The sequence below is a fragment of the Rhodococcus sp. 06-235-1A genome, from assembly GCF_002258785.1.
Lineage (GTDB): Bacteria > Actinomycetota > Actinomycetes > Mycobacteriales > Mycobacteriaceae > Rhodococcoides.
Genome location: NZ_NOYI01000027.1, coordinates 338,441 through 393,646, shown reverse-complemented (window position 1 = coordinate 393,646; position 55,206 = coordinate 338,441). Strand labels below are relative to the sequence as shown.

62 protein-coding genes, 4 tRNA genes and 1 pseudogene (1 of these 67 running past the window's edge) are annotated in these 55,206 nt (G+C 65.1%); 26 read left to right on the top strand and 41 right to left on the bottom strand.

Annotated features, from left to right (window positions below):
- Positions 1-12: 12 nt before the first annotated feature.
- Complete coding sequence (locus CH275_RS25615; RefSeq protein WP_094680930.1) at positions 13-1,959, top strand: CocE/NonD family hydrolase; 1,947 nt, start codon at positions 13-15, stop codon at positions 1,957-1,959.
- A 9-nt stretch (positions 1,960-1,968) separates the two neighbouring features.
- Positions 1,969-2,880, top strand: a complete 912-nt coding sequence (locus CH275_RS25610) for an alpha/beta fold hydrolase (RefSeq protein ID WP_094680929.1) — start codon at positions 1,969-1,971, stop codon at positions 2,878-2,880.
- 67 nt (positions 2,881-2,947) lie between these two features.
- Here CH275_RS25610 and rplA read toward each other — a convergent pair whose 3' ends face one another.
- The 11 genes from rplA to CH275_RS25555 all read right to left on the bottom strand — a co-directional run bounded on the left by rplA (position 2,948) and on the right by CH275_RS25555 (position 7,654).
- Entirely contained in the window at positions 2,948-3,667 is a 720-nt protein-coding gene (gene rplA / locus CH275_RS25605) for a 50S ribosomal protein L1 (RefSeq protein ID WP_027498276.1), read from the bottom strand.
- Positions 3,668-3,756: 89 nt separating this feature from the next.
- On the bottom strand, positions 3,757-4,191 hold the full coding sequence (rplK, locus tag CH275_RS25600; RefSeq protein WP_008713829.1) for a 50S ribosomal protein L11: 435 nt from the start codon (positions 4,189-4,191) through the stop codon (positions 3,757-3,759).
- A gap of 64 nt (positions 4,192-4,255) precedes the next feature.
- The gene (gene nusG, locus CH275_RS25595) at positions 4,256-5,080 is read right to left on the bottom strand and encodes a transcription termination/antitermination protein NusG (RefSeq protein ID WP_094680928.1); all 825 of its coding nucleotides are present in this window, start codon (positions 5,078-5,080) and stop codon (positions 4,256-4,258) included.
- Between the two features lie 65 nt (positions 5,081-5,145).
- Positions 5,146-5,613 carry a preprotein translocase subunit SecE gene (secE, locus tag CH275_RS25590; protein WP_094680927.1) on the bottom strand — a complete coding sequence of 156 codons (468 nt, stop codon included), beginning with the start codon at positions 5,611-5,613 and terminating at the stop codon, positions 5,146-5,148.
- A gap of 30 nt (positions 5,614-5,643) precedes the next feature.
- A tRNA-Trp gene (locus tag CH275_RS25585) sits at positions 5,644-5,716 on the bottom strand.
- A gap of 187 nt (positions 5,717-5,903) precedes the next feature.
- On the bottom strand, positions 5,904-6,329 hold the full coding sequence (gene hadB / locus CH275_RS25580) for a (3R)-hydroxyacyl-ACP dehydratase subunit HadB (RefSeq protein ID WP_094680926.1): 426 nt from the start codon (positions 6,327-6,329) through the stop codon (positions 5,904-5,906).
- On the bottom strand, positions 6,316-6,828 hold the full coding sequence (hadA, locus tag CH275_RS25575; RefSeq protein ID WP_094680925.1) for a (3R)-hydroxyacyl-ACP dehydratase subunit HadA: 513 nt from the start codon (positions 6,826-6,828) through the stop codon (positions 6,316-6,318). The genes hadB and hadA overlap by 14 nt, the downstream gene beginning before the upstream one ends.
- A gap of 139 nt (positions 6,829-6,967) precedes the next feature.
- Entirely contained in the window at positions 6,968-7,135 is a 168-nt protein-coding gene (gene rpmG, locus CH275_RS25570; RefSeq protein ID WP_027498281.1) for a 50S ribosomal protein L33, read from the bottom strand.
- Positions 7,136-7,216: 81 nt separating this feature from the next.
- Positions 7,217-7,289 (bottom strand) — tRNA-Met (locus CH275_RS25565).
- A gap of 62 nt (positions 7,290-7,351) precedes the next feature.
- A tRNA-Thr gene (locus CH275_RS25560) sits at positions 7,352-7,424 on the bottom strand.
- A 147-nt stretch (positions 7,425-7,571) separates the two neighbouring features.
- A tRNA-Tyr gene (locus CH275_RS25555) sits at positions 7,572-7,654 on the bottom strand.
- 175 nt (positions 7,655-7,829) lie between these two features.
- On the opposite strand from CH275_RS25555, the gene CH275_RS25550 reads away from it, so the two are divergent.
- Entirely contained in the window at positions 7,830-8,330 is a 501-nt protein-coding gene (locus tag CH275_RS25550) for a YajQ family cyclic di-GMP-binding protein (protein WP_094680924.1), read from the top strand.
- Between the two features lie 72 nt (positions 8,331-8,402).
- Here the strand turns inward: CH275_RS25550 and htpX are convergent, their stop codons facing one another.
- From htpX to CH275_RS25510, 8 genes are all read right to left on the bottom strand, one after another.
- A complete protein-coding gene (htpX, locus tag CH275_RS25545; RefSeq protein ID WP_094680923.1) occupies positions 8,403-9,272 on the bottom strand; it encodes a zinc metalloprotease HtpX in 870 nt (289 codons plus the stop codon).
- 73 nt (positions 9,273-9,345) lie between these two features.
- A complete protein-coding gene (locus CH275_RS25540) occupies positions 9,346-10,365 on the bottom strand; it encodes a polyprenyl synthetase family protein (RefSeq protein WP_094680922.1) in 1,020 nt (339 codons plus the stop codon).
- A gap of 122 nt (positions 10,366-10,487) precedes the next feature.
- Complete coding sequence (locus CH275_RS25535; protein ID WP_179276344.1) at positions 10,488-11,339, bottom strand: MurR/RpiR family transcriptional regulator; 852 nt, start codon at positions 11,337-11,339, stop codon at positions 10,488-10,490.
- Positions 11,340-11,341: 2 nt separating this feature from the next.
- Positions 11,342-12,217, bottom strand: coding sequence for a phosphonate ABC transporter, permease protein PhnE (gene phnE / locus CH275_RS25530; RefSeq protein ID WP_094680920.1), 876 nt, complete (start codon positions 12,215-12,217; stop codon positions 11,342-11,344).
- A complete protein-coding gene (gene phnE / locus CH275_RS25525; RefSeq protein ID WP_256991229.1) occupies positions 12,214-12,981 on the bottom strand; it encodes a phosphonate ABC transporter, permease protein PhnE in 768 nt (255 codons plus the stop codon). Before phnE (CH275_RS25525) ends, phnE (CH275_RS25530) begins: the two co-directional genes overlap by 4 nt.
- A gap of 23 nt (positions 12,982-13,004) precedes the next feature.
- Positions 13,005-13,793 carry a phosphonate ABC transporter ATP-binding protein gene (gene phnC / locus CH275_RS25520; RefSeq protein WP_094680918.1) on the bottom strand — a complete coding sequence of 263 codons (789 nt, stop codon included), beginning with the start codon at positions 13,791-13,793 and terminating at the stop codon, positions 13,005-13,007.
- Between the two features lie 6 nt (positions 13,794-13,799).
- Complete coding sequence (gene phnD / locus CH275_RS25515; protein WP_094680917.1) at positions 13,800-14,813, bottom strand: phosphate/phosphite/phosphonate ABC transporter substrate-binding protein; 1,014 nt, start codon at positions 14,811-14,813, stop codon at positions 13,800-13,802.
- Positions 14,810-15,496, bottom strand: a complete 687-nt coding sequence (locus CH275_RS25510; protein ID WP_094680916.1) for an HAD family hydrolase — start codon at positions 15,494-15,496, stop codon at positions 14,810-14,812. The genes phnD and CH275_RS25510 overlap by 4 nt, the downstream gene beginning before the upstream one ends.
- Positions 15,497-15,624: 128 nt before the next feature.
- Between CH275_RS25510 and CH275_RS25505 the strand changes: the two genes are divergently transcribed.
- Both CH275_RS25505 and CH275_RS25500 read left to right on the top strand, forming a co-directional pair.
- Entirely contained in the window at positions 15,625-16,872 is a 1,248-nt protein-coding gene (locus tag CH275_RS25505; protein ID WP_094681140.1) for a geranylgeranyl reductase family protein, read from the top strand.
- A 7-nt stretch (positions 16,873-16,879) separates the two neighbouring features.
- Positions 16,880-17,338, top strand: a complete 459-nt coding sequence (locus tag CH275_RS25500; RefSeq protein WP_094680915.1) for a hypothetical protein — start codon at positions 16,880-16,882, stop codon at positions 17,336-17,338.
- 13 nt (positions 17,339-17,351) lie between these two features.
- Here the strand turns inward: CH275_RS25500 and CH275_RS25495 are convergent, their stop codons facing one another.
- The 4 genes from CH275_RS25495 to CH275_RS25480 all read right to left on the bottom strand — a co-directional run bounded on the left by CH275_RS25495 (position 17,352) and on the right by CH275_RS25480 (position 20,123).
- On the bottom strand, positions 17,352-18,047 hold the full coding sequence (locus tag CH275_RS25495) for a demethylmenaquinone methyltransferase (RefSeq protein WP_094680914.1): 696 nt from the start codon (positions 18,045-18,047) through the stop codon (positions 17,352-17,354).
- A 14-nt stretch (positions 18,048-18,061) separates the two neighbouring features.
- On the bottom strand, positions 18,062-19,201 hold the full coding sequence (locus CH275_RS25490) for a glycosyltransferase family 4 protein (protein ID WP_179276343.1): 1,140 nt from the start codon (positions 19,199-19,201) through the stop codon (positions 18,062-18,064).
- Between the two features lie 63 nt (positions 19,202-19,264).
- Complete coding sequence (locus tag CH275_RS25485; protein WP_094680912.1) at positions 19,265-19,690, bottom strand: glutaredoxin domain-containing protein; 426 nt, start codon at positions 19,688-19,690, stop codon at positions 19,265-19,267.
- Entirely contained in the window at positions 19,683-20,123 is a 441-nt protein-coding gene (locus CH275_RS25480) for a DUF3592 domain-containing protein (protein ID WP_094680911.1), read from the bottom strand. The genes CH275_RS25485 and CH275_RS25480 overlap by 8 nt, the downstream gene beginning before the upstream one ends.
- A 54-nt stretch (positions 20,124-20,177) precedes the next feature.
- Between CH275_RS25480 and CH275_RS25475 the strand changes: the two genes are divergently transcribed.
- The gene (locus tag CH275_RS25475; RefSeq protein WP_094680910.1) at positions 20,178-20,681 is read left to right on the top strand and encodes a DUF2505 domain-containing protein; all 504 of its coding nucleotides are present in this window, start codon (positions 20,178-20,180) and stop codon (positions 20,679-20,681) included.
- 44 nt (positions 20,682-20,725) lie between these two features.
- Here the strand turns inward: CH275_RS25475 and CH275_RS25470 are convergent, their stop codons facing one another.
- Positions 20,726-21,208, bottom strand: a complete 483-nt coding sequence (locus tag CH275_RS25470; protein WP_094680909.1) for a DinB family protein — start codon at positions 21,206-21,208, stop codon at positions 20,726-20,728.
- Positions 21,209-21,258: 50 nt separating this feature from the next.
- Positions 21,259-22,869, bottom strand: coding sequence for a 2-succinyl-5-enolpyruvyl-6-hydroxy-3-cyclohexene-1-carboxylic-acid synthase (menD, locus tag CH275_RS25465; protein WP_094680908.1), 1,611 nt, complete (start codon positions 22,867-22,869; stop codon positions 21,259-21,261).
- A 62-nt stretch (positions 22,870-22,931) separates the two neighbouring features.
- Here menD and CH275_RS25460 point away from each other — a divergent pair, with 62 nt between their 5' ends.
- Positions 22,932-23,519 (top strand): flavin reductase family protein, encoded by a 588-nt coding sequence (locus CH275_RS25460; RefSeq protein WP_094680907.1) that lies wholly within the window; start codon positions 22,932-22,934, stop codon positions 23,517-23,519.
- Positions 23,516-24,580 (top strand): AbrB family transcriptional regulator, encoded by a 1,065-nt coding sequence (locus CH275_RS25455; protein ID WP_094680906.1) that lies wholly within the window; start codon positions 23,516-23,518, stop codon positions 24,578-24,580. The genes CH275_RS25460 and CH275_RS25455 overlap by 4 nt, the downstream gene beginning before the upstream one ends.
- Before the next feature lie 177 nt (positions 24,581-24,757).
- Here the strand turns inward: CH275_RS25455 and CH275_RS25450 are convergent, their stop codons facing one another.
- Both CH275_RS25450 and CH275_RS25445 read right to left on the bottom strand, forming a co-directional pair.
- The gene (locus CH275_RS25450) at positions 24,758-25,051 is read right to left on the bottom strand and encodes a hypothetical protein (protein ID WP_094680905.1); all 294 of its coding nucleotides are present in this window, start codon (positions 25,049-25,051) and stop codon (positions 24,758-24,760) included.
- A gap of 530 nt (positions 25,052-25,581) precedes the next feature.
- Positions 25,582-26,295 carry a hypothetical protein gene (locus tag CH275_RS25445; protein WP_143546873.1) on the bottom strand — a complete coding sequence of 238 codons (714 nt, stop codon included), beginning with the start codon at positions 26,293-26,295 and terminating at the stop codon, positions 25,582-25,584.
- Between the two features lie 135 nt (positions 26,296-26,430).
- On the opposite strand from CH275_RS25445, the gene CH275_RS25440 reads away from it, so the two are divergent.
- A complete protein-coding gene (locus CH275_RS25440) occupies positions 26,431-27,297 on the top strand; it encodes a siderophore-interacting protein (protein WP_094680903.1) in 867 nt (288 codons plus the stop codon).
- A 22-nt stretch (positions 27,298-27,319) separates the two neighbouring features.
- Positions 27,320-28,717, top strand: a complete 1,398-nt coding sequence (locus CH275_RS25435) for a DUF2252 domain-containing protein (RefSeq protein WP_094680902.1) — start codon at positions 27,320-27,322, stop codon at positions 28,715-28,717.
- 51 nt (positions 28,718-28,768) lie between these two features.
- Here the strand turns inward: CH275_RS25435 and CH275_RS25430 are convergent, their stop codons facing one another.
- Genes CH275_RS25430 through CH275_RS30205 form a run of 3 tightly spaced genes read right to left on the bottom strand, consistent with a single transcriptional unit; the run spans position 28,769 to position 30,877 of the window.
- Positions 28,769-29,212 (bottom strand): DUF6918 family protein, encoded by a 444-nt coding sequence (locus tag CH275_RS25430; protein WP_094680901.1) that lies wholly within the window; start codon positions 29,210-29,212, stop codon positions 28,769-28,771.
- Positions 29,213-29,264: 52 nt separating this feature from the next.
- Positions 29,265-30,188 (bottom strand): o-succinylbenzoate synthase, encoded by a 924-nt coding sequence (locus CH275_RS30210; RefSeq protein ID WP_373453747.1) that lies wholly within the window; start codon positions 30,186-30,188, stop codon positions 29,265-29,267.
- A gap of 44 nt (positions 30,189-30,232) precedes the next feature.
- The gene (locus tag CH275_RS30205; RefSeq protein WP_094680899.1) at positions 30,233-30,877 is read right to left on the bottom strand and encodes a PaaI family thioesterase; all 645 of its coding nucleotides are present in this window, start codon (positions 30,875-30,877) and stop codon (positions 30,233-30,235) included.
- A gap of 68 nt (positions 30,878-30,945) precedes the next feature.
- Here CH275_RS30205 and CH275_RS25415 point away from each other — a divergent pair, with 68 nt between their 5' ends.
- The 3 genes from CH275_RS25415 to CH275_RS25405 are packed head-to-tail and all read left to right on the top strand — an operon-like array spanning position 30,946 to position 33,396.
- Positions 30,946-31,839 carry a 1,4-dihydroxy-2-naphthoyl-CoA synthase gene (locus tag CH275_RS25415; protein WP_094680898.1) on the top strand — a complete coding sequence of 298 codons (894 nt, stop codon included), beginning with the start codon at positions 30,946-30,948 and terminating at the stop codon, positions 31,837-31,839.
- A 5-nt stretch (positions 31,840-31,844) separates the two neighbouring features.
- Positions 31,845-32,975 (top strand): GGDEF domain-containing protein, encoded by a 1,131-nt coding sequence (locus CH275_RS25410; protein WP_256991213.1) that lies wholly within the window; start codon positions 31,845-31,847, stop codon positions 32,973-32,975.
- Positions 32,976-33,015: 40 nt separating this feature from the next.
- Entirely contained in the window at positions 33,016-33,396 is a 381-nt protein-coding gene (locus CH275_RS25405) for a VOC family protein (RefSeq protein WP_094680897.1), read from the top strand.
- Here CH275_RS25405 and CH275_RS25400 read toward each other — a convergent pair.
- A complete protein-coding gene (locus tag CH275_RS25400; protein WP_256991212.1) occupies positions 33,393-34,676 on the bottom strand; it encodes a sensor domain-containing phosphodiesterase in 1,284 nt (427 codons plus the stop codon). The genes CH275_RS25405 and CH275_RS25400 overlap by 4 nt on opposite strands.
- Before the next feature lie 105 nt (positions 34,677-34,781).
- On the bottom strand, positions 34,782-36,191 hold the full coding sequence (locus CH275_RS25395; RefSeq protein ID WP_256991211.1) for a hypothetical protein: 1,410 nt from the start codon (positions 36,189-36,191) through the stop codon (positions 34,782-34,784).
- 127 nt (positions 36,192-36,318) lie between these two features.
- On the opposite strand from CH275_RS25395, the gene CH275_RS25390 reads away from it, so the two are divergent.
- The 5 genes from CH275_RS25390 to menE are packed head-to-tail and all read left to right on the top strand — an operon-like array spanning position 36,319 to position 39,597.
- A complete protein-coding gene (locus tag CH275_RS25390) occupies positions 36,319-37,491 on the top strand; it encodes an inorganic phosphate transporter (RefSeq protein WP_094680895.1) in 1,173 nt (390 codons plus the stop codon).
- A gap of 6 nt (positions 37,492-37,497) precedes the next feature.
- A complete protein-coding gene (locus CH275_RS25385) occupies positions 37,498-37,785 on the top strand; it encodes a hypothetical protein (RefSeq protein WP_094680894.1) in 288 nt (95 codons plus the stop codon).
- A gap of 17 nt (positions 37,786-37,802) precedes the next feature.
- On the top strand, positions 37,803-38,132 hold the full coding sequence (locus CH275_RS29680; protein ID WP_179276341.1) for a DUF3349 domain-containing protein: 330 nt from the start codon (positions 37,803-37,805) through the stop codon (positions 38,130-38,132).
- Positions 38,133-38,135: 3 nt separating this feature from the next.
- Positions 38,136-38,450 (top strand): DUF3349 domain-containing protein, encoded by a 315-nt coding sequence (locus tag CH275_RS29675; protein WP_179276340.1) that lies wholly within the window; start codon positions 38,136-38,138, stop codon positions 38,448-38,450.
- Positions 38,451-38,460: 10 nt separating this feature from the next.
- The gene (gene menE, locus CH275_RS25375; RefSeq protein WP_094680893.1) at positions 38,461-39,597 is read left to right on the top strand and encodes an o-succinylbenzoate--CoA ligase; all 1,137 of its coding nucleotides are present in this window, start codon (positions 38,461-38,463) and stop codon (positions 39,595-39,597) included.
- Positions 39,598-39,631: 34 nt separating this feature from the next.
- Here the strand turns inward: menE and CH275_RS25370 are convergent, their stop codons facing one another.
- Entirely contained in the window at positions 39,632-39,964 is a 333-nt protein-coding gene (locus CH275_RS25370; protein ID WP_256991210.1) for a DUF4440 domain-containing protein, read from the bottom strand.
- Between the two features lie 189 nt (positions 39,965-40,153).
- Positions 40,154-41,806 (bottom strand): alpha/beta hydrolase, encoded by a 1,653-nt coding sequence (locus CH275_RS25365; protein WP_373453746.1) that lies wholly within the window; start codon positions 41,804-41,806, stop codon positions 40,154-40,156.
- Between the two features lie 86 nt (positions 41,807-41,892).
- Here CH275_RS25365 and CH275_RS25360 point away from each other — a divergent pair, with 86 nt between their 5' ends.
- The 3 genes and pseudogenes from CH275_RS25360 (at position 41,893) to CH275_RS25350 (ending at position 44,523) form a co-directional block, all read left to right on the top strand.
- On the top strand, positions 41,893-42,672 hold the full coding sequence (locus tag CH275_RS25360; protein WP_094680891.1) for a PIG-L family deacetylase: 780 nt from the start codon (positions 41,893-41,895) through the stop codon (positions 42,670-42,672).
- A gap of 124 nt (positions 42,673-42,796) precedes the next feature.
- Positions 42,797-43,693, top strand: a pseudogene (locus CH275_RS25355) (ATP-binding cassette domain-containing protein); the annotation flags it as partial.
- A complete protein-coding gene (locus tag CH275_RS25350; protein ID WP_094680889.1) occupies positions 43,690-44,523 on the top strand; it encodes an ABC transporter permease in 834 nt (277 codons plus the stop codon). The pseudogene CH275_RS25355 and the gene CH275_RS25350, both read left to right, overlap by 4 nt.
- Here the strand turns inward: CH275_RS25350 and CH275_RS25345 are convergent.
- Complete coding sequence (locus tag CH275_RS25345; RefSeq protein ID WP_094680888.1) at positions 44,520-47,786, bottom strand: BTAD domain-containing putative transcriptional regulator; 3,267 nt, start codon at positions 47,784-47,786, stop codon at positions 44,520-44,522. The two genes, CH275_RS25350 and CH275_RS25345, sit on opposite strands and share 4 nt — an antisense overlap.
- Before the next feature lie 161 nt (positions 47,787-47,947).
- Between CH275_RS25345 and CH275_RS25340 the strand changes: the two genes are divergently transcribed.
- Together CH275_RS25340 and CH275_RS25335 are read left to right on the top strand one after the other, a co-directional pair.
- Entirely contained in the window at positions 47,948-49,204 is a 1,257-nt protein-coding gene (locus CH275_RS25340; RefSeq protein WP_094680887.1) for an Hsp70 family protein, read from the top strand.
- Between the two features lie 47 nt (positions 49,205-49,251).
- A complete protein-coding gene (locus tag CH275_RS25335) occupies positions 49,252-50,121 on the top strand; it encodes a 1,4-dihydroxy-2-naphthoate polyprenyltransferase (RefSeq protein ID WP_094680886.1) in 870 nt (289 codons plus the stop codon).
- Here CH275_RS25335 and CH275_RS25330 read toward each other — a convergent pair.
- The 4 genes from CH275_RS25330 to CH275_RS25315 are packed head-to-tail and all read right to left on the bottom strand — an operon-like array spanning position 50,118 to position 51,927.
- Complete coding sequence (locus CH275_RS25330) at positions 50,118-50,498, bottom strand: phage holin family protein (protein ID WP_032380413.1); 381 nt, start codon at positions 50,496-50,498, stop codon at positions 50,118-50,120. The two genes, CH275_RS25335 and CH275_RS25330, sit on opposite strands and share 4 nt — an antisense overlap.
- A gap of 33 nt (positions 50,499-50,531) precedes the next feature.
- Positions 50,532-51,044, bottom strand: a complete 513-nt coding sequence (locus CH275_RS25325) for a Clp protease N-terminal domain-containing protein (protein ID WP_094680885.1) — start codon at positions 51,042-51,044, stop codon at positions 50,532-50,534.
- Between the two features lie 6 nt (positions 51,045-51,050).
- Positions 51,051-51,266 (bottom strand): helix-turn-helix domain-containing protein, encoded by a 216-nt coding sequence (locus CH275_RS25320; protein WP_094680884.1) that lies wholly within the window; start codon positions 51,264-51,266, stop codon positions 51,051-51,053.
- 4 nt (positions 51,267-51,270) lie between these two features.
- Entirely contained in the window at positions 51,271-51,927 is a 657-nt protein-coding gene (locus CH275_RS25315; protein WP_256991208.1) for a phosphatase PAP2 family protein, read from the bottom strand.
- A gap of 109 nt (positions 51,928-52,036) precedes the next feature.
- On the opposite strand from CH275_RS25315, the gene CH275_RS25310 reads away from it, so the two are divergent.
- Together CH275_RS25310 and CH275_RS25305 are read left to right on the top strand one after the other, a co-directional pair.
- Complete coding sequence (locus tag CH275_RS25310) at positions 52,037-53,392, top strand: sensor histidine kinase (protein ID WP_094680883.1); 1,356 nt, start codon at positions 52,037-52,039, stop codon at positions 53,390-53,392.
- The gene (locus CH275_RS25305) at positions 53,389-54,057 is read left to right on the top strand and encodes a response regulator (RefSeq protein WP_256991207.1); all 669 of its coding nucleotides are present in this window, start codon (positions 53,389-53,391) and stop codon (positions 54,055-54,057) included. The genes CH275_RS25310 and CH275_RS25305 overlap by 4 nt, the downstream gene beginning before the upstream one ends.
- Positions 54,058-54,074: 17 nt before the next feature.
- Here the strand turns inward: CH275_RS25305 and CH275_RS25300 are convergent, their stop codons facing one another.
- On the bottom strand, positions 54,075-54,416 hold the full coding sequence (locus CH275_RS25300; RefSeq protein WP_094681134.1) for a nitroreductase/quinone reductase family protein: 342 nt from the start codon (positions 54,414-54,416) through the stop codon (positions 54,075-54,077).
- A gap of 68 nt (positions 54,417-54,484) precedes the next feature.
- Positions 54,485-54,985: a MarR family winged helix-turn-helix transcriptional regulator gene (locus tag CH275_RS25295; RefSeq protein WP_094681133.1), complete on the bottom strand. Its 501-nt coding sequence runs from the start codon at positions 54,983-54,985 to the stop codon at positions 54,485-54,487.
- A 77-nt stretch (positions 54,986-55,062) separates the two neighbouring features.
- On the opposite strand from CH275_RS25295, the gene CH275_RS25290 reads away from it, so the two are divergent.
- Positions 55,063-55,206 carry the 5' end (the start) of an NAD(P)/FAD-dependent oxidoreductase gene (locus tag CH275_RS25290; protein WP_094680882.1) on the top strand. It continues 765 nt past the right edge of the window, so only the first 144 of its 909 coding nucleotides appear in the window; the start codon lies at positions 55,063-55,065; its stop codon lies off the right edge, out of view.

The window sequence follows — 55,206 nt, the reverse complement described above, 5'->3', positions numbered from 1 at the left end:
TAATCGATCTTCATGACGGCAGTACACCCCCACCCCCTCCTGCAACCCGTGCGCGATCCCAGCGGCGGCGATGCAGCGGCGGCATGGGCAGCGCTCGTGCGCGAGCAACCGCGCTACCCGAGGGTGTCCGTCTCCGCGAACGTCCGAATTCCGATGAGCGACGGAACTGTGCTGCGCGCATATGTCTTCCGCCCCGCGGACGCGTCGGGACAGGCCGTGGAGGGGACGTTTCCCACAGTCCTCAACCTCACTCCCTACAACAAGCTGCTGATCAAGGGCATCGACACCGTTCTGGAGACACCTGTTCTCGGCCGTGCGATCAGAGCCTTCTCGGCCGCGTTCGACCTGACCGGAACCAGATTCGACGGCATCACCGAAATCACCCGTGTCGTGGCGGGCGGGGCGGCGGATCTGCTCTCGGTCAACCGCCACATGGTCCGCAGCGGGTACGTCCAGATGATCGTCGACGTCCGCGGCACCGGCAGCTCCAACGGTACGTGGGACGTGTTGGGGCCGCGCGAACAGCTCGACTCGATCGAAGTGATCGACTGGGCTCGACGCCAGTACTGGTGCAACGGCAGGGTGGGGATGGCCGGGATCTCCTACTCCGCGATCAACGCCCTGCAGGCTGCAGCCAAGCAACCCGCCGGACTCGACGCGATCTTCGCCGTCGAAGGCTCGGTGGACATCGTTCGGGAAATCTTCGCCACCGGTGGAGCCACCTCGGCGTTCATACCGCTGTGGCTCGCCGCCGTCAACGGACTCAAATGGGCACCTGCCATCGGCGGAATCGATGCGGTGGACTGGCTGCGCGATCGCGCGCGATCACCGGCCACGAACCTGTTCGATCTGGCCAAAGGCTTTGTCACAGGACGAGACCCGCGAATCTACGACGACCCGTACTATGACACCATCGATGCCGTCGTCGAGGACATCGCCGCACCGACATTTTTGTACGGTTGCTGGCACGACATCTTCGGCGGCTCTGCCCCCGACATCTACAACCGGCTGCCCCTCGACCGCGGATTCAAGCAACTGCTCGTCGGCGACGGCTACCACGGCAACCCCGGAATCGGATTCGGGGAACCCGGCTTTCCACCGCGACTCGACGTACTCGAACGAGCGTGGTTCGACAAATGGCTACGCGATGTGGACAACGGAATCGAGAACTACGGCCCCGTCACACTGCGTCGACAAGGCGGCAATTGGACTGCGCACGGGCGCTTTCCGGCTCCCCAGGCGCAGCCTCGAAGGCTGTACCTGTCGGCCGCGACATCGGGCACCGCCGGCCATGCCGTCGCCGACGGTGTTCTCACCTCCGAGCCTGCCGACTCCACCGCAGAGCTGACGGTGCGCCCCTCGCTGAGAGCCGTCGTATCTCGCGACACCACACAGGTTCTCGCCGGCGTGACGGCGGTGTTGGGCGGCGGATTCACCTACGACAACAGATTCGCCGAGGGTGCCGCGGTCACCTTCACCACCGGGCCCGCCGAGTCGGACACCGTTCTGTCCGGTCCCATGAATCTGCATCTGCGGGTCGTGTGCCACGCGCCGGAAGCACTGTGGGCCATCATGATCTGCGACGTCGACCCGGATGGAACCTCGACCGTGCTCAGCAACGGCGCCCTGCTCGCCTCGCGCCGCGCGGTGGACGACGAGCGCTCGCTGTTCGCCCCGAACGGCGACTACACCCAGCCGTACCATCCGCTCACCCGAGCCGCACTGCTCCCCGTGCCCGTCGGTGAGCCCATCGAGCTCGACATCGACATCCTCACCACCGAGGCCGTGATCGTGGCCGGACACCGACTTCGTGTCGACGTATTCGCCACCGACACACCACGATTCATCCCGATTCTGCCGGATCTGGTGCGCACGCGACTACGCAGACAGGACATCGTCCTCGACCCGCAGAGTCCGAGTTACCTGGTGGCTCCGATACTCGGCGAGCCGGGCTGGTAGAACGACATCATGAGAATGGAACAAGGCATCGCGCCGTCGAATTCCGTCGAGATCGCGTACGAGGACATGGGTTCGGTCGACGATCCGGCGGTCCTGCTCATCATGGGCCTGTCCGCGCAATTGACGTTGTGGCCCATGGACTTCTGCACCCGCCTCGTCGACGCGGGATACCGGGTGATCCGAATCGACAACCGTGACATCGGGCTGTCCACGAAGATGTCCGGGCAGAAGGTACGCGGATCCCAGATCCTGCGCCTGATCCGGCACGAGCTCGGCATGGCCTCGGACGTGCCGTACACGATCACAGACATGGCCGCCGATGCTGTCGGAGTACTCGACCACCTCGACATCGACGCGGCCCACGTCGTAGGGGCCTCGATGGGCGGCATGATCACCCAGGTCTTCGCCGGCAGCTATCCCGAACGGACCAAGTCGGTGGGCATACTCTTCTCCAGCACCAACGAGCCGTTCCTTCCCCCACCGGACCCGCGGGCACTACTGCCGCTGCTCGGTGGCGTCGGGAAGGACGCCACCAAGGACGAGATCATCGCGCACTCGGCGAAGACGCTGGCCACCATCGGCTCCCCCGGCTACCGCACTCCGCTCGAGGAGCAGCTCGAAATCGCTCAGGTGATGTACGAGCGAAACTACAACCCGTCCGGCGTCGTCCGACAGATGGCCGCGATCACCGGCACCGGCAGTCTGCGGCCCTACGCGAAGAAGATCACTGCACCGACCACCGTCATCCACGGCACCGCCGACAGACTGGTGCGGCCATCCGGCGGCAAGGCCATCGCCCGCGCAGTCCCCGGCGCCGAACTGACGCTGATCGACGGCATGGCCCACGACCTACCCGCCGCATTGCTCGACCGCATCAGCGGCATCATCCTGGCCAACTTCGCCCGCGCGAAGGCTGCCTAGGTCCTCGGTCGAACACGACGAAGGCCGGCCTCCCCAGGGAGACCGGCCTTCGTTCGTGGATACGAAATTACGCGTTCGCGTCGTCCTCGAGGAGGTTGCGCGTGCGGTTCGGATCGACCTGGACGCCGGGTCCGGTGGTGGTCGAGACGGTGACCTTCTTGACGTAACGACCCTTGGCCGACGACGGCTTCGCACGCAGGATCTCGTCCAGCGCTGCGCCGTAGTTCTCCACCAGCTTGGTCTCGTCGAACGAGGCCTTGCCGATGACGAAGTGCAGGTTGGCCTGCTTGTCGACGCGGAAGTTGATCTTGCCGCCCTTGATGTCGTTGACAGCCTTGGTCACGTCGTTGGTGACCGTGCCCGTCTTCGGGTTCGGCATCAGGCCACGCGGTCCGAGGACACGGGCGATGCGGCCGACCTTGGCCATCTGATCGGGGGTGGCGATCGCGGCGTCGAAGTCCAGGAATCCGCCCTGGATGCGCTCGATCAGATCTTCTGCGCCGACGACGTCGGCTCCTGCTGCCTCGGCCTCTGCAGCCTTCTCACCAGCGGCGAAAACAATAACCCGAGCGGTCTTGCCGGTGCCGTGGGGAAGGTTGACGGTGCCACGCACCATCTGGTCGGCCTTGCGGGGGTCGACGCCGAGTCGCACTGCGACCTCGACAGTGGGGTCGAACTTGCTCGACGCGGTCTCCTTGGCCAGCTTTGCGGCTTCGAGAGGCGAGTAGAGGTTGTCCTGGTCGATCTTGGCGGCCTGCTCGAGGTAGGCCTTGCTGCGCTTTGCCATGTCTTGCTGTCCTTCGTTCGAGTTCAGTGTGGTTGACGAGCCTGGCCGGCTCTCCCACGTGTATTGCTGTGTAGCTGAGGGCTGAAAAATCAGCCTTCGACCGTGATGCCCATCGAGCGAGCAGTACCGGCGATGATCTTCGCGGCCTGATCGATGTCGTTGGCGTTGAGGTCTTCCTGCTTGGTCTTGGCGATCTCGCGCACCTGATCCATGGTCACCTTGGCGACCTTGGTCTTGTGCGGCTCGCCGGAGCCCTTTGCCACGCCTGCAGCCTTGAGCAGCAGCTTGGCAGCGGGAGGAGTCTTGAGCTTGAAGTCGAACGTGCGGTCTTCGTAGACCGAGATCTCGACCGGCACGACGTTGCCGCGCTGCGACTCGGTCGCGGCGTTGTACGCCTTGCAGAACTCCATGATGTTGACGCCGTGCTGGCCCAATGCGGGGCCGACGGGCGGTGCCGGGTTTGCGGCACCGGCCTGGATCTGAAGCTTGATGATCCCGGCTAGCTTCTTCTTCTTCGGGGGCATTTCTTTTTCCTTGTATTCGCTCGGGTTTCTTGCGGTTGCTACTGCAAGTCTGTGCGCGCGGCTTCTAGATCTTGGAGACCTGCGTGAAGCCGAGCTCGACCGGGGTTTCGCGGCCGAAGATCGATACCAGCACCTTGAGCTTCTGCTGCTCGGCGTTGACCTCGCTGATGCTGGCGGGGAGGGTCGCGAACGGGCCGTCCATGACGGTGACCGACTCGCCGACCTCGAAGTCGACCTCGATGGTCGGCTTCGACGTGGTGTCGCCACCTTGGTCGGCTGCGCCTGCGGCTGCCTTGGCGTCCTTCTTGGTGCCTTCCTGCGGCATCAGGAACTTGACGACCTCGTTGATGGTCAACGGTGACGGACGCGAGGTCGCGCCGACGAATCCGGTGACGCCGGGAGTGTTGCGCACCGCACCCCAGGACTCATCGTTGAGTTCCATGCGAACCAGGATGTAGCCGGGCAGAACCTTGCGGTTGACCTGCTTGCGCTGACCGTTCTTGATCTCGGTGACCTCTTCGGTGGGAACTTCCACCTGGAAGATGTAGTCACCGACGTCGAGGTTCTGCACACGGGTCTCGAGGTTGGCCTTGACCTTGTTCTCGTAACCGGCGTACGAGTGGATGACATACCAGTCGCCGGGAGCACGGCGCAGGGCCGCCTTCATCTCGGCAACGGGGTCCTCGGGCTCGGCAGTGACGTCGGCATCGGCCGCGTCGGCACCGTCGACGGCAACTTCCTCGCCGGTCGCTGCTGCGACGTCGGCCTTGATGGCTTCGTCGGTCTCGCGGTCCTGAGCGGCCTGCTCCGCTTCGAGGCCCTGCTTGGTCGCCTCGACATCGGCGTCGAATGCGGCCACTTCGGTGGCGTCGTTGTGCGGCGTGCTCACGTCAGCACCCTTTCTCTAGTTTCCTGCTCGGTTCGATCGTCGAAAAGTCACGGCAGCCGTATCGGTCAGCCGAACAGCCAGCCGACGCCCCTGAGGAACAGCACGTCGAGGCCGCTGATGTACGCAACCATGAACGCCAGGAAGACGAGCACGACGGTGGTGTAGGTGACCATCTGTTTCTTGTTCGGCCAGATGACCTTGCGGAGCTCGGCGACGACCTCGCGGAAGAACTGCAGCAGACGCAGAAAGACATTCGGTCGCTTGTCGGCCTTGACCTTGCCCGAACGTGTCTTGCTTGGCTTGGTCTTGGCCGATGCTGCTGGAGCCTTCGACACGGACACCCCTGCAGCGCCGCTGCGGGACCTGCCGGACGATCGCTTGCCGGTGGGGACGACTGCGCCCTCCGAAGAATCACCGGCGGACGTATCAGCATCGGAGAGACGGCCCTCGGAGCCAGGTGCGACGTCGTCTGAAGCCGAAGAGTTCTCGAACTCCTCCGATCGACCGTCGCGCTTACCGCGCTCCTCGCTCACGTCGTTCCTCTCAGTTGCTGACACCTTGGGCAGGGGCGACAGGACTTGAACCTGCAACCTACGGTTTTGGAGACCGTTGCTCTACCAATTGAGCTACGCCCCTTCGGCCGAAACTTCTCGGCCGCTCTGGTGTCCATCCGACTCACACACGGCCCACGGACCCTCCGGAAGAGGACGCGGGCAGCGCAGAGCGCCGGATTACCCCAGAAATCTCAGTGTACTGCACACCCTTCGGAACAGATAAATCCCGTCGTCCCGGCGGTGAACGATCTCCACCGGGTCGACCATGCTCAGGCCAAGCGGACCGTGGCGGTCGCTCGCCCGAAAATCTTCTTGCCTGCGGACTTCGCGACGATGGCGACCGTCGCGGTTCGCTCATCGGCGTCCACCGACTTGATCTTGCCGGTGAACTCCACCGACGCCGGGGAGTCGGCCGGGACGTACACCGCACTGGTGAAGCGCACGTTGTACTCGGTGACCGCACCCGGGTCGCCGAGCCACGACGTGACGAAGCCTGCACCGAGGCCCATCGTGAGCATTCCGTGCGCGATGACGTCGTCCAATCCGGCCAGCTCGACGACTTCGTCGCTCCAGTGGATCGGATTGGGATCGCCGGACACGCCCGCATAGTTCACCAGGTCGCCGCGGGTCAGGGACACCACTCGCGCAGGCAGCTCCTCGCCGACCGATACGTCGTCGAAGTTACGAAGCGCCATGCCTGATCACTTCCTTCACCGCATGGGCGATGTTCTCGTCGATCTCCCCGCCGGTACGCGCCACGATGGTCGTCCAGGTGGTCTGAACGAGATCGCCGTTCTGATCGGTGATGATGTTCTTGGTGGTCATGATGTCGCTGCCGCTCATCTGCCGGAACGACTCGAGATACACGTCGCAGAAAATTCGATCGCCCACCTGGATCGGGCGATGGAATTCCAGCTTCTGATCGGTCTGCAGAATCTGACTCGGGTCGTATCCCGTGATGAACTCTTGCAACATCCGGGTCTGCGACATGATGCCGAGCAGGGAAATGAAGGTCAAGGGCGCGAGGAGACCGTCGTAACCGAGGCCCTTCGCTGCGTCCTCGTCGTGATGCGCGGGATGAAAATCTTGGACGGCACGCGCATATTCACGAACCTTCTCACGGCCGACCTCGTAGAAGTCGTCGACGCGAAAATGAGAACCGACCATGGATGCCGCGTGTGCGGATGCATCCATGGCCGGGACGTCGTGTGGAGCTTGTGACACGGTGGAGACCTTTTCTACCCTGGACGCAAGAGCCGTTAGGGGAAGAAAATGTGACCTAACGCCGGGCGCCGATTAGAGATCGGAACTGCGAACCAGCGAGCCGTGCGGATCAGCGAGACTCGCGGTGAGCCCGGTGCGTGCCGCAGTTGGAGCAGAACTTCTTCAGCTCGATGCGGTCGGGATCGTTCCGACGGTTCTTCTTGGTGATGTAGTTGCGGTGCTTGCAAACCTCGCAGGCCAAGGTGATCTTGGGCCGCACATCGGTGGAGGAGGCCACTGGACGCCTACTTTCGGGTAAATCTGATCTGGGTCAATCAGGACTGTTCGTGGGTGCTGCATGTCGTGCTTGCCTACTGTGTAGCGGTGACCGGACTTGAACCGGCGACGCAACGATTATGAGTCGTTTGCTCTACCAACTGAGCTACACCGCCTCAGGTGCTCATCGTCCACCATCCCACGTGGGGAACGAGACGTCGAGCCATCCAATCCAGCGAGCCCCCTAACGGAATCGAACCGTTGACCTTTTCCTTACCATGGAAACGCTCTACCGACTGAGCTAAGGGGGCGAGCAACTACGCATGTTGCCGTGCGCTGAAGCCTTCAAGAGGTTACACATTCGGAGCGCCGACTACCAAATTGCGTGGTCAGCGACCCATCCATGTCCTCTTCACATGGAAACCCCAGCGAGAGAACACTCGCCGGGGTTCCAGGTGTGGCAGATGTAGGATTCGAACCTACGTAGGCATAAGCCGACGGATTTACAGTCCGCTCCCATTGGCCGCTCGGGCAATCTGCCGTGCTGCGATCGAAGCTCGTACTGCTCTTCGGCGCGGTGAGAAGAATACAACGAACGTCCCCCCGGAACGCAAACCGGGTGGATACGGTCGGTAGCGGGCCGATAAAGTCCCTGCAGGATGTGGACCGACACCATCGCCACATCAAATTTTCGATTCGACTGGAGAGTGTGAGAAGTGGCTGATTCGTCCTTCGACGTAGTGAGCAAAGTCGACCGGCAGGAAGTGGACAACGCTCTGGGACAAGCCGCCAAGGAGTTGGCGACCCGCTTCGACTTCCGCGGCTCCGACACCAGTATCGAATGGTCCGGCAGCGGCGAGGCCGAAACCATCGTCATCACCTCCGAGTCCGAGGAAAAGGTCAAGGCTGCCCTCGACGTGTTCAAGGAGAAGCTGATTCGACGCGACGTCTCGCTCAAGGCTTTCGAGACCAACGACCCGGCCGCGTCCGGCAAGGTCTACAAAGTCACCGGCAAGCTCGTGCAAGGCATCACCACCGAGAACGCGAAGAAGATCTCCAAGAAGATCCGCGACGACGGCCCCAAGGGCGTCAAGGCTCAGATCCAGGGTGACGAGCTGCGTGTGAGCAGCAAGAAGCGCGACGACCTCCAGGCCATCCAGCAGTTGCTCAAGAACGAGGACTTCGGCATCGCACTGCAGTTCGTCAACTACCGATAGAGCGGCTGCGCCGCATGTGAACGGAACCTCGTAGCCCGCTACGAGTTTCCGCTCACATGCCGCAGGCTCCCGTCAGTACGGCCGATGGCCGGCCATCCGCTCGAGTCGCTCGATACGGTCGGCCATCGGCGGGTGGGTGGCGAAGAGCGCACCCGCCTTGTCGCCGATCCGGAACGGATTGGCGATCATCAGATGCGACTCGGCAGCCAACCGCGGCTCGGGCGGCAGCGGCGCCAACTGCACTCCCTGCTCGAGCTTGCGCAGCGCCGACGCAAGAGCCAGCGGATCGCCGGTCAGTTCGGCACCGGACTGGTCGGCTTGGTACTCACGCGAGCGAGAGACCGCGAGGCGAACCAGCGTGGCGGCAATGGGTCCCAGCATCGACACCAGCAGCAGCGCGATCGGGTTCGGTCCCCCGTTGCCGCGTCCGCCGAAGATGTTGGCGAAGAAGGCCAGGTTGGCCAGGCCGGAGATAACGGCGGCCATCGCTCCTGCCACCGACGAGATCAGAATGTCCCGGTTGTAGACGTGCGAGAGTTCGTGGCCGAGCACCGCCCGCAGTTCGCGCTCGTCGAGGATGCGCAGAATGCCCTCGGTGCAGCACACCGCAGCGTTGCGTGGGTTGCGTCCGGTTGCGAACGCATTGGGGTTGTCGGTCGGACTCACGTACAGCGCAGGCATCGGCTGATGAGCGGCCGTTGCCAACTCGCGGACGATCCGATACATCGCCGGCTGCTCGAGCTCGGTCACCGGCACCGCGTGCATCGACCGCAACGCCATCTTCGCGCTGTTGAAGTACGCGTAGCCGTTGACGCCGACGGCCAGGACGATCGAGCCGATCAGAATCGTCGCATTGCCGAACAGTGAGCCGATGAAGACGATGAGCGCCGACATCCCGACCAGCAGGCCGAAAGTTTTGACGCCATTCGCGTAGCCGTTCATGTCTGAAGGTGCCTCCTCGTACCGGGTACTACCCGATTCAACGAAAACACCCCGAGCTGCAGTTCCCCGGTCGTCAGCCCACGCGTTCGACGGTGTAATCCACCAATCGGCCGAGAGCGTCATTGGCCGGGCCCTGCGGCAGCAACGCGAGTTCTGCATGAGCCCGAGCGGCATACTCGCCGAGTGTCTTCTTCGCCGAGACCATTCCGGGCGAACGCTGCAACAGTTCGAGAGCCTCCGTCACCAGCGCGTCCTCGGTCACCGGCCCGGCCAGGATCTCGCGCAGCCGGTCGCCGTCGGCACCCTCTTCGCGCAGTGCGAAGAGCACCGGCAACGTGTGTACACCCTCGCGAAGGTCGGTCCCGGGAGTCTTGCCGGACTGCTCGGTGGCCGAGGAGATGTCGATGATGTCGTCGGAGATCTGGAAGGCAGTACCGACGGCGTCGCCGAGGCGCTCGAGGCGTCCCACGTGCTCGGCGTCGCCGCCGCTGAACGTTCCGCCGAAGCGTCCGCACGACGCGATCAGCGAGCCGGTCTTCTCCCACACGACTTTCAAGTAGTGCGCGACGGGATCCTCCGAACCCTTCGCTCCGATCGTCTCACGCATCTGGCCGGTGACCAGCTCGGCGAAGGTCTCGGCGATGATCCGCACGGCGTCGGGACCGAGCGTGGACACCAGCCGCGACGCGTGCGCGAACAGATAGTCGCCTGCGAGGATCGCCACACTGTTGCCCCAGCGTGAGTTCGCGCTCTCCGCACCTCGGCGCATCGACGCCTCGTCCATGACGTCGTCGTGGTAGAGCGTCGCCAGGTGTACCAGCTCGACGACCGTGGCGGCAGTGACGATCGCCGGGTCGGTCGGTGACGGTCCCAGCTGGCCGGTGAGCACAGTGAACAGGGGCCGGAATCGCTTTCCGCCGGCCTTGGCCAGGTGCAGCGCGGCCTCGGTCAGGAACTCTTCTCCGTCGGAGAGTTCACTGATCATCAATTCCTCGACGCGTGCGAGGCCGTCGGCGACGGATCGCGCGAGCTCCGGGTCACCCAGGTCGACTCCGGCAACGACCGTTGCTACGGCAGCGTCGTCTGTACTCACGATGTTGGTCCCTGTCCTGTCGTCGACATGCCGGCGGCAGCGGAGCGCCGCTGCTCGCCTTCTACCGTAGTGAACCTAGCGTGCACACCGGTGCGACGGTGTCACCGACCACAGGTGACGCTTCACTCACCGAGGTTGCCGGAAATGACTTCGAGCGTCGCGGCCATCGCTGCGGACGCCTCGTCGCCCAACGCGTCGGTCAGCGCGGCCATCAGCCCCTCGAGCAGGATCACGTGCGGAATCCGGCTGGTGACAGCAAGTTCGCGCTGAAAACTCAGATCTCGCATGCCCACGACCAGGGCAATGTCCGACGCGGCCGCGAGAGTCGAGCGAGCGAACGACGTCACCGACACAACGGTGGCCCCTCGCTCCCGAGCAGCCTGCGCGGCCTTGGTCGATGCACTCGTCGCGCCCGACCCGCTGATGATCAGGGCGACGTCGCGGTCGGTGAGAAGCCGGACGGCAACCTGTTGGGCGATGGAGTCGGTGGGAGCGTACGAGCGCAGACCCAGCGAGCGCATCCGGGCGTCGGTATCGGCGGCCAGCGCGGCCGAGAGTCCGTTACCGATCACCACGATGGACTCGGCACCGGCGAGGGTGGACACGGCACGCGTGACGTCCTCGGTGGTCAACAGTGCCGTCATCGCCGCGATCGAGTCACCGACGTGGGCGAACGTCTCCGTCACGATCGCGAACGGACCGTCGGCCGAGCGCTCCTGGGTGGGTAGGGCTCGCGCCGCGTCACGCGCGAGCAGCACCCTCAACTGTTGATAGCCGCCGAAGCCGAGACTCTGGCAGGTACGTACCACCGAGGCCCGCGACGCGCCTGCCGCGTCTGCGACCTGCTGCGAGGACATCTCGACGATGTCGGCGGGACGTTCGAGAAAGACCTCGGCGACGGCCCGTTCGGCCGGGAGCAACGACGGAATGATCGACCTGATGTGCGGCACGACTCCACCGGGCGCAAGATCCATGCTCATATCTTGCGCGATCCGCGCCAGCCCCGTTTGGTCGCTCCGCGGGCTCCGCTCCTGCCCCACTGCCCGTCGATGATGCGGCGACGCACCCGCCCGGAGATCTGATCGATGATCACGGTGATGACCACGACGACGATCAGCAGCATGCCCACCGCACCCCACTGTCGGTACTGCACGTTGTCGACCAACATGCTGCCGATGCCGCCTGCGCCGATCAAGCCGAGGATGGCCGACGCGCGGACGTTGATCTCGAAGCGATAGAGCCAGAAAGCGAACACTTCGGGGGCGACGTCGGTCCACAGTCCCCAGCGCACGATCTGAGCCGTCGAGCCACCTGCCGCCCTGGCTGCTTCGATCGGCCCCTTCTCCGCTCCTTCGATGGCCTCGTATCCCCACTTGCCGAGGGTGCCGACCGAGCCGACGGCGATGGCGAGCGCTCCGGTGAACGCCGTGAGTCCGGTGACCGAGAGGATGAGGATTGCGATCACCACCTCGGGCACGGCTCTGATGACGGCGAACACCACGCGCAGCGGCCACCGCAGCCAGAGCGGCCCGATGTTCGCGGCCGCGAGGAAGCTCAGAGGAAACGACACGACGATGCCGAGCACCGTTCCGAACCACGCCATCTGGACCGATTCGATGGTGGCCGAGACGGCCTTGCCGAGCGCGGAGACGTCCGGTGGCACGAACATCAGGCCGGCGTAGCGCACCAGATTCTGCGGGAGATCCAGCAACCTGTCCCAGCGAATTTCGATGCCGTACAACGAGAGTGCGAACACGGCGAAGATGCCGACCCACACCGCGGTGTGTAGGGGGTTGCGCGGTTTCCGCGGCCGAGCCGGGGTGACGCGGGTGGTGCGGTCGATGACGCTCATCCGACCAACTTTCGACGGGCCCAGGACGAGATCAGTTCCAGCGCCAGGACGATGACGAGAATCTCGAGAATGATGAGGCTGAGTTGGTGATACTTGTAGAAGGTGCGGACGTTGTCGATGAGCATGCCGAGGCCACCTGCGCCGACGAGTCCGATGACCGCCGAGGCTCGGACGTTCAGCTCCAACGTGTAGAGGCTCTGCGAGACGAAGGCCGGAAAGATCTGCGGCGCCACGGCACTGCGATCGGCCGCGATCCAGGAGCCACCGGCGGCGAGGGCGGCTTCCTGAGGACCACGATCGACCGAGTCGAGCGCCTCAGAGACGAGCTTGACGATGATGCCGACGTTGAACACGATCAGCGCGAGAATTCCCGACAGCGCACCGGTGCCGACCACCGCGACCAACACCGCCGCGTACAGCAGATCGGGCACTGCGCGAACGACGTTCATGATCCCGCGCACCACCGTCAGCAGCGGCCGGCTCGGGTTGGTGACGCGTGAGGCGGCAAAACTGAGAGGAAAGGAGATCGCGGCACCGATGGCAGTCGCGATGACGGCCATCTGCAAGGTCTCGAGGATGGCGTCGACGGTCTCGGGAAAGAACCAGTAGTCCGGCTGCACCAGTTGAATCAGCTTGCCGGTGGCGTTGCTCCAGTTGTCGATGATGTCGCCGAGGTCGGCACCGACACCGATGCCCGCCCAGACGGTGATCAGCCCGATGACGGCAAGTGTCACAACGGTTTTCCATGTCGAACGCGGTTTCACCGGCCGGGCAGAAACGGAAGCGCTCACAGCTCTGCCTTTGCTTCCAGCACGTCCTCCGCGGTCAGCGACCGGCCGTAGATGCTCTCGAACACCGCTTCGTCGGCGTCCCGGCCATGGCCGTCGAACACGACCTTCCCGTCGCGCAGTCCGATCAGCCGATCGCCGTAGCGCCGGGCGAGATCGAGGAAGTGCAGGTTGACCACCACGGTGATGCCGAGTTCTGCGTTGATGCGCTGCAGGTCTCGCATGACGACGTGCGAGGTCGGCGGATCGAGAGAGGCAACCGGTTCGTCCGCGAGGATCACCCGCGGCTGCTGTGCCAGTGCTCGCGCGATCGCGACCCGTTGCTGCTGACCACCGGAGAGGGACGACGCCTTCTCGTACGCCTTACCGACGATCTCGACGCGCTCGAGAGCCTGCATTCCCAATTCGATGTCGTCCGCCGACCACGCACCGAGCAGGGTTCGCCACGTCGGCGAGCTGTGCAGCCTGCCCATCATCACGTTGTTCAGCACGCTGGTGCGCTTGGCCAGGTTGAAGCCCTGGAAGATCATGCCGATGTCGCCGCGCAGATCCCGTAACCCCTTGCTGCTCACATCGTTCACGGCGCGATCACCGACGGTCACGGTGCCGGAGGTGACGGGGACGAGGCCGTTGATGGTACGAATCAGCGTGGACTTTCCTGCGCCGGACAACCCGACGACGGCAACCATCTGACCTGCCGGAATATCCAGCGTCACTGCGTCGAGCGCGGTGTGGCCGCCCGCATACGTTACCGAGACGTTGTCGAATGCGATGCCGTCGCCGCTCATCTTCGGTCAGTTCCCCAGGCCGATGGAGTCCGCCTCGGTTTGCGCCTGCTGCAGCGCGGCGGGGTCGGCCTTGTCGAGCCCGGTGATCTGGTAGATCGCCGTCAGGGCCTCGACACCCTCGGGGGTGGATGCGTAATCCTCCATCGCGTCCGAGATGCGCTGCTGCAGGTCAGGGCTGAGTGAGCTACTGATCGAGACACCGTCGTTGGGAATCTCGTTGGTCAACGCGAACACGACCAGGTTCTTCGCGACGTCGGGTGTGTCCTTGACGACGGTCTCGCGGGCGTCCCAGAAGGACACGCCCACTTCGTCGTCGCCGTTGTTCACCGACAGCACCGCTGCCGGGTGCGAGGTGACCTGCGTCAGATCCAAGTCGGTGGTCGAGTCGATGCCCGCCGCCTTCAGAGCAGCGGAGGGAAAGACGAATCCGGCCGAGGACGCGGACTGGAGCATGACGGTCTTGGCACCGTTCATCTTGCTCAACGAGTCGAGTCCCGCTGGGCCCGTGCCGCTCTCGGTGCCGTTGCAGTACAGCAGGCCGTTGGCCCCGGTGACGGGCGCGTCGTCGCAGTACTTGTCGGGGTTGTTGGTGTAGAACTGCGCGGCGTACGTGGTCTTGCCCTTGCGCACGGTCTGCAGTGCCGGCTCGGCTCCGTACTTGTTGCAGGCCTGCACCATCTGCAGCGGCGGCAGCATGCCGATCTGCGCCTGGTTTGCACCGATGGCCTCCACCGCCGCCTGGTAATCCTGGGTGATGACGCCACGGACCGGAATGCCGAGGCGCTCGGTCAGTGCGTCCTGCAGCGGCTTGACGGTTTCGACGAGCTTGTTGGCGTCACCCGAGGGGACAAGTGCCAGCGTCAGCTCCGACGGGTCGGCTGCATCTGCAGAGTTGGACCCGGTGCAGGGCGAGGCTGCCGAGGATTCGGTGGTGGATTCGTCGCGGGCTCCACAGCCGGCGAGCGAGGCGGTGAGCAGACCGGTGGCGACCACCGCGAGCAGAGGCGTGCGAATTCTCATGACTGTCCTTCGTGAGTGAGTGCGAATGCTGCTGGATCGGTGGACCATTCGACAATTTCGTCGTACATGGCCTCGAAAGTCGTGGCGGAGAAGGTCGCCTCGGGCCGGAGGTGACCGTGACGGTCGATGTAGGCGGTGACGGCGCCCCGTCGATGCGGGGCATCGAGGTCGTTGCGCCAGATGTCGCCGACGCTGGCCAACAGGTGGGGTGGCCGCATGTCCACAAGCGAGTCCACCAGCTCGGGCATTTTCTCGGGCTTACCCGCATCGGTGAACACCCGATCCATGCGCGCAGTCAGACCGAGACGCTCGAGGGTTTCCACCACGCCGCGCTGCGGGGCGTTGGTGGCCAGGACCACGTCGGCCGAGACTCGATCGAGAAAATCCGCGAGCCCGGCCGGTGCCCACACCTCGAGCTCACCTGCGGCGAGGCGCTCGCGGGACTGCGCGTAGGCGGCGGCGAGAACGGCAGCGTCGACGCCCACCGACAGCTGCTGGACGGCGGAGTACCCGTCGAGGTAGTCCCCCGCGCCGCGGTCCAGAAAAGCCGTCAACCCGGCACGCAGGTGTGCGGCGGCGTCGTCGCCGAGGGAGATGGCCACCGCATCGGCGTACGCCCACACGGGATCGTCGCCGAGGCACACGGTGCCGTCGAAATCGAGAAGGAGGGTCGGTCGTTGCACGTGAGAGACGCTAGACCCGCCATGAACGATCCGTCCATAGATTCTGGATCTATGAAACAAGCGTTCACACGGCGTTAACCGGAGGCCCTCGGCGCACCACGTTCGTGGAAATCCGGATACTGGAACGCGTGAGCACTCCCCTCCCCACCCCACCCACCTCGACCGACGTACTGGTCGTGGGCGCGGGCCCCGCAGGATCGTCGGCAGCGGCATGGGCAGCGCGATCCGGCCGCGACGTCGTCCTGGTCGACGCCGCAGTCTTTCCCCGCGACAAGACGTGCGGCGATGGCCTGACGCCTCGCGCAGTCGCCGAACTCGATCAGCTCGGCCTGGGTGAATGGGTGCGCGGCAAGGCGCGCAATCGCGGTCTGCGTTTGAGCGGATTCGGCCAGGAACTGGAGCTCGAGTGGCCGAGCACATCCCTGCCGACCGTCGGAAGTGCAGTTCCCCGAACCGAATTGGACGACCGAATTCGCGCGGTTGCCGTCGAATCCGGGGCCGTCATGGCCGAGGGAGCCAAGGCCGTTGCCGTCACTCGTGACGGGAACACGGTCCGCTCGGTGACCCTGCAGACCGCCTCCGGATCGCACGAGATCTCCTGCCGCACACTGATCGTCGCCGACGGCGTCCGCTCCACCCTGGGCAAGCAACTCGGGCGGCAGTGGCATCGGGACACCGCATTCGGCGTCGCAGCTCGTGCATACATCACCTCGGGACGCAGCGACGACGAGTGGATCAGCTCGCACCTCGAATTGCGTGATGCCGCAGGCACTCTGCAGCCCGGGTACGGCTGGGTCTTCCCGCTGAACGACGGGAACATCAACATCGGCGTCGGAACCCTGGCCACGGCCAAAAAACCCGCACCCGGGGCCTTGCGCCCGCTGCTCGACCTCTACACCCAGCAGCGGCGTCCGGAATGGGCGCTCACAGGCGAACTGCGCTCGGTGGCATCGGCGTTGCTGCCGATGGGTGGTGCGGTCTCGGGAGTGGCGGGCACCAACTGGGCCATCATCGGCGACGCCGCAGCGTGTGTGAACCCGCTCAATGGCGAAGGCATCGACTACGGCCTCGAGGGCGGCCGCCTGGTTGTCGACCTGCTCGATTACCCCGACCTCACCGACGCCTGGCCAACCCTGCTGCGCGAGCACTACGGACAGGCCTTCTCCATCGCGCGACGCCTCGCCGGCCTGTTGACCGTGCCGAGATTCCTGCCCGCGGCGGGACCGGTGGGCATGCGCTCGCGGGCACTGATGAAAGTCGCCGTCCGCTGCATGGGCAACCTGATCACCGAGGCCGACAGTGACCTCGTCGCCCGTACCTGGCGGGCATCGGGAACCGGGTCACTGAAAATCGATTCGCGACCGCCGTTTTCGTGACGTCGCTGTGAACACCGATGCCGCATTGGCCGTGGTCGATCTTGCTCTCCGATACGGGTTCGTCGATCGGATGGACGAAGCCACTGCCGAGTTGCAACGCCTCGGCTGGAGGCCGGAGCCGATAGACGGTGACGGAAGCTGTCTCGACACCAAGTGGCAGTTCCCGCCGTCCGACTACATGTGGCGGGTGTATTCCGGGCGTGCCGACGCGGAGTTCTCCGTCGGCCTGATGGTCAACACAGATCTGGACTCGAAGGCGATCGCGTTGGCCGATTCGATCCGGTCCGTCGTCGAGCACTGGCTCTCGTCCATGGAGGTTCGCCACACCCGCGGGGGCGCATGGGAACTGTGGACCGACGACGTCCGCATGATCGAACTTCACGTGCACCGGGCCACTCCTGCCGGACCGGGAAAGGCCATACCTCCCGCAGTGCAGTTGGTCGTGTCGAACACAGAGAAACCGTAACCGAGCAGCAGCGTTACGGCCGAGTTGCCTTGTGCAGCGCGACGATTCCGCCGGTGAGGTTTCGCCACTGCACGTCGGTCCAGCCGGCGTCGGCGATGCGCTGTGCCAACTGTTCCTGCGTGGGCCAGGCACGGATGGACTCGGCGAGGTAAACGTACGCATCGGGGTTACTGCTCACGGCGCGAGCGACTTTCGGTAGCGCCTTCATCAAGTACTCCATGTACACGGTGCGGAACGGGCCGAACACCGGGGTGGAGAACTCCGAAACCACAAGACGGCCACCAGGTTTGGTGACTCGGGCGATCTCGCGCAGTCCGGCATCGAAGTCCGAGACGTTCCGGAGACCGAACGAGATGGTGGCGGCATCGAAGCTGGCATCGGCATAGGGCAGGGCCATCGCGTCACCTGCGACCATCGGAACTCCGCGCTGCAGTCCTGCCTGCAACATGCCCTTGGAGAAGTCGGTGGCCACACACCACGCCCCGCTTCGACCGAGTTCGACGGTGGAGACACCGGTGCCTGCGGCGAGGTCGAGTACCCGCTCGCCGGCTTCGAGAGCCAACGCTCGACGAGTGAGCTTGCGCCAACTGCGGTCCTGCCCGAACGACAGAACCGTGTTGGTGATGTCGTAGCGGCGGGCGACGCCGTCGAACATCGACGCCACCTCGTGGGGCTCTTTTGCCAGGGTTGCGCGTGATGTCTGGGCCACGAGGTCCAGACTACTCAAGCAATCTTCTGCACCCGCGGCGCTGTGATGCCTTGCACGTCGTAGTAATGCGTAATCAGCTCGTCGCAGATGGCCGGCCAGGTGCGGTGCAGTACCGACTTGCGGGCGGCGTCGCCGAAGCGCGCCTGGGTGGTGGGTTCGGCGAGGGCTCCGACGGCGCTGGGCAGCAATTCGGTGAACTTGTCCACCGGCAGCAGGTAGCCGTTGCGGCAGTGCGAGACCAGATCGCGCGGGCCGCCGGCATCGGGCCCGATGACGGGCACGCCGCTGGCGAGTGCCTCCTGAACTGCCTGGCAGAAGGTTTCGTGTTCACCCGGGTGCACGAAGATGTCGAAGCTGGCGTAGGCCTGCGCGAGCTCGGCTCCGCCGAGTTGGCCGGTGAAGATGGCGTTCGGCATCAGCGCCTGCAGTGCTGCCGTGTCGGGTCCGCCGCCGACGATCACCAGCTGGATCGACGGGTCCGTGGCCAGGACGGAAAGCCGCTCGACGTGCTTCTCGGGGGCGAGCCTTCCGACGAAGCCGACTATCAGTTTGTCGCCGGCTCCCCACTGGCTTCGGAGCGTCTGCGACTTGGCAGAGGGCGCGAACCGAACGGCGTCCACTCCCCTGGCCCACCGGTGCACGCGCGGAATTCCGTGCAGCTCCAACGCGTCGACGGCCGAGGTCGACGGTGCCAGGGTTCGGGCCGCGCCGCGGTGCAGTCTCCTGGTCCAGCGCCAAGCAGCCTTGGACGTCAGGCCCAGACCGTAACTGGCGGCGAAACCCGCGACATCGGTCTGATAGACGGCAACAGCAGGCACGTCCAATCGGTTGGCGGCGGCCAGGCCGCCTGCCCCGAGCAGGAACGGCGACGCCAGATGGACGACGTCGGGGGCGAACGCGCGCAGCGCCGACACCATCCCGAGCCCCGGCACACCGACGGGCAACGAGCTCACCTTCGGAACCATGACGGACGGCACCCGGTGCACAGGAACGTCGTCGTGCCACGTTGCGGCCTTCGGGCCGGACGGATTGTCTGGCGCGACCACGATGGCCTCGTGCCCGGTCTTGTCGAGGTGTTCGAGGACACGGATCACCGAGTGGGTGACGCCGTTCATGTTGGGTAAGAACGATTCCGCAACGATGGCTACTCGCACGATCCTCAGTGTGGGTGGCCTCGCCGTCGACCAGATGTGGACAGCGTTACGTGTGGGCCAACGTCACACGAATTGCGCGAGCACCCATGACGGATTCGGGTTGGTGCGGTGTTCGGAGCCCGCGAACACCGTCGGAACCGTTTCGTTGCCGTCGTTGACCGACCGCACTCTTGCCGCCGCAGCCGGATCCTGGCGGATGCTCGTCCACACTGCCTTCCTCCCACGCAGTAACAGCGCCACTCGGAGACGAAGACAGAAGATGCATCCCGGACGCCAGTAGACCAACGGCACCGAATTCTCGGTCGCCTGGTTGCGCGAGGCGTCGTCGGACAGGGACCGGGGATACAGCACCGGCGTCGTCAGAACGAGTAGGAACACCACGGCAAGCACCATCACGACGATCGACGACGCGATGTTGCCGAAATTCACCAATGCGAATCCGGCCACCGAACCGAGAGCGGCAAGGCCGAAGTGCTTGGCGTTACGCATTCTTCGTATCCTTTCGACGAAGCCAGAACAACACAGGCCCGGCAATCAACCATGTGACGACGATGACCGACCCGGCCGGAACGATCGCGACAGTAGCGTCGCGGCCGGCGACACGCACCAGTTCGACGTCCGGGTCTGCCTTGTAGTACTCGACCTCGATGCGTTGGCCGGCGATGAGGTTGGTGGGGTACAGCACGCCGAGCGCCGGGTTGTGCGTCACACCGTCCGGGGTGATGAAGCTGACGGCCGAGCGCAATTTTCCGGCGGAAAGCACCTCGGCAGTGGCGGTGCCCTTGTCGGAGTCGATCGTGACGTCGTTTCGCCAGGCTCCGACCACCAGCAGTACGGCCAGAACGGAGATGGACACGGCGACCACGAGCACTACCAGCCGGGTTCTGCGCAGCGTTCTGCTGCCTCGGGCTGTGTCGGTCACCTCGACAGGTTACTTCGCAGCCGATTCGCCTCGGCTCGGGTAGCGTCTGCACTCATGTCTCGCAGCTTCGAATTCACCGTCGAATCCTCCTATCCTCCCGCTGACGTGCACGCAGCACTGACCAGCGAGGCCCAGTGGGCGGCCCGCTTCGCCAAGGCGAAGAAGACGGACGGGTACGAGATGACCAAGCACGACGACGGCGGGCTGACGGTCGACATCACCGAAGAGGTCGGCACCTCCGAGCTCCCCGGCTTCGTCACGAAGGTCATCAAGGGCAAGCTGATCGTCTCCCGCACCGACCACTGGGGTGCGCTGGAGGGCGACCATGCAGAGGGAACGCTGATCGGCGGAACAACCGGCCTGCCCGCGAAGGTGAACGGCACACTGTCGCTTCGACCCGACGGCACCGGCGCGAAACTGATCGTCACGGGCGAATCGACGGTGAAGATTCCACTCGTCGGCGGCAAGATCGAAGACCTGATCAACAAGATGATCAAGGACATGATCGATCAGGAAACGGGCGAAACCCTGGAATGGGTTGCCGCGCAGAAGAACTGAGAGACGCTCGGTCCGCTGCCGTGTGTGCGTGGAGGAATTTCGGGTCAGGCTGCGAGTAACTGCTCACGCAGGATGTCGGCATGGCCGCAGTGGTGGGCCAATTCCCTCAGCACCTGAAGATACACCCAGTGCACCGTACGAGGCCCGCTGCGATGACCCGTTACGACGGCATCGAGTGGCACGTCGACTACCACCGCTCGAGCAGTTGCGCAGGCCTGTCTGTGGGCCGCGACGACACCGACGATGGTGTCGTCGTCATCGACCACGAAGGACTCCGCAGGACTGCGAACCAGGCCGAGCTCAACCCTCGACCCGCCCCCGATGCATTCCTCGAACCACACTCGCTGCATCCACGTCACATGCTTGAGCAGCCCGAGAAGCGTTGTGGCCGAAGGGACCAAGCGTTCCCGCGCCTGCTCCTCGGTGACACCATCGAGGGTTGCCTCGATCGCGATCCGGTAGTCCTCGATGAACGCCTCGAGCTGAGTACGGTCATCGTCCACCAGTACCTCGAATGCACCCGTCACAGGCTTCCCTTCACAGCGAATATTCGGTCGGGCACGTACACACGCCTTCTCTACAGTCGGGCGCGGATTGCCGCGTGAAGGTCCCGCAATCCCGATCGCTCGGTGGTCACTTCCAGCACTCTGATTCCCGTGGCGTGGCCGGTGAGTTCGGTTGCCAGATCGGTTGGATTCACCAGCCGATGCTCGACGCGATAGGCCCCGCACAGCGCGCCGAGGTCCATCCCGTGCGGAGTCCCGAACACACGCTCGAACACACCGGCATACTGCGGGTCACCCTGTTCGAGGAGCTCGAAAATCCCGCCACCGTCATCGTTGGCAACCACGATCGTCAGGTCGTCCGGACGCGGCTCGCCGGTGCCGATCAGCAGTCCCGCCGCATCGTGCAGGAACGTCAGATCTCCCAGAAGTGCCACGGTGCGGCGCTTTCCGGCCATTGCCGCACCGATGGCCGTCGACACGGTGCCGTCGATGCCCGCCACGCCGCGGTTCGAGAGAACTTTCACGCCCGGGACCGGAGTCGAGACCAGGGCCGCGTCGCGCACGGGGTTGGATGCCCCGAGCACCAGCTGATCTCCGGACCGTAGAGACGACATGACCGTGGCGGCCACGTGCAGCCCCGTCGGCTTGGGGTGTTCTCGAAGTTGCTCGTGCACAGCCTTTTCGGCTCGCTCCGACAGAGCCGCGCAGCGAGCGATCCAGGCTTCGTCGGGCGAACCGGTGGTCACGGCGCGAGTGCCGGTGGCCAGGACGTTGCCGGAGACGTCGGGCCACCGAGGTCCGGTGGTGAGTGCAATGACATCGACCGCAGGGTCGGCCAACAACGTCGAGACCTGTCGATGCAGAGTCGGCCGACCGGTGATGACGGCCTGGCGCGGCTTCAACTGCGCCAGAGCCAACGGATGCAACGGGATTCCGTGCAGGGGCGCGGTCGGCTCGGCGACGGTGGGTAGCCCGGCCAGCTCCGGACGCACAGCGCCACCGTGACCGGAGACGACCACGGTGTCGATCGTCAGATCCAGTTCCACGGGAACGTCGAGAGTCGCCTGCGTGGTCGAGGTCCACGGCCGCCCGCCGGGCCGGCCTTCGGGACGCGACCCTGGATCGCCGAGGGTGGGAACCAGGGGTTCCCTCAGCGGAATGTCGAAATGCACGGGCCCGGCGTTCCCCGAGCGCGCACCGCGCGCCGCCGCGATGACGCGCGAGACGGCGCTGCGCCACTGACTGTTCTGCTTGGGACCTTCCTCGGCGAGCCCGAGGCTGATGGTCGCGCGTACCTGAGATCCGAACAGACCGAGCTGCTCGATGGTCTGATTCGCACCGGTGCCGAGCATCTCGTAGGGCCGGTTGGCGCTGATGACGATCAGCGGAATGCGGGCGTAGTTCGCCTCGAGGACTGCGGGCCCCAGATTGGCCACCGCAGTACCCGAGGTCATCACCACCGGCACGGGCTGGCCACTGCCCAAGCTCAGGCCGATGGCGAGAAAGCCGGCCGTCCGCTCGTCGATGCGCATGTGCAGCCGCAGCCGTCCCGCCAGGTCGGCTTCCTGCAGAGCGAAGGCCAACGGGGCGTTGCGCGACCCGGGACAGAGCACGACGTCTTCGATCCCGCTGCGCGCCAGTTCGTCGACGACTGCAGTGGCCTGGGCGGTGGACGGATTCACAGTTTCCAGAGTGTCAGATGCTCCGGTCAGCCGCCGCAACCGGGCTTTGACAGTATTGAGACGTGCGTACAGTCTTCCGGCCCGATGAGGTCTCCCCCCGCCGCTTCTACCAGCTACTGACCGCGTCGGTGGTCCCCAGGCCGATCGCATGGATCTCGACGGTCTCCGCCGACGGTGTGGCGAACCTCGCGCCGTACAGCTTCTTCACGGTCTCGTCGGTGGAGCCGCCGGTAGTCCAGTTCACCTCGGTGAGCCGCAAGGACAGTCTTCGCAACATCGAGGCCACCGGCGAGTTCGTCGTCAATCTGGCGACAGCACCGTTGGTCGATCAGGTCAACGACAGCTCGGCGAGCTTCGATCACGACGTCAGCGAGTTCGAGGCCGTCGGAATCGAGAGCGAACCCAGCGCGATCGTGACGCCGCCCCGGGTGGCAGCCGCACCCATCGCCATCGAGGCGAGGCTGCATCGCGTCGTCGAGGTGGGCAACTGCTTCGTCGTCATGGGCACCGTCGTCGCCCTGTCGGTGCGTCCCGAATATCTGGCCGAGGACGGCCTGCCCGAGTTCGACGCCATCGCCCCGCTGAGTCGGCTGGGTCGTACCGAATGGGGACTGCCGCCCGAAGTTCGCGAGATCGAGCGACCTTCTTGATTCGCTGGCTGCTGCTGGTTCTCGTCACGGTCGCACTGACGGTCGGAGCCGATGCACTCGGTGTGCCGTCGGCTGCGTTGTTCGTCGCGCTGCTGGTGGCCATCGTGTTCGCACTTGCCGGATGGGCACCGACGACCGGCACCGAAAGAGCACCGCTGCCGCGCCGGCTCGGGATGGCGGCGCAGGCGATACTCGGCGTCGAGATCGGGACACTGGTGCAGCGCGAGACCCTGAGCTCACTGGGCGATACCTGGCTGCCGGTTCTGTTGGCGTGCATCGGCACCCTGGTGCTGTCCATTGCCGCCGGTGCGCTGCTCGGCCTACGCAAAGACGTCGATTCGCTGACCGGCGCCCTGGCCCTCGTCGCAGGCGGCGCATCGGGACTGGTGGCGATCACGCAGGAGCTCGGCGGCGACGAACGGGTCGTGGCGGTGGTGCAGTACCTCCGCGTCGTGTTGGTGACCACCACGTTGCCGCTGGTCGCGACGCTGGTGTTTCGAGCCCAGCCCGGACAATCGACGGTCACCGCCGACGTGCACGAGGCGCTCTGGATCGATCTCGCCTTCGTCCTGATCTGCGGCGTCGTCGGGGTGGTGCTCGCGCGGGCGATCCGGCTGCCTGCCCCCGCATTGCTCGGCCCGCTCATCATGGCCACGCTCGCCGATGTGCTCGGGGTGTCGTTCGGCGCGTCCGTCCCGACGCTGCTGCTGTGGGCGGCCTACATCGTGATCGGCTGGCAGGCCGGTCTGCGCTTCACTGTCTCCAGCCTGAAGTCGATCTCGCGCGTTCTGCCCGCATCGCTGATGTTGATCATCGCCGTCACGGTCGGCTGCGCGATGCTCGGATTGTGGTTGGCATCGGCGACGGGGACGAGCGGATACGAGGGCTACCTCGCGACGACCCCTGGCGGGGTGTACGCGGTACTGGCGATCGCCGCCTCGACCGGAGCGAATGTGACCTTCGTCGTGGCTGCGCAGGTGATCCGAGTATTCATGATGCTGTTCGCGGTGCCGGTGGGAGCGAAAGTCGTCCAGCGCTATCGACGAGACAGACCGGAATGAACCTCGGCCGACAGAATGGCATTGGGCAGCACGCGATGGGAAACGAATTCGAGTCTCGCTCGCACCGGACCCCAGGGAAGTACTTCGGTCGTATTCGAGGCCATTCTTCGAATAGACAATTTAGTTTTCAGTTGCAATTACTCACCCTTTCCTGATTGTCCTTGCCATTGCGCGATGTCACTCGCAGTCCGTCTTCAGACGGACGACCCAGTGCGGGTCGAGACCGACGATCCAGACCTTGGACTGACTCGTGACCACCTGCCGGAAGGTGTTGCACGCTCCCTCCCCCACGTAACGGGTCGTCACCGTGTGGCCCTCGCCGCGAAGAGTGGACTTCGCTTTCAGCAGTGGTTCGTCCACCACGTCGGAGACCGAGGGACGGTCTTCCGGAACCGGTGCCGCCGTGGCCAGCGGAGCCGTCCCCACCACGGCTGCCGCGGCGATGGCGATTGTTGCGACTTCTTTCCTCATGACCTGTTCTCCAGCTTCATTGCTGCAATCGACTCAGCACGAGTTGCGTCGCGCTGAACTGGCACGACCCGAACGCACTCACCCCCTCGACTGCACATCGTGGTGGCGGTGGCGAGAGGGAATCTTTTGCCTCGAACAAGGAATCGAGCCGGGGTCCGACACAAAGGCAGCAGTGAACGCCGGGGAAGCGGAGAACGATCGAAGAATGTTCTTCATCGAATACTCGGTTCGCGGACTCGTCCCGACCAGGATGTTCCGACCTCAGTGTGCGCCGCTGGAACACAATTGTGGCCATATTTCGACAATGGAATCGGCTCGATTTCGGTAGTGTTCGATTTCCCTACGAATGACTAAATACCGACACTCCCTCAATTGCGGGAATTCAACCATTCGAGGTCCGTTCGGACCGGGCGAACAGACCGGAATCGCCCACGATCGCCCTCGGGGCGAACCAGTGTCGGCCTCTCGACACCTGAACCACGGCAACGGTTCGACTACTGCTGCCGCACTGCGGGCTTCGGGTTCGATTCTCAGCTGGAGCCGAACTGCGGGACCACATTTCCGGGAACCGAGATGGGTACCGCAGACGCTTCGTTGCCCCACGTGGCCGTCGGGGTGAAGCAGGTCCAGTCGGTGGTGTACTCACCGTCTTCCGGAACGACGACGGTCAGATTCACCGCCACATGCGCGGGCACGATGTAGGTCTGCGTCTGTGTCACGAGGTCGGTTCCGTCGAACACTCGACTGCGGCAACGGACATCGATGTCGCCTGCGATCGCACGCCAGGTGACGTCGCGGCCGACCTGCGTCAGTCGCGCGGTTGGCACCCCGGAGGCAAAGATCTCGGCCGAGCCGGTCGAGAACTCGAAGGGTCCGAGAACACTCACCCGAGGAAGATCCTGAGCGATGGTGACCGTCGCGGATCCTGCTCCGTACGTCGCATCCCGGTAGCACTCCCACGAGACGGTGTACTCGCCGGCGAGCGCAAGCTCGAATGTCAGTGTCGCAGTGCCGTACACAGGGACCGTCTCCACAGCCGAATAGGCGCGGTCCTCCGACCCCTGCTTCGCGTTGGCCGCGCAACGCACGTCCTCCTCTCCGTTTCCGACGGAAACGGTGACGCGATTTCCCGACTGCGCAATCGCGCCGATCGGGTCTACGGCGGCAACGGCGATGGCCGGGCTCATCGCCGTCGCAGCGGAACACATCAGGGCAACGCTGAACAATCGACCTTGCGTCTTCATCGAATTCTCGACTCTCGGACTCGTCCCGACCAGGATCTGCCGTCCTCGATTGTGCGCCGCTCGGGCGTCGCAGAGGGCGGTTTGCGAGGATCGACGCACAACCATTGCGACTTAGGGTGTACTAACCTCTCGGGAATGGCGAAATATCTCAAACCCGAGCATCCGGCGTTCTACCGTCTGCGCGTTCTGGCAGCCGAGTCGATCAGTCCCGGCTTCGTTCGAGTCACCCTGGGCGGCGACTCGCTCTCGACCTTCCGATACATGGGCTACGACCACTGGTTTCGCCTGTTCCTTCCGCAACCGGGCCAGACCGAACCGCGTATACCGAGCGCAACCTCGCTGCTGTGGTACGCGCAGTACCTGACCTTCTCCAAGGACACCAAGCCGGTCGTCCGGAACTACACCATCCGCAACTTCCGGTCTGCGGGCCACGGTGTGCACGGAGACGGTCCGGAAATGGACGTCGACTTCGTGGTGCACGGGAGTGGAGCCCGCGGAACGACCCATGAAAACGGTACCGAACACGACGGTCATGCGGGTCCGGCGTCGGCGTGGGCCCAGAAGGCCGCTCCAGGCGACCGCGTCGCGATCTTCGACGAAGGGCGCATCTACAACCCGTCCACCGAAGCCTCGTGGCAGCTGGTCGTCGGCGACGAGAGTGCAGCTCCGGCTGTTCTCGGAATTCTGCGATCGTCACCGGAGGATCTACGGGCCGTCGCCTTCATCGAGGTGGCGTCCGAGGCCGATATCCAGCCCCAGGAGGTGCCGCCGGGTGTCGCGCTGCACTGGGTGGTACGCCCCCATCCGCATGCCAAGCCCGGTGACGCCGCACTCGCCGCCGTACAGAAGGCCGAGCTTCCCGAGAGGGCCCCGTTCGTCTACGTGGCGGGCGAACAAGGGTTGGCGACAGGACTGCGCAGATATTTGGTGAACGATCGCGCAGTGCCCAAGTCCAACATCAGCTTCACCGGATACTGGAAGTTCGGTAAAGCCGCCCCGTAGTGCTCGATTAGTGTGATCTCACATGTCCGGCTCCGGAAAAGGTCACACCGTCGTCACCGACTCTCCACAGGTCGACGGCGCGTCGTATGCCTCGTTGCGCGCCCGTCCCCTCCCCCGCGCCGAACGCTACGAGCTGGGTCGACGGTTGCGCGAGAAGGTACCGATCGCGTCCCTCGGCGACTGGGCAGCGCCACCGGACCGACCCGACCCGGTCAAGCAGATCGACTACTCGCACCAGGGCCGCATCGAATGGCTGATCCCCACCCGCCTCGAGCGAATGGTCGAGTCTCCCTACGGCTTTCTGCGCGGCACGGCCATCGTCATGGCTCGGGACGTGGCGATGCTGCCCTCGACCGGGATCAATCCGGTGATCAGCGGCGACGCTCACCTCGGCAACTTCGGGTTCTACGCATCGCCGGAGCGCGATCTCGTGATCGACCTCAACGACTTCGACGAGGCACACCCCGGAGCCTGGGAATGGGATCTCCGACGCCTCGCCGCGAGCATCTGGGTGGCCGGGCGGCAGAACGGACGCAGCGAGGATCAGTGCCGCGATGCCGTCGCCGCCTGTGTGTCCTCGTATCGGATCGAGGTGGCCAGGCTGGCGGACGAGCCGCTGATGTCGCGATCGTTCCAACGCCTGACGGCGGAGAAGCTGCAGCGCGACGCCACTGCGGGGTCGTTGCGCAAGGAGATCAAACGCGCCACCAAGAAGGCGCGTCGACGCACCAGTGACCGTGTGTTGCCGCGCTTCACCGAGGAGCACGAGGGCAAGCGCAGGATCGTCGAGGAGCCGCCGATCACCACGCGCATCTCGGCGAAGGACGAAGAGCTCCTCGCCGTCGGGCTGGACGAATATCTGCTCACGCTCACCCCGCATTGGCGTCGGGTGCTCGGGGGATACACGCTGATCGACGTGGCGCATCGCGTCGTCGGCGTCGGCAGTGTCGGGCTGCGGGCGTACGTGGCGCTACTCGAGGGCACCAGCGAGGACGATGTGGTGTTTCTGCAGCTCAAGCAGGCCAGACGGTCGGTGCTCGCGCCCTACGTGCACGGAGAATCGGCCTGGCACGATCACCAGGGGCAACGCGTCGTCGAATATCAGCAGGATTTGCAGACCGTCAGCGATCCGCTGCTGGGGTGGACCACCATCGCCGGCCGGCAGTACTACGTGCGGCAATTTCGCAACATGAAGGGCACGATCGATCTGTCGTCGATCGACGCGCCGGCTCTGGTCGACTACGCACGGGTGGTGGGCCGGCTACTGGCCAAGGGACATGCGCGCACGAGCGGCGCGTCGATGATCGCGGGATACACGGGCGATTCCGATGAGCTCGACGTCGCGCTGTGCCGCTTCGCGCGGCTGTACGCCGATCAGACCGAGGCCGATTGGGAGCGATTGAGCGCTACGCGCATGTGAACGGAAATTCGTAGCCTGCTACGAATTTCCACTCACATGCGGCGAAGCCGCTCAGGCGTGCTTGGCGACCAGGTCACCCACGCGCGGCAGCGCCTCGGTGACGTTCTTCTTCGCCGAGCCACGCAGGCTGCCGTAGAACTTCTTGACGACGGACTTGTCGGTCTCCTCGATGCGCGCATCGGTGACCGAGAGCAGCGCGTCGGACGCGGCGTCACCGTTGGCGACGAGGTACTGACCGAACGTGCCCTGCGGGGCTGCGTTGTACGACTGCCAGAACGGGTCGAGCTTGTCCACGAAATCGGGCCACAGAGCCGAGACCGCGCTGTCGATGTACGACGGCCCGACCTTCTTCACTGCGCCGTATCCTCCCTTGACCGCGAGGCCGCTCGCGCCCTTCTTGTCCGCGACCTCGGCGTCGATCAGTGCCAGGACATCGGCGCGCAGAGCGTCGGCCTTCGACTCGTCGAGCAGTGAATCCTTGAGTGCAGCAACCACTTCGAGTTTCCTCCCAGATGTGTCTACGGCCCAACGCGGACCGCGCGCAAGACTACCGCAGAAGGGCGTGGCAGCGCCGAACCCGTTCGATCCACCACTGCGTGCGATCGGCGTCGGCATCGAGCTCGATCAGCGCCTGCGGGTCGGGTTCGGCGGTCTCGGCCGGGTACGTTCCGTCGACCACTTCCAGTGCCGGGGCGACATCTCGGACGAACAATGCACCCGTTCCCAGTCCACAGGCGAATTCGAGATGCGGCAGCGCCGCGGCCGCGGCCAGCCCCGACGAGATGCCGACCGCCGAATCGAGCGCGCTCGACACCACCACCGGCACCCCGTACTCCCCCAGCTCGCCTGCCAGTTCGAGCAGTGCCCGCATCCCGCCGAGAGGCGCGACTTTGAGCACCGCGATGTCGGCTCCGCCTGCGCGAACGACCTTCATCGGGTCCTCGGCTCGGCGAATGCTCTCGTCGGCGGCCACTCGCACCCCCGGAGACCGACGCCGAACTTCGACCAACTCGGGCACCGACGCGCACGGCTGCTCGGCGTACTCGAGGGGACCGTCGGCGGTCAGAGCCTTCAGCGCAGCAACCGCCTCGTCGACGGTCCAGCCGCCGTTGGCATCGACGCGAACCCGCGGAACCAGTTCACGGACCGCGCGCACCCGGGCGACGTCGTCGGCGAGGGTCTGCCCCTTCTCGGCCACCTTCACTTTGGCGGTCTCGGCCCCAGGAAACCGGCTCAACACGGACGCCACGTCCGAGGCCGACACCGCGGGAACCGTCGCGTTCACCGGGATGCGTCGACGCAGCGGGCTCGGCGGTCCGTCCCACGCGGCTTCGATCGCCGACGCCAACCACGGAGCGGACTCGACGTCGTCGTATTCGGGGAACGGCGAGAACTCACCCCATCCGGCCGGTCCGTGAACGAGCATCACCTCGCGGGTGGTGATGCCGCGAAACTTGGTCCGCATCGGCATCGAGAGCACATGTGCACCGTCGAGCACATCGTCGATCGGGGGGATCACTGCTGCCCCGGGAGCAACTGCACCATCAACGCCTCGCAGTCGGCCAACAGGTTGCCGTCCAGATCCGTGAGCCGAGCGTTGATGAACGTCTTGCGTCCCTCGACCCGATCCACCGCCCCCTCGACGACCAGCTCGGTGTTCAGCGGCGTCACCTTGCGGTAGTTGATGTGCAGGTACGCCGTCCGGCTGATGGGCCTGCCGTAGGCGTGTTGGATCAGGCCGAACAGGTCGTCGAACAGCAGCGGCAGTGTGCCGCCGTGCGCGGCGGAGTTGCCACCGAGATGGAAGCGACGGAACATGCCTCTGCTGCGCACGCCCTCGGCGTCGATCTTCTCGATGATCCACGGCAGCAACAGCAGTGAGCCACGACCGGGCAGCCGAGGAACGCGCCCTGCGGTCTGGCGACCCTCGGCCACCACGTGTGGAGTCAACAGCTCGATCAGTTCCCTGGCCTTGTCCGCAGCTGCCTCGGTCACCTCGGCCGGCAACGAGGTGGACACCGCAAGGTCCTGCACCGTGCGCAGCGCCTCGAGCAGCTGCCCGTACTCGGGCCCCACCTTCGCCGGTACGAAGCGCGGGAAGCCCCCGTGGTGGTCGTATTCGGGGTCGGAATCTCGGTCGAGCTCGATCGGATCGGTCATGACTGCACGCTAGCTGCACCGACCGGTCGGCCCGGACCGAGGCCCCGGCCACCGTTAAGCTGGCGCCCGTGACCTTCACTCCCGCACTGTGGCGCCCCGTTCCCGGCTTCGAGGATCTGACCGACATCACGTATCACCGCCACGTGTCCGACGCGACCGTGCGAGTGGCGTTCGACCGACCGGAGATTCGCAACGCTTTCCGGCCGCACACCGTCGACGAGCTCTACCGCGCACTCGAACACGCTCGAGTGAGCTCCGATGTGGGAACCGTGTTGCTCACCGGCAACGGACCGAGCAGCAAGGACGGCGGCTGGGCGTTCTGTTCCGGTGGCGATCAGCGCATTCGCGGCCGCAGCGGCTACCAGTACGCGGACGGCGAAACCGCCGATACCGTCGACAGAGCTCGCGCCGGACGCCTGCACATCCTCGAGGTGCAACGCCTGATTCGGTTCATGCCCAAGGTGGTCATCTGTCTGGTCAACGGGTGGGCAGCGGGCGGCGGTCACAGCCTGCACGTGGTGTGCGATCTGACGCTGGCAAGCCGCGAGCATGCGCGATTCAAGCAGACCGACGCAGACGTCGGCAGCTTCGACGGTGGTTACGGCAGCGCATATCTGGCCAAGATGGTCGGTCAGAAGTTCGCCCGAGAGATATTCTTTCTCGGCGAGACGTACTCGGCCGAGGAGATGCACCGGATGGGCGCAGTGAACAAAGTGGTCGATCACGCCGAACTCGAGAACACGGCCATCGAGTGGGCCGCGAAGATCAACGCGAAATCGCCGCAGGCCCAACGAATGTTGAAGTACGCCTTCAATTTGCAGGACGACGGCCTGGTGGGCCAGCAACTGTTCGCCGGTGAAGCGACCCGACTGGCCTATATGACCGACGAGGCCGTGGAGGGGCGCGACGCCTTCCTGGACAAGCGCGAGCCCGATTGGTCGCCGTTCCCCCGATATTTCTGACCCGCGTGGATCCACAGCCGCAGCATCGTCGTGACGGCGGTGCTGTGGGCGCTTCGGGTGCGGTGCGCGCCTGGTTCACTCGGCCCTTCGACTACCGCTGGATGGCGGACTTCCAGAACTCGCGGCCCACGGGCAGGCTCATCCGATGGGTCCTGGCGTTCCTGACGCTCAACTTCGGCGCACTGGCAGTGATCTCACTCTTCTCTGCGGACGCCTCCCGGAGCGCCGTGGCACTGGGGTGGAAGGCTTTCCTGGTCGTCGCGGTCGTGGCTGTCGGTGCAGCGTGGGTCACCAGGCCGTTCCCCGGTCACCTCGGCGTGGTGGCCTTCGCGGTGTTCGCCGATCTGGGAACGGCATCGACATTGTTGATCAACCCGGTAGCGGACGCGATTCTCACCTGCGCACTGTTCGCGGTGATCGGCACCTTCTTCACCTTCTTCCTCAGCTCGCGCTGGCTGGTGGCTCACCTGGTCTTCGCGACGGCGTGCACGGTGGCTGCCGCTGCCGTGACCCACCACACGGGCGAGGTGGGCATCGCCTCGCTGATCTTTCGGACCGACGTGGTGCTGCTCGCGATCGCGGGTGTGCCGCTCACATCCCACCTGCTCGTGAGCGTGCTGACCGACGACGCCCGCAGTTCGTTGATAGATCCGCTGACCGGCCTGCTCAATCGCCGCGGTCTCGATGCGTCGGTGGACGACGTGCGGGTGCTGGGACGCGAAGAGAACCGGTGTTTGGCGGTCTTGGTGGTCGACATCGACCGCTTCAAAGCCGTCAACGACGAATTCGGGCACGAGGAGGGAGACGCCGTCATCGTGCGCATCGCCGAGCGGCTCGGTGCCTATGTCGGCGACTACGGAGTGCTCGCCCGCACAGGCGGTGAGGAGTACCTCGCGGTGGTGTCGACGTCGAGATTGCACGTCGACGCGCTGATCCACGGAGTGCGCAAAGCGCTGCGAGACCCGGCGGACGCGGTCTCGGTGACGGTGAGCATCGGGGCCGCAATCGTGTACTGGGATTCGGCGGTATGGGACCAGGACTTCGACATCGTCACGCGCGCCACCCGGGTGGCAGATTCGATGATGTACGAGGCCAAGGCTGCGGGCGGTGATCGGGTGGTCAAGCGCGTCCTGTGAGTGGAGCCCGGGGACCGACCATCCGTGCTATCCATGCGGGGTGGACATTCTCGCTTCTCGGACGATTCTGCGCCCGACGGATTACCGAAGGACCCTCGAGTTCTATCGAGACGGTCTCGCCCTCGCGGTGTTCCGCGAATACCCCGGCGGCACGGTGTTCTTCGCGGGCCAGGGATTGCTCGAGATCGCATCGCATCATCGAGGTGACGCGTCCGGGTCGTTCTCCGGTGCGCTGTGGCTGCAGGTTCGTGACGTGGCTTCTGCCACAGAGGAATTGACCGCCGCCGGTATCGAGATCGTGCGTGAAGCGAGAACCGAGCCATGGGGTCTGATCGAGATGTGGATCGAGGATCCGGACGGGATTCCCATCGTGCTGGTGCAGATCCCGCAGGAACATCCTCTGCGAAAGGACAACCGCTAGCTGCCTTTCGGGCCCTCGGCGATCGTGCGTAGCACCGCTGTTGCCGACTGCGGCCGCGACCACAGATACCCCTGTGCCAGTGTGCAACCGAGCTCGAGTGCCGCGTCGGCCTGCTCGCGGCTTTCGATGCCTTCGACGATCATCGTCAGATCGAGGTCCTTCGCCACGCCTGCCAAGGACCTGATCATCGCCCGCCCGGCCACGGTGTCGACGAATCGCGTCAGGTGCCCGTCGATCTTGATGCCGTCGGGCTGCAGCGTCACCAATCGTTCGAGTGAGGACCAGCCGGAGCCGAAATCGTCGAGCAACACCCGAAAGCCGAGCCGGTGCACGTCGTCGATGTGCCTGCGCAGCAGCGGCCCCGGTGTGACGGCAGTGGTTTCGGTGAGCTCGAGCGAGATCGACGACGGCGACACCCCGGAGGACGCGATGGCGCGTTGCAGCTGGCTGACGCCGTCGGGATGGGCGAGGTGGCGTCCGGAGATGTTGACCGTCAGCCGCAGGTCGGGGCGGTGGACGTGCCATTTTTTCATCTCGGCCGCAGCCTGGGTGAGCACACTGAGGTCGACGTCGATGATCAGCTCGCTGGCTTCGGCAAACGGGACGAAATCCGCGGGCACCACCATCCCGCGGGTGGGGTGGTGCCAGCGTGCCAACGCTTCGAAGCCGACGATCTCCTCCGTCCGCAGATCCACGATCGACTGGAACCAGGGGACGATGTGACCGTCGGCGATGGAGTCGGCGATGTCGTTGTCGCTGCCCAGCCGGATGACACCGGATCCGACTCGGCGATGCAGATCGAGTTGCTCCTCGAGCACCGAGGCGAACTGTTCGAGTTCCTGCATCTGCTCACCCGAGAGCGAGCGCGACGTGCGATCGAGCAGGCAGAGCGTGCCGATGACCAGACCTTCTCGCCCGCGCAACGGAACAGAAGCGTAGGACTCGATGCCGTTGTCGTCGAGAATGGCGCGCTGCCGGGTGGTGGCGTGTACGCGGCCGTGTGCGACGACCGCGGGCTCGCCGGTACGCACCACGTCGTCGCACAGTGTGTCGGCTCGCAAGACGGTCGACACCGGCGGTCCACCGATGTTGACCAGCGTGTACTGGGTGTCCTCGTCGAGGACATTGAGCTGGGCGATGGCGAATCCGACGCTGCGAGCCGCGAATTCGACCGTCGAACACAGGGCAGGTGTCGTGGCCTCGACATCGAGATATCGACGAGCGGAGTCGCTCTGACGGCGAGACTGGGAGCGCGCGGTGTCCGCGACCTCACCGTCCACCGGCATCTCCTCGCAACGAACAGCCGGGCCCGTGCTGGAACCGGATCCAAGTGAGCTTAGCCGTGTGAGATCGGCAGTTTCGACCGATAGCCCAACACGGAGTGGTCACAACGTCGGGTACCGCGTATGCAGGAGGCGATGCCGCAGGACCGCAGCGGCGAACCGCTTGCCTTCGTCGGTCGCGACGAAACCGGCCGCCCCCGGTCCGAACCCGCGATCCGGCTGCGACAACTCGAACGTTCCGAGGGCGCTCAACTCGGCCACCAGGGTCCTGGCCAGCGGCTCGGCGTGCTCGGCAGCCGGCTGCTCGCCGGCATGAGTCCATCCTTCGGCACGCAACAGTCGCGCCAGATCGTCGGCGGTCGACTCCACGTCGGCGACGTCGTGACCGACGATCATGCGCGCGAGAACGACCTCGGCCGCGATGGTGTCCGGGTGATACTCCGTGCCGACGATGCCGCCGGTGAGAACCCGCCACAGCCCGTCGGAGCTCAGCTGCCTGGTACGGGCAGTGGGAACCAACCGGCCGGCGGAACGACGCAACAGGCGCACCCGCATGAGGAGGCGTCGGAGCATGAGAACTTTCTCGACGTCCAGTTCACGACCCATCGTCACGGGCCGCTCGGCCGGGAGAAACACCGTCGTCGCGATGTGCGCGACCAGATCGTTCGGTAGGTAGCCGCCGTCGGTCAACGTCACGCCGTCGCCGATGCACGCAATGAAGCTCTCCGCTCGACGCACACAGCCGTACACCGGCTGGGCGGCGTCGTGCAGTGCCTCGCGCAAACCCAGATAGAGCTCGGCCCGCGGTGCGCTGTAGCTGCTCCACAGTTCGATGCGATGGTCGAGCAATTGCTCGAGCAGGACGGCCTCGGAGTCGTCCTTGCCGCGATCGGACGTCAACACCGCATCGGTGACGCCACGTCGGCGCGTGGCCTGGGCGTTGACACCGAGCGGTCGCCCACCGGGCCTCGACGGCTCGAACTCGCCGGCGATGGTCGCCACTTCCAGTGTCTCGCCGATCTTTTCGACGATGGACCGCTCGATGCCGGTCGGGGTGTCCTGCCAGGTGACCAGTTCGGTGTCGACGGCACCGATACCCGACTGCTCGGTGGCCGCTCGATACTGCTGCAGCCAGGCCGCGTCGTCGGGCGCGCGTACGAGTTGCTCGGTGACGGCACTTCGTGCGATCTCGGCGTAGGCCACGCGGCCGAGTCGGTCGAGCAACTCCCCCAGCGCGCGAGCGATGTCGACGCCGCGGTCGGGGCCCTCGGCGGTGTGCCTCAGGTACACCCAGAGGAATGTCTGCACGGAATGTTGCGTGGGACCCGCCGATGGTGACACCTCGACCAGACCGTCCCACCCCAGACGCGCGTCGGCCGCGAGCGCGGGATCGACCGAATCGAAGTACGACAGAGCGGCCCACACCGCGTCGTCCATGCCCGATCCCTTCACGGTGTTCCACTGTTCCACAACGACTCGATCGACGACGACGACCGCCGTGGGCCACGCCATAGTGGAATTGGACATATAGGGCAAAAAAGTGAACGGAGAATGAACACGACGCGACTTCCAGGAGCCCAAGAAGAACACTTCGCAAGAAATTTCCACGAAACACTGCTCGTGTCCCACACTTCTCACCGTGAGCGCTGAATTCCTCGTCCTTCTCGTGGTGGTCGTCACGGCACTGGCCTTCGACTTCACCAACGGTTTCCACGACACCGCCAACGCCATGGCGACGTCGATCGCAACGGGGGCACTGAAGCCCAAAGTTGCGGTCACCCTGTCTGCCGTCCTGAATCTGGTCGGCGCCTTCCTGTCCGTCGAGGTGGCAGCCACCGTTGCGAAAGGCATCGTCAACCTCGGCGACACCGGCGGCCAAGCCCTCCTGACCATCATCTTCGCCGGCCTCGTCGGCGGAATCCTCTGGAACCTCGCCACCTGGTTGCTCGGCATCCCGTCCAGCTCCTCGCACGCGCTGTTCGGCGGCTTGATCGGTGCCACGATGGCCGGTCTCGGCACCAGCGGTGTCGTGTGGGACGGCGTCTGGAGCAAGATCGTGCTGCCCGCCGTCCTCGCGCCGATAGTCGCCGGCCTCGTCGCCACCGTCGGAACCTGGGTCATCTACCGCATCACCAACGCAGTTCCCGAGAAGTCCAAGGAGCGCGGATTCCGCTGGGGCCAGATCGGTTCGGCCTCGCTCGTCTCGCTCGCGCACGGCACCAACGACGCGCAGAAGACGATGGGCGTCATCTTTCTCGCCCTCGTCGCCTACGGCACCGTCTCTCCCGACGCGGAGATGCCACTGTGGGTCAAGGTGACCTGCGCACTCGCGATCGCACTCGGCACGTACCTCGGCGGCTGGCGCGTCATCCGCACCCTGGGCAAGGGCCTGGTCGAGATCGCCTCACCACAGGGCATGGCGGCCGAATCCTCCTCGGCAGCCATCATTCTGACCTCCAGCCACCTCGGCCTTCCGCTGTCGACCACTCAGGTCGCCACCGGCTCGATCCTCGGATCGGGGCTCGGCAAGCCCGGCGCAGCAGTGCGCTGGAACGTCGCAGGCCGCATGGCCGTCGCCTGGGTCATCACCCTGCCGCTCGCCGGAGTCGTCGGCGCAGTGTGCTGGCTGCTCGCCCACACCATCGGCGGACTGCCCGGCATCCTCGTGGTGTTCGCCATCCTCGTCGCACTCGCAGCCTTCATGTACATCCGGTCGCGTCGTGAGCCCGTCGACCCCAACAACGTCAACGCGGAGTGGGACGGCGGGCTCGTCCCGGCCGCCACCGACTCCGACTCTCCCGCGAAGGTCTGAAGCCACATGGAAACCCTGAAGCACACACTCGATTCGCTCTGGCAGGTCGTTCTCGTGGGACTGCTCCTCGGCGCAGGCCTGCCCGCGATCTTCGCTGTCGGCCTCAAGGCACTGTCGGTCGGTGAACCGTCGGACGACACTGCAGGCGCAGGCACCACTCGCGTCGCTCGTCCTGCGGTGGCCACTGCCGCAGCGGTGGTCTGCTTCGCCGTCGTCGTCGTCGCCATCGTCGCCGGAATCCTCTTCATCATGAAGAACTTCCTCGACACCACCTTCGGCATCTCCGTCTTCTAGGAAAGGACTCGTCCGTTATGACCGACCCCACGAAGACCCCTTTCCCGGCATCGGTGCTCGACTGGCTCCGGGCCGGTTACCCCGAGGGCGTTCCGCCCAAGGATCGCTTTCCACTCGTCGCTCTTCTGCGCCACGCAGCGCTGACCGACACCCAGGTACAGGAGATCGTGCTCGAACTGGTCTCCCCCGCCAACGGAGCCCTCGAGGACGGTGCGATCTCGCACGACGAGATCGCGACGTACATCCGTGATCAGATCGACGCCGAGCCGACGGACGAGGACATCTCCCGCGTCTCGGCACGCCTCGCCGCCGGTGGCTGGCCGCTCGCAGACCCGGCGGCCCTGTAGTCCATGGCGGTGCCGTCGTTCCTCCACTCGATCGTCGGGTGGCTTCGCGGCGGGTATCCCGACGGGGTGCCCGAGGCGGATTACGTTCCCCTGCTTGCACTCCTGACTCGGCGTCTGTCCGACGAGGAAGTGCAGGCGGTGATGGACGCCCTCATCGCCGACGGTCAACTGCCCGCCGACAAGGCCGGTATTTCCGTCACGATCACCAAGGTCACCAACGAACTGCCCCGCGACGAGGACGTCAATCGAGTGCGAGCGAACCTCGCCGCCGGCGGGTGGCCCTTGGCCGACCCGTTCACGATCAGACGCGGGGACTAACCTCGCAATCGTGCTCGAAAGCGTTCCCGTTCCCACCGGACCAGCCGCGGCAGATCTCCTGCCGCGGCTGAGTCGCGTCCTGGCCGGCGACGGACCGGCCATGCTTCCCGTGCCCGCGAACGATGCGCGCGAGACCGAGCGCCTGCATGACGCATTGGCACCGGGAACCCCCATCGACGACGGCGTCGCCCTGGTCGTCGCGACCTCCGGTACGACGGGAATCCCCAAGGGTGCCATGCTGTCCGCGTCCGCGTTGGTGGCCTCCGCGACCGCAACCGAGGAGCGACTCGGCGGGCCGGGCTCGTGGCTGCTGGCCCTACCTGCGCATCACATCGCCGGAATGCAGGTGCTGCTGCGCAGCGTGCTCGCCGGGACATCGCCGGTCATCATGGACGTGTCGGACGGCTTCGACCCCGCAGCGTTGATCGACGCCGTCGGCCGCATGTCTGGTCCACTGCGCTACACCTCGCTGGTGCCAGGACAATTGGTGAAGGCATTCGAGAACCCCGAGGCGGTGGCGGCCCTGGCGTCACTGGACGCGGTGTTGCTCGGCGGGGCCGCGACGCCGATTCCGTTGCGGGAGAAAGCACATGCGGCGGGAATCCGCCTGGTGCGGACCTACGGCATGAGCGAAACCGCCGGTGGCTGCGTGTACGACGGAGTTCCTCTGCACGACACGGTGATTCGCATCGACGAGGGCAGGGTCGTACTCGGCGGAAGAACCCTGGCGTCGGGGTATCGCGGACTGCCCGATCATCCGGCATTCGCCGAGCCGGGATGGTTCCGCACCGACGATGCCGGAACCGTGACCGACGGAGTGCTGAGCATCTCGGGGCGACTGGACGAGGCCATCTCGACCGGCGGCTTGACCGTCGTGCCGCAGGTGGTCGAAGCCGCACTGATCACGCATCCCGCAGTACTCGAATGCGCAGTCGTGGGATTGCCGGACGAGCGACTGGGCCAGAAGATCGTGGTGGCCGTAGTCGCTTCCGGTCCAGTGACGTTGGCGGAGTTGCGCTCTCACGTTTCCGCTTCTCTGGACATCACCGCGGCACCGCGAGAGTTGTTCCTGGTCGACTCACTGCCGACACGGGGTCCGGGAAAACTGAATCGAGCGGAGTTGCGAACGATGCTGGCGAAGCGCTGAGCGGGCTGCCGACTTCTGTTCCCCGGTTGGCCGATCACCCGAGCGGCGTGCCTTGATGGTGGACCGATTCCCATCCGGTTTCCGTGCGTCGCCACAGTGAGGTTCGGCGAGCACGCATAGTCAGGGTCCGCGAAATCCAGTGCACCAGAACGAATTCGACACTGATTTCTCTCCCACTCAGTTCGATCACCTCGATGTCCACCGGGTTTTCGTTTCCGAGCATGTCGAGTATGGATGACTTGTCCCACACCGCACCCGAGGCTCCGACCTCGGTGAAGTCGTCGGCGAGCAGGCGGGCCAGCCGGGCGCGGTCACGTCGACATTCCGCAGTCTGCAGCTCTCGTTCGAGCGCGAGAACTGTCGACAAGCCAGTACCTGCACAGGGTAAATCCTCATGGTTGGGCGGCATGATGCACTGTCTCACGCACAAACGCGTGCGCATTCGTCAGGTGCGCGCGAAGTAGTCGCCGAACAGATAGCGAACCTGCGCGCGTCCGGCAAATGCGCGCGCGTTTGCGGCGGAGGTGGTCGACCGCGCACCCGAGCCGGCGACGCCTCAGCCCGCCATCTGCTCGTACAACCGCTCCACATCGGCGTCGGACCAATTGGCGGGCTCGAGGATGTCGGCCCACATACGTACGGCGTCGGCCCCGTAGCTGTGTCCGTGCCCGTCGTCGACGTCGGTGGAGAACACCTGATCGAAGGTCAACTGCCAGAAGGTCACGAACGGGAACCACTGCACTCCGGGGTCGACGTCGGTGCCGCGGGGTTCGTTCAGCCAGTCGGGTCGGCCCAGAATCAGGTCGGGTGACCACCACACGATCGGGTCGGACGCGTGCTGCCAGTACACGATTCGCGGCTCTTCCCACGGCCCGCCGATGTCGAGATCACCGGAGGACCCAGCGAAACGGACGTGTTCGCCGCCGTCGACGACCGGCAGGATCTCGCGGGAACCGGCGTCGCGTCCACCGGTGATGCGCGCCCACTGCGGGGTGAAATTCGGGTTGCCGACCCACAGGGCACCGTCGATGCGCGCAATCATGTCCTGTGCACCGCTGAATGCATCCTGCCCGCCGTAGGCACCGAGGCTCTCGCCGAACAGCACCAACTTGGGTCGTGAATTGTCCGGGAGTTCGCTCCACACCGCGTAGATCGCCTCGAACAATGCCCGGCCGGCGTCCTGAGGAGTCTGCCGGTCGGCCAGAAACGCCATCGGGCTCGGCAGGAACGAGTACTGCATCGACGCGATCGCCGAGTTGCCGTCGTACAGGTATTCCAGAGGGCGAGCGACACTTTCGTTCACCCACCCGCGTCCGGTGGTCGTCGCGACGCCGAGTACTGCGCGGGAGAACGCGCCGGTGCGTTCGAGTTCTGCGACCACCCGCTCGGCGACGCCCTCGACCGTATCCGCGGACTCCACTCCTGCGTAGGCGCGGATCGGCTGCACCGCAGGCCGTCCGGTGAAGTCGCTTATCTCGTCCGGCGTCGCCCCGGACACGACGAAGCGTCGGCCCTCCTGCCCCAGTGATTCCCACTTCTCGTTCGAGGCGTCCGACCCCGACAGTTCGGCCACGGTGGGCTTCTCCACGCCCTCGTGGTTGCCGCGATCGGCAGTCGAGGCGGACTTCTCCGCGACCGCCACAATTCCGCGAATCAGCGCGCCGTTGACGGCGAAGACCACCAGCAGGGCCACGACGATCACGCTGGCGATCCTCGCGACCGGCTTCGGCACGTACTGCTTGCCCCATCGCGTCAACGCCTGAGACAGTCGCCGCAGCAGACGGCCCAGCGCGAGCACGGCCGCGGCCACCACCAGAGCGAGCACCAGCACCGCGATGTACAACGGCCGGCCGGGGTCTTCCACGCCGACGAGCTTGCGCACGATCTGCTGCCACCACGAACCGAGGATCAGGAACAGCGGAATCACCACCGCCGCAGCAACGGCCAACGCCCACCACCCGCGCCGACGCCACTGCTCGGACCAGTCCGGAGACACCCCGCAGAGTCGAACCACCCAGGCAACGAGGCAGCCGACGCCGTAACCGATCGCAACGCTGATTCCGGTGGCCACCGCTTGCAGGTACCACACGCGGGGCAGCAAAGACGGAGTCATCGACAGCGCGTAGAACACGAGAGCGAAGAAGATGCCGACAGGATGCAATGCGCGGCAGTATCGATCCGCTCGTGAATCCCGCCAATACGAACGTATCGAGGCCGACCGCTGTGTGGTCACCCGACGATCGTATTGGCCCGCCGACTGGGCCGCACCCGCTTCGACGTGCAAGCATTCAACGCATGAGTGTTCTGGTCTGCTTCCACGCGCATCCCGACGACGAAGTGTTCGGCACCGGCGGGGTGATGCGTCTGGCTGCCGATGCCGGCCATCGCGTCGTCCTGGTCACCGCCACCGACGGTGCCCTCGGCGAGTACCCCGACGGAATTCTCACGGACGGCGAGACGCTCGCCGAGCGCCGACGCATCGAGCTGGATCGATCGGCAGCCGCCCTCGGGGTCGCCCGCATCGTCCGGTTGCACTACGCCGATTCCGGCATGGCAGGTACTCCGGAGAACGCCAATCCCGACGCGTTCTGCAATGTCGACGTCGACACCGCGGCACAGCGATTGGCCGATGTACTGCTCGAAGAGCAAGCAGACGTCGTGACGATCTACGACCCGAACGGTGGATACGGCCACCCCGACCACATTCAGGTGCACGTGGTCGGCAAGCGCGCCACCGAGATCGCGGAGACCAGGAACGTGTACGAAACCACGACCAACCGCGATCACATGCGCCGACTGATGGAGGCAAATCCCCACTGGGGTGAGGAGGCGTCACCGCCGGACATGGAAACGTTCGGGCTGCCGGAAACCGAGATCACGACGGTCGTCGACGTCTCCAGCGTGATCGCCGCCAAACGAGCCGCGATGGAAGCCCACGAAACCCAGGTCGGAGACTTCGGACCGTTTCTGCAGATGTCGATCGAGGACCTCACCACCGCGTTCGGAACCGAATGGTTCAGAAAGCTGCGCGGAACCGGCGGCGTCGGCATCACGGAGACCTCGCTCCCGCTCTGACCTGGCCGGACAGCGGACGCAAGCACGACGTACGCGTCGTGCAAGCGGTCGGGGCGATCGTTGTCCCATGACCACACCAGCTATCGAGGCCGACGGCCTCGTCAAGACATTCGGCAAGCAGCGCGCGGTCGACGGCGTCAGCCTGACCGTCCCCACCGGGGCGGTCTACGGCGTCCTCGGTCCCAACGGCGCAGGCAAGACCACAACGGTCCGCATGCTCGCCACCCTCCTTCGACCCGACGGCGGCTCGGCCCGAGTTTTCGGCCGAGACGTCGTCGCCGACGCCACCGCGGTCCGGTCGCTCGTCGGCGTCACCGGCCAGTACGCATCGGTGGACGAGGATCTCACCGCAACCGAGAATCTGGTTGTCTTCTCCCGACTCCTCGGCCTGAGTCGACGCGACAGCAAAGCCAAGGCCGTCGAACTCCTCGAAGAATTCGGATTGACGGACGCAGCGTCGCGACCGTTGAAGTTGTTCTCCGGTGGAATGCGTCGACGCCTCGATCTGGCAGCAAGCCTGATCTCGGCACCGCCGTTGCTGTTCCTCGACGAGCCGACCACCGGTCTCGATCCCCGAACCCGAGCCCAGATGTGGGACACCATCCGTCGGCTCGTCGCGGCGGGCTCGACCGTTCTACTGACCACTCAGTACCTCGACGAGGCCGACCAGCTGTGCGATCGTATCGCCGTCATCGATCACGGCCGCGTGATCGCCGAGAACACCGCCGACGGGCTCAAGTCCTCGGTAGGCACCTCGGCGCTGTCACTGACGCTCACGGACCGACACCAGATCGACGACGCCCGAGCTCTGGTCGCGAAGCAACTCGGCACAGACGTGTCGGTCAGCCCCGAGTCCGCCCGTCTGACTGCACCCATGACCGACACATCGCTGACCCCCGACATCTTGATTCGCCTGCGCGACTTCGGCATCGACGTCAGCGAAATCACCGTCACGAAACCCAGCCTGGACGAGGTCTTCCTGACCCTCACCGGCAAGAGCACAGACGAGGACGCAGCATGACCACTACTCTCACTCCGCAATCGTCGACGTACATCGGCCCCGCCGACCGTCCGGTCGTCCGACACATCGGCCTGGCCCGCACCGCCGCCCAGTCGGCCACCATGGGATATCGCGGGCTGCTCAAACTCCGACACAATCCCGAACAACTCACCGATGTGGTGCTGCTACCGGTGATCTTCACCCTGATGTTCAGCTACATCTTCGGCGGCGCGGTCGCCGGCGACGTCACGTCCTACCTGCCGATGATCGTGCCCGGAATCCTGGTGCAAACGGTGATCACCGGTTCCGTCGTCACCGGAACCCAGCTGCGAGAAGACATGGACAAGGGTGTCTTCGACCGATTCCGGTCTCTCCCGATCGCCCGAATCTCCCCGCTTGCAGGAGCATTGATGGCCGACGTCATCCGCTATCTGATCGCCGCGGTCGTCTGTTTCCTCACCGGGTTCGCGATGGGCTACCACCCGGCAGGTGGCGCACTCGGCCTCGCCGGAGCCGTCCTGCTGGTGATGTTCTGCGCCTGGGCGATCAGCTGGATCTTCGCCCTGCTGGGCACCCTGATGAGCAAAGCCTCCTCGGTCCAGGGCATCTCGATGCTGGTGCTGTTCCCGCTGACCTTCCTGTCCAACGCCTTCGTCGACACCAGCACGATGCCCAACTGGCTGCAGGCATTCGCCGATGTCAACCCCGTCTCACACCTGGTGACGGCGGTCCGAGAGCTGGCGAACAACGGACACTTCGGTATTCACGTCGTGTACTCACTCGTCGGAGCCGTGGTGATCGTCGCCATCTTCGCCCCACTGACCGTCAAGTCGTACATGCGCAAGGCCTAGGACACGGGTAGCAAACCCAAGATCTCCTGCAGTGCAGCATGTCTGGTGATACCAGCAGCCCGCGCGATACCGGCATCGACCGTAGGGTCACCGACAATCGCGCGGGCTGCGGTCACGTGCCGATCGATGCGCATCGACGGAAAATCCTGGCGAGCCACCGCCCGGTGCGACGCGGCCAGCAACCGAACTCCACGTTCGCTGTCCCCGCACTGGACCTCGAACGAACCCACCGCGCACGCAACCGCTCCGAGCATGGGGATGTCGTAGAACCCCCTCGGCACCAACGCATTCCAGGGCGTACGCACCAGCTCTCCCACCGCTTCGCGCATATCCCTTGCACGACCGTGCAATACATGCGCTCCGACAGCCGCGCACACCAGAATCGTCATGAACGGATCGCTCGCGTCCTGCGACGGCCAGCCCCCGACCGCCAGTGCTTCTCGAAATCGTGTCAAACCTCGTTCGACGTGACCGTCTTCCACATCCGCCGCCGCCCGTGCAGCGGTCAGCGACGCGGACGTCGACTGCTGCTGTGCACGATCCCACCGAGCGCCCGAATCGTGGGCAGGCCCCCGATCAGCGACCTCACCGGAATTCCCCGGGCTCCAGTCCTGCGCCATACCTCCCGAAACCAATTCCTCCACCAGCGCCCGCCCCTCGTCCACCCGACCCGAGCCGATCAACGCCATTGCCAGGAAGGTTCGGGTTTGCATGCTCTCCTCGTAGGCATGCATCGTCCACATGACATCGGCGGAGGTTCGGTAGTACTCGGCGGCCGTGGCTTGATCACCTGCCAGACCGTAGGAGCTGGCGAGTGTTTGCGAGGTGGACCCCACAGCCCACAGATCACCCCGACTACGCGCGATGGCGAGAGCGCGCTCACCGTCTCGAATCGATTCGTGCAATCGTCCCGAATTCTGAGCAAGCATCGCGCGAACGACGTACGCGTTGCAGCGAACATCCTCGTACTCGGAGCGAGTGGCGAGAGCCAGCTTTCGGGCCAACCCCCGACCCCCGATGTGGTGAACGAGCACCTCGGCGTTGAACCGCAATCCCGGTGAGATGTCGGTTCTGTGGCGCAACAGATTTCGAAGATCGACTCGGACTCGAGCTACCCGACGCAGTTGTCGTCCGTAGGCGAAATGCGCCGCCAGAACCAGCATGCACATGACGGCGTTGTCGTCGGGTGTCTCTGCGATCCCGCGGCGGATACTGCTCTGCACCCTGTCGGCCCAGTTCAGCACCTCGGAATGCGCGCCGCGCATGGCCCAGAAGTAGCCCAGTACCGAGAAGAGAGTGCAGACGTGTTCCGAAACATCATGCGCGAAAGAATGTCTCATGATGGAGAGCAGGTTGTCGTGCTCCGCCTCGAGCAGTAGAACCATCTCTGCCGGACGCCCACCGGCATAGCCCGCGGATATCATCGTCGACACCGCACTCGACCAGGCCCGCATCCGTAGTGCGACCTGCTCTTCCTCCCCACTCGCGTCCAGCTGCTCCTCGCCGTACTCGCGCACGGTCTCGAGCATGTGGTACCGCACGCCCGTAGAAGTCTCGGCAACGGTGAGCATGGACTGGTTCACCAGACCGTCGAGCGCGAACGACACATCCTCGACCTCGGACCATTCCGCCACCGTTCGCGCCGCGTCGAGATCGAAGCCCGCAGGAAAGCGACAGAGCCGGCGAAGAGTTGCCTGCTCTGTACCGTCGAGCAGATTCCAACTCCAGTCGATGACCGCGTGCAAGGTTCGATGGCGTTCCGGACGGGTTCGGTCCGTCGATCGAAGCAGCGCGAATCGTTTGTGCAGCCGAGTACCGATGTCCTCCACACTCATCGACTTCACTCGCGCTGCAGCCAACTCGATGGCCAAGGGCAGGCCGTCCAGGGTGCGGCACAGAGCCGCAACTGCGTCGGGATCGAGTCGCACGGACGGGCGAACTGCACGAGCTCTGATGCAGAAAAGCTCTGTTGCAGGCGAATTCGGGCCGAGGATGCCGAGCGAGGGCAGCGGGAACACCGATTCGGCCGTCGACCCCATCGGCGAACGGGAGGTCGCCAATACCGTCACCAGATCCGTCGCAGCCACCAGCGCGTCCACGACTGCCGCCACCTCGTCGATCACGTGCTCGCAGTTGTCGAGGATCAACAAACCTCGGCGGGTCGAGAAGACGTCGACCAAACGCTCGTGAATCGAGTGCACCCGGGCGACCTGAAGACTGCCTACGGTGAAATCCGCCTCGGTCAATCCGAGGGTGGCTCCGATCGCCGAGGCGACGTCCTCGCCACTGCGCAGCGATGCCAACTCCACGAACGCCACCGGCATCGAATCGGCAGCTCGATGGCCGAGGGCATGTGCGATGCGTGTCTTGCCCGCGCCGCCAGGACCGAGGACGGTGGTGACGCGAGAGGTGTGCAGCAGTTCCTCGATCGCATCGATGTCGTCGCCTCGACCGATCAAGGCATTGGGCGCGGCACGAAGACCGATGGTCCGCAGCACCTTCGGAGCGTCGTGACCGAGAATTTCGGCGTTCAGTGCAGTCGTCGCGGGCGAAGGATCCGTTCCCAACCGCTGGGCGAGATCGTTGCGCAATTCCGCGAACACCGTCAGCGCGTCGTTGGGTCGGCCGACACCGTGCAGCGCGCGCATGAGGTCGGCGGCAGCGCGCTCGTCGGCTGTATCTTCGGCCGCGAGGGCCTGCGCATACGGCAGGGCGTCGCCGAATCTTCTCAGACCGAGGAGGGCCGCGACCCGAAGTGACTTCAGAGCCATCCCAACCGCGTCGGCCTCGACCCGAACGGAGTCGATGGGCTGACCTCGCCACAAACCGAGGGCTTCGACCACCAGGTCGAGTGCATCCTGGAACTGCTCCTGAGCGAGGCAGCCCTCCGCGCCGCGGAGCAGAGCACGGGCCCGACCGAGATCGATGTCCTCGGTACTCAGAACCAACCGATATCCCCCGGGTCCGCTCTCGATAGCGCCGCTGGGCAGCGCCGATCGCAGCCGAGAAATCTGTGTCTGCAGAGCATTCTTCGGTGATCGCGGAGGCTCGCCGGGCCACACCTCCTCGATGAGCGCCTGCGAGGACCGCGACCGCCCCGGATCCAGCGCCAACGCCACCAGCAGGGCCTGCGCACGTGTACCGGAAACCGGCACGGGACTGCCGTCGATCACGGTCGTCACGACGCCGAGGATCCCCACCACCGGAAGTTCGGCCGTGAGGTGAATCGTCTGCGAATCCGCGATGTCGGTAGGCACTGACATCAGATCGTAGGCGTCGGCACGAACAGTCTCGACCTGACGTTCGGATTGTTTCGAGCCTCTAACCAAACCGCGAGACGGTACAGTGTCCTCGTCGCCTGTAGTGAGGGCGCGTTGTCGGAGTACCTGAACACCGTCATCGAATTGGAGAGGCCGGAGAAGCGATGCGTTCGTCCGTGGGTGTGTCACTGGGCACGTGCGGTATCCGCACGGCTCGGACCACCGAAGACGGCGCATGGACCGACGACACCCCGTTCGACGATTGGCAGCTCTCCCCCTCGGCTCAGGACGTGGCTCGCGTCGTCCGCGGCGTCGTCGACCGGCCGGATGCACCGCAATCGCTCGGCGTCGCCTACCGCGCGCCCGAGGAACGCACCGAGATCGCCGCCGCACTGGCCGAGGAGTACGTCTCCGATGTGCACCTGATAGACGAGACCGGCGCGGCGTTGGAATACCTACGCCCCGGGTTGGCGTCCCACCACCGAACGGTCGCCCTGTTCGATGCGGGCGACACCGGCGTCAAAGTCGACATCGTGGACGTCGAATCCGGTCGCTCCTACGGGTCGACGCGGACAACCGCCATCAGCGGTGCGGCCTTCGACGCCGTGGTCCGCGAGCACATCCTCGGCCTGGGCATCGTACGGCCGCCGCAATCTCCCGACGAGGAGAGTGCGCTGACCGCCTTCTGCCGCGGAGTCAAAGAGGCGCTGTCCACGCACCGGACCACCAGTACACCCGACGGCGAGCACATCCTCCTCGAGCGGCACATCTTCGAGTTGTCCATCGCGCGCTCCACCGAGCAGGCCGCCGCGACGGTCCGCCAACTCGGCCTCGAGGCCGAGTTCTATCCCGACGCCGTCATAGCAATCGGCGGAACATCCAACGTCCCGCTGATCCGGGCCACCCTCGAACGCTTCCTGCAGCTGCCGGTCATCGTCCCGGATCGGCCCGAGCTGGTCATCGCCGGCGGTGCGGCCGTGCACGCCACCCAAGTGGACGCGAACCACGCGCCGCCCCTCGTCTCGCACCGACCGGCGCTGACGCGGCTGGGAATGATCGCGCTCCCCATCGCGGGTGTCATCGCCGCCATCGGGTTGTTCACCGCACTCGGATCGAGCGACGGAGACCAACCGTTGAGCACCCCCGCCAGTGTGGGCGAGCGCATTCCGTCCACCTCGAAACCTGCGTCCACCACCACCTCGGCCTCGACCTCGGCACCGGTTCCCGACGTCCCACCGCCACCGCCGACGACGACTTCCGCGCCGCCGCCTGCTGCTGCCGATCCGGCGCCCTACGTGCAGGACAAGCCGCGTTACTACCCACCGGTGCCTGCACCGGCACCGACGGTGCCGCTGCCGCAGATTCCCGGGGTTCAGATGCCGGTCATCCCGCTGCCGGTATTGCCGCGTCTGCCGTTCTGACCGGCCGCGTTCTCACCCGTCGAACAGATACGGAAAGATCGTCGCTCATGGCCACCACTGCGCAATGGATCGAAGGTGCGCGACCGCGCACACTCCCGAATGCGATCGCTCCCGTCCTCGTCGGCACCGGCGCGGCCGTGTCGCTGGACGCAGGCGTGTGGTGGAAGGCACTGCTGGCGTTGATCGTCTCGCTGGCACTGATCGTCGGCGTCAATTTCGCCAACGACTACTCCGACGGAATCCGCGGCACCGACGACGATCGAGTCGGACCGCTGCGGCTGGTCGGCTCGAAAGCGGCCTCCGCAGGCGCGGTCAAGAAGGCCGCCATCGCGTGCTTCTCGGTCGGCGCAGTGGCCGGACTGGCGCTGGCCGCGACGAGTGCCTGGTGGTTGGTCATCGTGGGACTCGTCTGCATCGCCGGTGCCTGGTACTACACCGGCGGCTCGAAACCCTACGGCTACAGCGGTTTCGGCGAGATCGCCGTCTTCGTGTTCTTCGGACTCGTGGCAGTTCTCGGCACTCAGTTCGTGCAGGCCGAGCAGATCGACTGGGCAGGCGTGCTGGCTGCGGTGGCCGTCGGATCGTTCTCGAGTGCCGTGCTCGTCGCCAACAACCTCCGTGACATCCCCACCGACACCGAGTCCGGAAAGCTCACGCTCGCAGTGCGATTGGGCGACACCCGCACTCGCTACCTGCATCTCGCACTACTGGTGGTGCCGTTCGCGATGACCGTCGTTCTGATCGCTCGCACCCCATGGGCGCTCGTCGGCCTGCTCGCACTTCCCTTCGCCGCCCGCGCGAACTCCCCGGTACGCAAGGGTGCGCACGGGTTCGAACTGATTCCCGCACTGCGCGATTCGGGCTTGGCGATGCTCGTCTGGGGGGCGAGCACCGGCGTGGCGCTTGCGTTCGCCTAGCGCTTGTCGGGTACGAACGCGCCCAGCAGGAAGTTCACGATCGAGATGATGATCGCGCCCCAGAACGCAGCGGCGAACCCGACGATCTCGAGGCCGTAGCCGGTCTGAGACGACAGCCACCCCGTCAACAGCAGCATCAGTGCATTGATCACGAGAGTGAACAGTCCGAGAGTCAGAATCAACAACGGCAGCGACAGAAGCTTCACCATCGGCTTGATGAACGCATTGACGATCGTCAACACAGCCGCGATACCGAGCAGCACCACGATGTCCCATCCGTCGCCACGGCCAGAACTGGTGACGGTGATTCCGTCGACGAATTCCTTGGCGACCCAGATGGCAACGGCATTGATCACGAGCCGAATCAGAAAGTTCATGGCCGTCATCGTAGGGTCCGAGACGCCCGGGGGCTACGGCGTCCGAACGAGCAGTACCGCCGCGCGCAACTCGTCCAGCGAACTCCGCCGCTGCACCAGTTCGGTGAACCATGGATCGGCACCTCGAACCAGACCGAGAAGAACATGTTCGACGCCGATCTTGCGATCGTGTCGTTCGACGGCTTCCTTCAGCGACAGCTTCAATACATCCTTGGCCGACGGCGCGAACGGTATGTGATTCAGGCCGTCCGATCGAGCCCCGTCGACGGCGTGCGGATCCAAGGCGGCCTCGACGGTCGTCGGGACGGCGTCCAGGTCGATCCCGAGTGAACGCAGCGCACGCGCATCCTGAGACTGCGCGTCCACGCGTACACCATCGACGGTGAATCCGGCCTCGGCGAGCGCGTTCTTCAGCGGCTCTTCAGCGACTGCCAGCGCACCGAGGAACAGATGAGTGGGCTCGATACGCGGCGAGTGCAGTGCCCGCGCTTGTCCCTGGGCATCGACGACTACCGCCCTTGCGGACGTGGTGAATCGCTCGAACATGGCTGTCTACCTTCCTTTTCCGCCGTGCTTCTTGTGGACGGCCTGCCTGCTGACTCCCAGCGAATCGGCTATTGCCTGCCAGGACCATCCCTGACTTCTGGCACTGCGAACCTGAACGGCCTCGAGCCGCTCCAGCAATCGACGCAGGGCCGCTACCGCACGCAGCCCCTCCCCCGGATCGGGACTGGCGGCTGCGGCGGCAAGTGCAGTGGCTTCGGTCATGATGTCAATGTAGGTTGACAGACCGATTGTTGTCAACCTTGATTGACAGAGCGCGTTGCATCCGCCGAAGGAGTGGCACCGTCGACAGCACGACGACGATGCCGAAACCGAGCCCCGCCAGCACGTCGTGCGGATAGTGGACTCCGGCCGACACCCGTGCGACGGCGATCAGCACAGCCGCCGGGCATACCACCCACGCGCTCCGAGGCACGGCCAGGACACAGGCCGTCGCCACAGCTGCTGCGAGCACGGCGTGATTGGACGGCCACGACCAATCATCGACGTCGGGGCAGGCGATGACGGTGGGCGCATCGATAGTCCGGCACGGCCGGGGTTGGGCCACAAGAACCTTCACCACCTCGCTGGCGAGGTAGGCGATCACCACCCCGCAGCCGCCCGCGACCAGCACCCCGAACGATTCCCGATCCCGCAGCCAGGTCCAGGCCGCGAGGACGATCGCCGACGCCACCGAGACGAGCAATCCGACCTCGGCCACTGCCGCGATCAGCGCGTGCGGCACGCCCGCGTCCGATACGCGGACCACCGAACGAAAAAGGGGCTCGCGGATCGGGAAGGTCAGCGCGGACAGACAGAGAAGTACAGCCGTTGCGAGGGCAAAACCGCAGTAGGAGTTCATGGTCGGCGTTCGTGTCGAAGTCATGCTCAGGACGCTATGAAGGGTCGAAGCCGGGCAGATCCGACCGAAGTCGATACCTGACTATGACCCTGGTACTAGTCGCACAACGCGCCCATCATCGAGGATGTGAGATATGAACAGGGTCGATGCGTCCACACGTCGCCGCGCGGCGGCCGCACTGATGGTCATCGCTCTCGTCGCGCTCACGTCCGTGCCGAGTCCCGGCCCATGGACCGCCGCGGCCGTCGCCGCGTGCGCAGTGACCATCGGGCTGGGCCCGAACCCCGTCCGACGCATCGCCGTGGCCTGGATTCTGGGGTCGTTCGTTCTGATCGCAGTCATGGTCGGCTGGGGCAGTGTGTGGACAGAACTTCCCCGGGACATTCTCCACGCCTCACTTCGCATGGGAGTTCCGTGGTTGGCCGGCTTCGCCTGGCAGCTCCGCACGCGGGTGCGCAACCAGGCCGTCGAGGAATTGGCTGCCACACGCCAGCGCAGAACCGCTGCTGCGGAACGGGATCGAGCCAAGGAGCGACTCGAGCTCGCAGAGTCCCTGCACGACGACCTCGGGCATTCCCTGAGTCTGGTTGCCCTCGACCTCGGCCGCCTCGAGCTCGACTCCACACTGACACCCTCGGCACAGGAATCGGTGGGTACCGCACGAAAGCAGCTGGCCCGTGCAGTGGAACGACTGGGCGACTCCGTCGAATCGCTGCGCGTCGGAGCAGCACCGGGCCTGCCTCGCCAAGACACCGTCGACGCGTTGATCCAACGTGCTCGTGAATCCGGCGTCGACGTCGAGGTGACGAGCACGATCGACGTGCCGAACTTGCCGGAAGCGGCTCACACCCCACTGTTTCGAGTGCTGCAGGAAGCCTTGACCAACGCCAGCAAGCACGCACCGGGACTCCCGATCACCGTCCAGCTCACCGAAGACGGCGCGTATTCTTCTGTGCGCGTGAGCAACCCCGTCGAGCTTACCGCTGTGTTCGGTAGAGGCACCGGACTCGAATCCACGGCAGATCTTCTGCGCCGTAGCGGAGGCGACCTACGAGTCGACCTGAGCGAAGGCGAATTCGAGCTCCGTGCTCGGATTCCGCACCGGCCGTCGCCGATGGACCCGATGGACATGCCGCCGGAGGAAGACATCGCCGGTCTCACGCGGGCCCAGCGTCGCGGACGGTTGCTGCTCGTTGGCGCTGCACTTGTTGCCGTGTCGTTGCTGGCGGCGGTGGAGAGCGTCAACTGGCTCGAGACTCGACGAGCTGTACTGTCGGAGGACGACTTTCGAAAGATCGGCGTGGGTGACAGTCGAGACGACACCGCCGGCTACTTGCCCGATCACGAACTACCCGGCGAGGCCGGGGGAACAGGTGAGTGCCACGTGTATGCCGTCACCGCCGATCGATTCGCCGACTCGTCCGGGAGCCGATATCGCGTCTGCTACGGCGGCGACGCCGTGTCCGAAGTAAGCCAGATCTCGGAGTGAACGACATCCGATCGGGACAGATCAGAATCTTGATCGCCGACGACGAACCACTCGTCCGCGCCGGCATCATCGGGATCCTCGGTACCGAACCGGATCTGAACGTCGTCTGCGAGGCTGCCACCGGACGCGAGGCGCTGGACATGACGCGTTCACGCTTGCTGGATGTCGCGGTGCTCGACATCCGAATGCCCGAACTCTCCGGTCTCGAGGTTCTCCGCGAACTGCGACGGGACAACTCGACCCTGCCGTGCCTCATCGTGACGACATTCGGTGAGGACGACTACGTGTCGGAGGCCATGAACTGTGGAGCCGACGGGTTCGTACTCAAGTCCGGTGATCCCCGTGAGCTGATCCTTGCCGTCCGAGCCGTGGCTGAGGGAGGTGCATACTTCTCACCTGCAGTGGCCCGAAGACTTCTCACCGACTCGACGGTTGTGCGACTCGATCGCAAAGTACGGGCGCAGAATGCCTTTCGTGCACTCACCACCCGCGAACAGGACGTCATACAACTGATCGGCCGGGGCATGTCCAACGCCGACATCGCCGCCGAACTACATCTGGCCGAGGGCACGGTCAAGGTCCACATCACGTCGATCCTGCGGACGACCGGGGCTCGGAACCGAGTTCAGGCGGCGCTCATCGCAGTCCATGCCGACGAGACCTGATCGACCGTTTCGCGGACTCAGCGATCCAAGGCGATGTCGACGAACACTCGTCCGCGATCGTCGCGGGTCGCCGTCGCGAGGCCGGTGTAATGAACGCCGCCGAGGTCGACGTCGACGCGACCGCCGCCGTTCATGAAGTTTCGCCACCAGTTCTTCTTGTCCGGCATCGCCACCCCGACTTTCAGGTGATCACCTTTCCGGCTGATAGCCAGCGGCAGTGAAATCTTCTTGCCGGACTTTCGGCCGGTGTAGGTCAGGATTCCCATCGACCGTCCGAGCACCCTGTCGAGCACGGGTGCCTTCATCACAACCATGAAAACCCTGTTGAACGCTGCCGCCGACTTCTGAAATGTGTTCATCGTGTGTCCCTCCGAGCTCGCTCCCGCACCTGATCGCGAGCGTAGCCCTCGAACAGGTCGGCGGGCCATCACAGCGATGCCGACCCGTCCTCCATCGACTCCGCGAGGATGGACAACGCCTCGAGGACGCGCTCACGACGAGCGCCCAAGGCGTCGAAGAGTCGCCCGTGAGCCGCGAGCTCGCGGGGAAAGACGTCGTCCACAACAGTTTTCCCCGTCTCGGTCAACGTGATCGAAGCAGACCGTCGATCCTCGGTGTTGGTCTCGCGCTCGATGAAACCGCGGCGCTCGAGCTTCCCGAGTGCCTTGCTCACTCCGGCGCGACTCATACCGAGCAACTCCGCCAGCCGCACTGCCGTCACGGGTTCGACAGCGTGGCGAAGCGGCACCATCAATTCCACCTCGGCCACAGTGACGTCGGCGGCGGTGTAGATCGGCTCGACGGCCAGGTCCAGCAGCGCGACGATGCGTTTGATCTGGGCCACCACCTGCATCGGCGACGTGTCCAGGTCCGGATTGATCTCGGTCCACCGTGCGCAGGTCAGCTCACGAAGCGAGGCATCGGTCATCGTCACCACCAATATTGTTAACCAGTTGACAGTTCTGCTACGTTCGGATTTTAGCCCATCGACTTCGAGGAGCCCTCTTGACGTACGACACCGTGGTGATCGGCGGTGGACCCGCCGGGCTCAGTGCCGCAACACTATTGGCACGCGCTCGCCGACGGGTGATCGTCGTCGACGCCGGAAAGCCCCGCAATGCCCCCGCCGACCATGTCCACAACTTTCTC

Excerpts from the sequence above, each read along its gene's own strand:
- rplA (WP_027498276.1), bottom strand. The coding sequence starts at position 3,667 with ATGGCAAAGCGCAGCAAGGCCTACCTCGAGCAGGCCGCCAAGATCGAC.
- CH275_RS25615 (WP_094680930.1), top strand. The coding sequence starts at position 13 with ATGACGGCAGTACACCCCCACCCCCTCCTGCAACCCGTGCGCGATCCC.
- CH275_RS25335 (WP_094680886.1), top strand. The coding sequence starts at position 49,252 with ATGGCCACCACTGCGCAATGGATCGAAGGTGCGCGACCGCGCACACTC.
- CH275_RS25295 (WP_094681133.1), bottom strand. The coding sequence starts at position 54,985 with ATGACCGATGCCTCGCTTCGTGAGCTGACCTGCGCACGGTGGACCGAG.
- hadA (WP_094680925.1), bottom strand. The coding sequence starts at position 6,828 with ATGGATGCATCCGCACACGCGGCATCCATGGTCGGTTCTCATTTTCGC.
- CH275_RS25445 (WP_143546873.1), bottom strand. The coding sequence starts at position 26,295 with ATGAAGACGCAAGGTCGATTGTTCAGCGTTGCCCTGATGTGTTCCGCT.
- CH275_RS30205 (WP_094680899.1), bottom strand. The coding sequence starts at position 30,877 with ATGACCGATCCGATCGAGCTCGACCGAGATTCCGACCCCGAATACGAC.
- CH275_RS25435 (WP_094680902.1), top strand. The coding sequence starts at position 27,320 with ATGTCCGGCTCCGGAAAAGGTCACACCGTCGTCACCGACTCTCCACAG.
- CH275_RS25320 (WP_094680884.1), bottom strand. The coding sequence starts at position 51,266 with ATGACCGAAGCCACTGCACTTGCCGCCGCAGCCGCCAGTCCCGATCCG.
- CH275_RS25385 (WP_094680894.1), top strand. The coding sequence starts at position 37,498 with ATGGAAACCCTGAAGCACACACTCGATTCGCTCTGGCAGGTCGTTCTC.
- CH275_RS25535 (WP_179276344.1), bottom strand. The coding sequence starts at position 11,339 with ATGGATCTTGCGCCCGGTGGAGTCGTGCCGCACATCAGGTCGATCATT.
- CH275_RS25325 (WP_094680885.1), bottom strand. The coding sequence starts at position 51,044 with ATGTTCGAGCGATTCACCACGTCCGCAAGGGCGGTAGTCGTCGATGCC.
- rplK (WP_008713829.1), bottom strand. The coding sequence starts at position 4,191 with ATGCCCCCGAAGAAGAAGAAGCTAGCCGGGATCATCAAGCTTCAGATC.
- CH275_RS25345 (WP_094680888.1), bottom strand. The coding sequence starts at position 47,786 with ATGTCAGTGCCTACCGACATCGCGGATTCGCAGACGATTCACCTCACG.
- CH275_RS25300 (WP_094681134.1), bottom strand. The coding sequence starts at position 54,416 with ATGAACACATTTCAGAAGTCGGCGGCAGCGTTCAACAGGGTTTTCATG.
- phnC (WP_094680918.1), bottom strand. The coding sequence starts at position 13,793 with ATGAGCGGCGACGGCATCGCATTCGACAACGTCTCGGTAACGTATGCG.
- CH275_RS25440 (WP_094680903.1), top strand. The coding sequence starts at position 26,431 with ATGGCGAAATATCTCAAACCCGAGCATCCGGCGTTCTACCGTCTGCGC.
- CH275_RS29680 (WP_179276341.1), top strand. The coding sequence starts at position 37,803 with ATGACCGACCCCACGAAGACCCCTTTCCCGGCATCGGTGCTCGACTGG.
- CH275_RS25475 (WP_094680910.1), top strand. The coding sequence starts at position 20,178 with ATGTCTCGCAGCTTCGAATTCACCGTCGAATCCTCCTATCCTCCCGCT.
- CH275_RS25315 (WP_256991208.1), bottom strand. The coding sequence starts at position 51,927 with ATGACTTCGACACGAACGCCGACCATGAACTCCTACTGCGGTTTTGCC.
- CH275_RS25395 (WP_256991211.1), bottom strand. The coding sequence starts at position 36,191 with ATGGCGTGGCCCACGGCGGTCGTCGTCGTCGATCGAGTCGTTGTGGAA.
- CH275_RS25330 (WP_032380413.1), bottom strand. The coding sequence starts at position 50,498 with ATGAACTTTCTGATTCGGCTCGTGATCAATGCCGTTGCCATCTGGGTC.
- CH275_RS30210 (WP_373453747.1), bottom strand. The coding sequence starts at position 30,188 with ATGCCGATGCGGACCAAGTTTCGCGGCATCACCACCCGCGAGGTGATG.
- CH275_RS25360 (WP_094680891.1), top strand. The coding sequence starts at position 41,893 with ATGAGTGTTCTGGTCTGCTTCCACGCGCATCCCGACGACGAAGTGTTC.
- CH275_RS25350 (WP_094680889.1), top strand. The coding sequence starts at position 43,690 with ATGACCACTACTCTCACTCCGCAATCGTCGACGTACATCGGCCCCGCC.
- CH275_RS25485 (WP_094680912.1), bottom strand. The coding sequence starts at position 19,690 with ATGCGTAACGCCAAGCACTTCGGCCTTGCCGCTCTCGGTTCGGTGGCC.
- CH275_RS25450 (WP_094680905.1), bottom strand. The coding sequence starts at position 25,051 with ATGAGGAAAGAAGTCGCAACAATCGCCATCGCCGCGGCAGCCGTGGTG.
- CH275_RS29675 (WP_179276340.1), top strand. The coding sequence starts at position 38,136 with ATGGCGGTGCCGTCGTTCCTCCACTCGATCGTCGGGTGGCTTCGCGGC.
- phnD (WP_094680917.1), bottom strand. The coding sequence starts at position 14,813 with ATGAGAATTCGCACGCCTCTGCTCGCGGTGGTCGCCACCGGTCTGCTC.
- htpX (WP_094680923.1), bottom strand. The coding sequence starts at position 9,272 with ATGAACGGCTACGCGAATGGCGTCAAAACTTTCGGCCTGCTGGTCGGG.
- CH275_RS25310 (WP_094680883.1), top strand. The coding sequence starts at position 52,037 with ATGAACAGGGTCGATGCGTCCACACGTCGCCGCGCGGCGGCCGCACTG.
- hadB (WP_094680926.1), bottom strand. The coding sequence starts at position 6,329 with ATGGCGCTTCGTAACTTCGACGACGTATCGGTCGGCGAGGAGCTGCCT.
- phnE (WP_094680920.1), bottom strand. The coding sequence starts at position 12,217 with ATGAGCGTCATCGACCGCACCACCCGCGTCACCCCGGCTCGGCCGCGG.
- CH275_RS25340 (WP_094680887.1), top strand. The coding sequence starts at position 47,948 with ATGCGTTCGTCCGTGGGTGTGTCACTGGGCACGTGCGGTATCCGCACG.
- CH275_RS25610 (WP_094680929.1), top strand. The coding sequence starts at position 1,969 with ATGAGAATGGAACAAGGCATCGCGCCGTCGAATTCCGTCGAGATCGCG.